The following is a 55832-nucleotide window of genomic DNA, read 5'->3' on the forward strand; positions in this document are numbered from 1 at the left end:
CGATGGTAGTTGGGGGTTTCCCCCTGTGAGAGTAGGACGCCGCCGGGCACGCAAAAGAACAGCTATAATGGCTGTTCTTTTTTTGTGTGTTGATTTTAGAAAGATGCCGGATATAGCGCAGCGGATGCTTATATGCGATTGATTTTAGACAGATTTGAAGAAAAAACAGGATTAGGTGTCAAAAGATGATCCAACTTAAGACAGGTTTAAAGGAAAAGTACGAAAAGTTGTCAAAAGAAGAGCCAACTTAAGACAGGTTTGAAGGAAAAGCAGGAAAAGCTGTCAAAAGAAGAGCCAACTTCAGACAGGTTTGAATGAAAAGCATAAAAAGCTGTCAAAAGATGAGGCAACTTCAGACAAGTTTATAGGAAAAAATAAAAAGCTGTCACAACCTGATCCAACTTTGGACAAGTAGTTGCTTATCTTCTCTAAACTCCTGGTGCGTTAATCCAAGAAGGATTGACGCATTTTTTGTGGAATTTATTTAACAATCAGAGCGCTTACTAGTTACTCTAAAATCATTATGAATATCTAGCTATATAATTTTAAAAGTATAATTCGGACAACAGTAAATTGGTTTATTTCAACTACTTCAAGAAGTCTACAAAGATTACTTTTAGAAAAATACTATTTTTAAACAGCAAGACTAACAGGAGGAATGAAATGAAAAAACAATTAAATATTTGGTCATTCATCTTTTCAACACTCTGGCTTTTACTATTTTTTATAGTTTCCTCCACAGGGCCTATTGATTATACGATATTAGGCACACAACCATTCGTTCTGCTTTTATATGTAACCTTGCTGACTTTTATAACAGGGCTTTTAGGGATGGCAGGTATGGAAGATTGGAAGGGCATGGCCAGGAGTTTTTCGACGGTTATCCTGACTTTAGGATTATCCACGTTTTTAACTATCATCATCTTTTTTGGCCATTTATTAAGTTAGAGGATCCCACTTATACAGGCACAGGTGAGTTCCCCGAAAAATAAAATATACCAGCACTTTCTTCATAAGAAAATGCTTATGCTCTACAGAAATATAAATTGCCAATCAGGCACTGGCTCACACGCATAAAAGCTGGTTCTGAACATTTTTTAATCGATGTGCCCAGATACAAGTTTCCACATGTTACAAAATGGGTATAATAACCAACACACCCCTTATTGTCATGTTTTGGCATACATAATTTTGACGAACATAGTTCAGGATGCATTCATTGCATCGAAAAAAATTTTTTTGTATAATTAAAGTCAAATATAGTCAAAGTCAGAATGGGGGAGGTTTAGTGAGGAATATATCGGACATCATAGAACATTACCTTAAGCAGGTTTTAGAAATGAGCGATAAGGACATCGTTGAAATCAAGCGAAGTGAAATCGCCGATAAATTTCAGTGCGTGCCGTCCCAGATCAATTATGTCATCAATACAAGGTTCACGATTGAAAGAGGCTATCTTGTTGAGAGCAAACGGGGTGGCGGCGGCTACATCCGGATCATCAAAGTCCAGGCTTATGATCATGCACATTTGATTGATGATTTACTGTCTTTGATACAGACACGAATTTCGCAAAGCAGTGCTGAGCATGTCATCTTCCGTCTTGTGGAGGAAGATGTTGTCACTGACCGTGAGGCAAAGATCATGCTGAGTGTGCTCGACAGGTCCATCCTGTATATAGAGCTGCCGCAGCGTGATGAGCTGCGTGCGCGAATGTTGAAAGCCATGCTGATGGCATTGAAGTATAAATAATATCAAAGCAGATAAAGAGGTGAGGGCATGATCTGCCAAGAGTGTAATCAAAGGCCGGCAACGCTGCACTTCACGAATTATTCAAATGGAGAAAAAACGGAATTGCACTTGTGTGAAATATGCGCACAAGAAAAAGGCGAATTGTTTATGATGAACAACGGCCCTGCTTTTTCGATCAATAGCTTGCTTGCTGGATTGTTGAATATGGAACCTGCTTTTCCTGAACAGAAAAAGAATGCCTTTGACGCTGAGCAAGTTGCCCAGTGCCCGCAATGTTCAATGACATTTCCGCAGTTTGTGAAAGTCGGCAGATTTGGCTGTGCGACTTGCTATGATGCTTTTCGTGAACAATTAACCCCGATTGTTAGGAGGCTCCATAGTGGTAATTCCATGCACAATGGAAAAATCCCTAAAAGAGTCGGCGGTGACCTTCATGTAAGGAAGACAATCGATCAGCTGAAGCAAACTCTGAAAAGCCTGATTTCAGCTGAGGAATTTGAGCAGGCTGCTGAGACAAGGGACCAGATCAGGGAACTTGAGAGGAAATTGTCAGCAGGTCAAGAGGGAGGGGAGTAGCCTTGTCATTGGAGAAGTTTATCAATCAGGCTGTCAGCTCCTGGATGAGTGATGATGGTCCTGATTCAGATATCGTCCTTAGCTCTCGCATCCGCTTTGCAAGGAACCTTGACGAGTATAATTTTCCGACATTGTTCTCTAATGGTGAAGCAGAGGCAGTGACAGGTACGATCATGGAACGTGCCAGCAATACATCGACAGCTGCTTTTGGTCAGTTGGAAATGATTAAAATGGATGAAATTCCGCCTTTGCAGAAAAGGGTGCTGGTCGAGAAGCATTTGATCAGTCCGAATCTGGCAGAAAACTCCGTTCATGGTGCCGTCCTGTTATCTGAAAATGAAGAAGTGAGCATCATGATCAATGAGGAAGACCATATCAGGATTCAATGTTTATTCCCAGGCTTCCAGCTAGGTGAAGCCCTCAAGGCTGCCAATGAAATCGATGACTGGCTTGAGGAATATGTCAATTACGCGTTTGATGAGAATTTCGGCTATCTAACCAGCTGTCCTACGAATGTGGGTACTGGCCTGAGGGCATCGGTGATGATGCACCTGCCTGGCCTTGTTTTGACACAGCAAATGAACCGGATCGTCCCGGCGATTAACCAGCTTGGTTTGGTGGTAAGAGGTATTTACGGCGAGGGCAGTGAAGCACTCGGCAATATTTTTCAAATATCGAACCAAATTACGCTCGGAAAATCGGAAGAGGACATTGTAGACGATTTAAAAAGTGTCGTAAGCCAGATTATATCTCAGGAAAGGTCGGCACGGGAAGCATTAGCGAAGACTTCGAACATACAATTAGAAGACAGAGTGTTTCGGTCATATGGAACACTTGCAAACAGCAGGATCATCGAAACGAAGGAAGCTGCCCGCTGCTTATCAGATTTAAGGCTTGGAATAGATATGGGTTTTATACAAAATATATCCAAATCGATTTTGAATGAGTTGATGATATTAACTCAGCCCGGGTTTTTACAGCAATATGCGGGAGGTCCATTAAGACCGAATGAACGGGATATCCGCAGGGCTGCTTTAATAAGAGAACGATTGAAAATGGAAACAAAAGACGAGTCAGGAGGATGATCTTATGATGTTTGGACGATTTACCGAGAGAGCACAAAAAGTATTGGCACTCGCACAGGAAGAGGCCATTCGCCTTGGACATAACAATATCGGCACAGAACACATCTTACTTGGCCTGGTGCGTGAAGGTGAGGGCATTGCGGCAAAGGCGCTTTATGGACTTGGTCTTGGAGCGGAGAAAATCCAGAAGGAAGTTGAGAACCTGATTGGCCGTGGCCAGGAAACTTCCCAGACAATCCACTATACGCCAAGAGCTAAGAAGGTCATCGAACTTTCGATGGATGAGGCAAGGAAGCTGGGCCACTCCTATGTTGGAACAGAGCATATCCTGCTTGGATTGATCCGTGAGGGAGAGGGCGTGGCTGCAAGAGTACTGAACAATCTTGGTGTCAGCCTGAACAAGGCGCGCCAGCAGGTTCTTCAGCTGCTTGGAAGCAATGAAACTTCAGGACATCAGGGTGGCGGAACGGCTAATGCCAATACGCCGACACTTGACAGCCTTGCAAGGGACTTAACAGCAATCGCCAGGGAAGGCAGCCTTGATCCGGTCATCGGCCGTGCTAAGGAAATCCAGCGCGTCATTGAAGTGTTAAGCCGCCGGACGAAGAACAACCCTGTATTGATCGGTGAACCTGGTGTAGGTAAAACAGCGATTGCTGAAGGCTTGGCACAGCAAATCGTCAATAACGAGGTACCGGAAATCCTTCGTGACAAGCGTGTCATGACTCTTGATATGGGGACAGTTGTTGCAGGGACAAAGTACCGCGGTGAATTTGAGGACCGCCTGAAAAAGGTTATGGATGAAATTCGCCAGGCAGGAAATATCATTCTATTCATCGATGAGCTCCATACATTAATTGGTGCCGGCGGAGCTGAGGGCGCGATTGACGCTTCCAATATCCTGAAGCCGTCACTTGCACGCGGCGAACTGCAATGTATCGGTGCAACAACATTGGATGAATACCGTAAATACATCGAAAAAGATGCTGCGCTAGAACGACGCTTCCAGCCGATTACTGTCGATGAGCCAACTTCGGAAGAGTCTGTGCAAATTTTAAAAGGGCTTCGTGACCGCTATGAAGCTCACCACAGAGTATCGATTACGGATGAGGCAATTGAAGCGGCAGTAAAATTATCTGACCGCTACATCTCTGACCGATTCCTTCCGGATAAAGCAATTGACTTAATTGATGAAGCAGGTTCTAAGGTTCGCCTGCGCTCCTATACAACTCCGCCTAACCTTAAGGAGCTTGAGGTGAAGCTGGAGGAAGTGCGCAAGGAGAAGGATGCTTCTGTACAAAGTCAGGAGTTTGAAAAGGCAGCTTCATTAAGAGATACAGAACAGCGTCTTCGTGAACAGCTTGAAAATACGAAAAAGTCATGGAAAGAAAAGCAGGGCAAGGAAAACAGTGAAGTGACAGTGGAAGACATCGCCCATGTGGTGTCCAGCTGGACGAATATCCCTGTTTCCAAGCTAGCGCAAACTGAAACAGATAAGCTCCTGAACCTAGAGGAAATCCTTCATTCCCGTGTCATTGGCCAGGATGAAGCAGTTAAAGCAGTTTCCAAGGCCGTTAGACGCGCGCGTGCAGGCTTAAAGGACCCTAAACGTCCAATCGGTTCATTTATCTTCCTTGGACCAACAGGTGTCGGTAAAACAGAATTGGCGAGAGCCCTGGCAGAATCCATGTTCGGTGATGAAGATGCGATGATCCGCGTCGATATGTCAGAGTATATGGAAAAGCATTCAACGTCCCGTCTTGTTGGTTCACCTCCAGGATATGTCGGATATGATGAAGGCGGCCAATTGACTGAGAAGGTACGCAGAAAGCCATACTCGGTCATCCTGCTTGATGAAATTGAAAAAGCGCATCCAGATGTGTTCAACATCTTGCTGCAGGTACTCGAGGATGGCCGTTTGACGGACTCCAAGGGCCGGACAGTCGACTTCCGCAATACCATCATGATCCTGACATCCAATGTCGGAGCAGAAGCGTTAAAGCGGAATAAATATGTCGGCTTCAATATCCAGGATGGAGAACAGGATTACAAAGATATGAAGGGTAAAGTGATGGAGGAGCTGAAAAAAGCGTTCCGTCCTGAATTCCTTAACCGTATCGATGAAATCATCGTCTTCCATGCGCTCGAAAAGCCGCATTTAAAAGAAATCGTTACATTGATGTCCGACCAGCTTGTGAAACGCCTGAAAGAACAGGAAATCACACTAGAGCTGACAGATGCGGCAAAAGAAAAGATTTCGGAGGAAGGCTACGATCCGGAATACGGTGCACGTCCGTTACGCAGGGCAATCCAGAAGCATATCGAAGACCAGCTGTCTGAAGAATTGCTGCGTGGAACTGTCCTCACTGGGCAAAATGTCGTCATAGACGTTGAGAATGGCGAGTTCGTCGTCAAGGCTCCAGAAGGAACGGCAAAGGCTTAAAATGGCTTAACATGTAAACAAAAGGGGTATACGTACAAAATACGTGTACCCCTTTTTTTAAAAGCTCTTTCCTAATCTTATTGGATATCTCAAGCTTATCGTTGCAAGACAGGGTATTCGAAATCCAACAATATAACCTTTCTTAAAAGTATTTGGAATTGCACCAACTGGATATGAACATAATTTAAGTAGACAATGTAAGGCATAATCTCCATTCAGTCTTTAAGAAAAAATACATAGGCACTTCAGTCGCTATCATTTCTTTTATTACTTGTTTGGCTTTATTATAAAGATAATAACTTTTTTAATTGAGAGGCTAAGAAAATGGCAAAAAGAAAAACAAAGTTCATGTGCCAGGAATGTGGCTATGAATCTCCGAAATGGATGGGGAAATGTCCGGGATGCGGGCAATGGAATAAGATGGTCGAGGAAGTGGAAAGCACTGGATCGGCAAGAAGAGGAGCATTTGCCAATACGGGTAATACGAGTGTAGCTGCAAAGGCCACTCCAATTACCAGTATTGAAACAATCAGTGAGCCGCGGATTACGACAGACTTGAATGAGTTGAACCGTGTCCTTGGAGGCGGGGTAGTCAGAGGATCGCTTGTGCTGATAGGCGGGGACCCTGGTATCGGCAAATCGACGTTATTGCTTCAGGTATCTTACCAGCTCGCCAAGAAGGCGCATTCCGTCCTGTATATTTCAGGTGAGGAATCGATGAGACAAACGAAGCTCCGCGCGGACCGGCTTGGTGTAACATCGGATAACCTGCTTGTTTATTCGGAAACCAACCTTCATGAAATCTCCCTGACAATCGAAAACAGCAATCCGGATTTTGTCATTGTCGACTCTATCCAAACTATTTTCCACCCTGAAGTGACCTCTGCTCCGGGAAGCGTGTCACAGGTAAGAGAATGTACAGCCGAGTTAATGAGGATTGCCAAAACAAAAGGAATTGCGATTTTTATCGTTGGCCATGTAACGAAGGAAGGCTCGATCGCCGGACCAAGACTGCTGGAGCATATGGTTGATACGGTTCTATATTTCGAAGGTGAGAGACACCACACTTACAGAATTCTTCGGGCTGTCAAAAACCGTTTCGGATCGACGAATGAAATGGGTATTTTTGAGATGAAGGAAGTAGGTCTTGAAGAAGTGGCAAACCCCTCGGAAATATTTTTAGAGGAAAGATCCCAGGGAGCTTCGGGTTCAACAGTCGTGGCTTCGATGGAAGGAACGAGGCCTGTACTGGTTGAAATCCAGGCGCTGATCTCGCCTACTAGCTTTGGGAATCCAAGGCGGATGGCTACCGGAATTGACCATAACCGCGTTTCGCTGCTGATGGCGGTGCTTGAAAAGCGTGTCGGGTTGCTTCTTGCTAACCAGGATGCTTATTTGAAGGTCGCCGGCGGAGTGAAGCTGGATGAACCGGCAATCGACCTTGCTGTGGCAGTAAGCATTGCATCTAGCTTCAGGGATAAACCAACCCGTGCTTCTGACTGTATCATTGGCGAGGTCGGGCTGACTGGGGAAGTCAGAAGGGTCTCGAGGATTGAACAGCGTGTCCAGGAAGCGGCGAAGCTTGGCTTTGAAAGAATTATTTTACCGGAGAATAATCTTGGCGGATGGACTCCTCCACAGGGAGTTGAGCTTATCGGGGTATCATCTGTCAGCCACGCATTAAAAGTCACCTTGGGAGGTTGATGGATTGGAACATAAAGAGCTTGAGGAAAAAGAGTTAGGTGAAATCCTTCAATTCATCGCTCCAGGTACACCTCTAAGGGATGGAATCGATAATGTGCTCCGGGCCAAGACAGGCGGATTGATTGTGTTTGGGTACAATGAAAAAGTTAAAAACCTGGTTGATGGCGGCTTTGAAATCAATTGCAGGTTCAGTCCCAGCTATCTTTATGAACTGGCGAAGATGGATGGCGCGATTATTTTAAATGAGACTGGCAGCAAGATCCTATTCGCCAACGCCCAGTTAGCTCCGGATACGGGAGTACCCTCGACTGAGACAGGGATGAGGCACAGGACTGCGGAGCGGGTGGCAAGGCAAACAAGGGCACTTGTCATCGCAATTTCCCAGCGAAGGAATGTCATTACCCTATACCAGGGAAACCTTCGCTATGCATTGAAGGAAATCGGCGTCATCTTAACAAAGGCGAACCAGGCCATCCAGACGCTGGAAAAGTATAAAGTGGTGCTTGAACAAAGCATTACCAACCTGGGAATTCTCGAATTTGAGGATCTTGTCACCTATAATGATTTGCTGCAGGTGATCCATCGTTTTGAAATGGTGCTGAGGATCAAGACGGAGCTTTTTACTTATTTGAGTGAACTCGGGCAGGAAGGCCGGCTGATCCGCCTGCAAATGCAGGAGCTTTTATTTGAAATGGAAAGAGAAGCACTGCTTGTCATCAAAGATTATTCAGCAGAACCGGAAGTAAAGGCTGATGTTGTGATGGCCCGTTTCCAGGAGCTTTCAAAGGCAGGGGTCATTGAAGACTCTACCATCCTCAAGCTTCTCGGCCATCAGGGATACGTGCATATGGATGAATTCATCTGTCCTAGAGGGTACCGAATGCTGAATAAGATTCCGCGGCTGCCGATGATCATTATCGAGAATTTGATCAAACGTTTCGGCAAATTCACCAATATGATTGCTGCTTCCGTTGAAGAACTGGATGATGTAGAGGGAATCGGCGAAGTAAGAGCCCGGAAAATTAAAGAAGGCTTTAAACTCATCAGGGACCAGCTGATGGCGGACCGCCAAATGTAATCCCAAACATTGGCGGCCTGCTTTTAATTGACACCCACATGACCCGGTGCTACTTTAAAGATGAGATTTACTCCTATAGGGATTATGGCAATCTTGCTGTATTACAATAATAATTGTACAAATTACGTAACCTTTACCGTGGTTAAATCGTATAATCATTTGAGTCTTTATTTTAAGAAAATGTTTGATTACTAGGGTTTCAAAATTTGGAAGTTGTTTATAATGATTAAAAGGAGGTGAAAGGATGTTAAGACGTATCATTCAAGCCTGCTTCCTGATCATTGGGGGAACGCTTGGTATATTCTTAATTCCTGATTTATTAGCATTAATGAACGCGGGAGACATGACTCTCATCAATAATCCTTATGTTACTGCTGTTTTAGGCGCACTTATTTTTTATCTTCTTACTTTTTGGGCCGTAGATCCTGTGACCAATTTTGTGAAGTGGGCTGAAGAGTCGCTGATCAAGGCACCAATAACAGATGTCCTGTTCGGGAGTGTAGGCCTTTTCTTTGGGTTGCTGGTGGCATTTTTAGTAGGATTTGCCCTTAATGCAATCCAGGTTCCTGTTGTGAATACAGTGGCGCCGACTCTGCTGACACTTTTATTTGGTTATCTTGGATTCCAGGTCGGATTCAAAAAGCGAGATGAATTGCTTGGTTTATTTTCAAGGTCAAAGAAAAAGGGCACTGAAGAAGAAGTGGAAAAAGAAGGCCGTGCAAGAGAGTGGAAGATTCTCGACACAAGTGTGATTATTGATGGCAGGGTTGCTGATATCTGCCAGACAGGGTTTCTTGAAGGCACCATTGTCATACCGCAGTTTGTCCTGGAAGAGTTACAGCATATCGCTGATTCATCCGATGTGTTGAAGCGCAATCGCGGACGCCGCGGGTTGGACATCCTTAACCGTATTCAAAAGGAACTTAAGATTAAGGTTGAAATTTATGAAGGTGATTTTGACGATATCCAGGAAGTCGACAGCAAGCTTGTGAAGCTGGCGAAGCTGACAAACGGCGTTGTCGTCACGAACGATTTCAATCTGAACAAAGTATGTGAATTGCAGAAGGTTGCTGTGCTGAATATCAATGACCTTGCAAATGCGGTGAAACCAGTTGTCCTTCCTGGAGAGGAATTGAGCATCCAGGTCATCAAGGATGGCAAGGAACATAATCAGGGCATTGCATACCTGGATGACGGCACCATGATCGTCGTCGAGGAAGGCCGCGATTATATCGGAAAGCGTATCGATGTTCTTGTAACAAGTGTGCTGCAAACATCAGCTGGCAGGATGATTTTCGCAAAGCCGAAGCAGTTGGAAAAAAGTATAATCAGTTGATCCATCCCTCGATGGACCAAGCCTTTATGGGCAGTTGATTCCCGCTTCCTTCATTGATTCATTGAAGGCGTGAAGCAGGGCCTCAACTGCCCGTTTATATGTTAAAGTGGTATTAGAAATTTGTTTTTTTATCAAGGAATGAGCAGATAAAAGGATTGGAGTTTTCATCATGCCTTATCAGGTTATAATTCCGGCCGCAGGTCAGGGAAAGAGGATGGGAGCAGGGAAAAATAAGCTGCTGCTCACTTTGGAAGGCGTCCCGATCCTGATCCATACATTAAGGGTGTTTGAAGCAGATGCTGAATGCAATGGCATCATACTCGCCATAAGCCCGAGTGATGAGCAACAGTTCAAGTCTTTATTGAAAGAGTATGGTATACATAAGGTGTCTTCACTGGTCGCTGGAGGAAAGGAACGCCAGGACAGTGTGTATAACGGGTTGAGGGCGGTCCACTCCCTGGATGGAATCGTGCTCGTCCATGATGCTGCCCGCCCATTCATAAAAACAGAAATAATCCACAAACTTGTAGAGGCCGCAAGCAAGGATGGCGGGGCAATCGTGGCTGTTCCTGTTAAAGATACCATTAAGAAAGCGGAAAACAGCATGGTAGCCGAAACAGTCGAGCGTTCCAGCTTATGGGCAGTCCAGACCCCCCAGGCTTTCCGCGCTTCCGTATTGCTTGAGGCCCATAACAAGGCAATGAGAGAGCTATTCATCGGTACAGATGAATCAAGCCTTGTCGAACGGATCCCGCATCGTGTCAGCATCATCGAAGGGGACTATGATAATATTAAGCTGACAACACCAGAAGATTTATATTTTGCCGAAGCGATTCTGCGTAAGCGAAAAGAATCCAGTGTTTGAGAGAATATATAAACAGCCTAATTTTAAAAGGAGTTATTCATTATGTTTCGTATAGGACAAGGTTTCGATGTACATCAATTGACGGAGGGCAGGCCGCTGATCATTGGCGGAATCACGATTCCTTATGAAAAGGGGCTTCTTGGCCACTCGGATGCTGACGTGCTTTTACATACGGTGGCTGATGCATGTCTTGGAGCCATCGGCGAAGGAGACATCGGCAGACATTTCCCGGATACTGATCCTGAATTCAAGGACGCTGATTCAGCCAAATTGCTTGAACATGTTTGGAAGATTGTTAAAGGTAAAGGGTACGAGCTTGTAAACATAGACTGCACGATTATCGCACAGCAGCCTAAAATGGCACCGCATATCGAAGCGATGCGCGAAAGGATTGCAGGATTATTGGAAGGCACCCCTGATCAGGTGAACGTCAAGGCAACAACGACTGAAAAGCTCGGCTTTCCGGGAAGAGGAGAAGGTATCGCATCACAGGCAACAGTTTTGTTGAAGCAGGCGGATAAATAATTCGGTGCTACTTCCGCTTTATATATCTATAATGATACAATAATGGACAGCTATATTAGAGGAGGATTCACTATGTCATCAGATATCCGGGTGCGTTACGCGCCGAGCCCGACTGGACATTTACATATCGGGAATGCCCGTACAGCATTATTCAACTATCTATTCGCACGGAACAGAGGCGGAAAGTTCATCATCCGCATTGAAGATACAGATAAAAAGCGCAATATCGAAGGCGGGGAGCAAAGCCAGCTGAAGTATCTTAAATGGCTTGGAATCGACTGGGATGAGAGCGTCGATGTTGGCGGCGAATATGGGCCATACCGCCAGTCAGAGCGTAACCACATATATGAAAAATACAATCAGGAGCTTCTCGAAAAAGGCCATGCCTATAAGTGCTACTGCACAGAGGAAGAGCTGGAAGCGGAGCGCGAGGAGCAGTCTGCACGCAATGAGACTCCTCAGTATTCCGGCCGCTGCCGCAACCTTACAGCTGAACAGAAGGAGCAGTTTGAAAAAGAAGGACGCCAGCCGAGCCTTCGCTTCAAGGTGCCTGCAGGCAAGATCCTGAAGTTCGATGATATGGTAAAAGGCGATGTCAGCTTTGAATCAGACGGGATGGGTGACTATGTCATCGTCAAGAAAGACGGCACGCCAACCTATAACTATGCAGTTGTCATAGATGACCATTTGATGAAGATTTCCCACGTACTTCGCGGGGATGACCACATTTCCAATACGCCGAAGCAGCTTGTGATTTATGAAGCGCTTGGCTGGGAGCCTCCGGTGTTTGGCCATATGACATTAATCGTCAATGAAAGCCGCAAGAAGCTGAGCAAGCGTGACGAATCGATCATCCAGTTTATTGAGCAGTATGAAGAGCTTGGTTATTTGCCAGAAGCATTGTTCAACTTCATCACGCTGCTTGGGTGGTCACCAGCAGGTGAAGAGGAGATTTACTCTAAGAACGAATTCATCGAGATTTTTGATCCGGCAAGACTTTCAAAATCTCCTGCGTTATTTGACCAGCAGAAGCTTGCATGGATGAACAATCAATATATGAAAAAGGCTGATCTGGACCGTGTTGTCGAGCTGGCGCTGCCACACCTCATCAAGGCTGGAAAAGTCAGCGAGAACCGTACAGAGGAAGAAGATGCCTGGGTTCGCGGCCTCATTTCTCTATATCATGATAAGATGAGCTTCGGAGCAGAAATCGTCGAGATGTCTGATTTATTCTTCCGCGATGAGGTAAACTATGATGAAGAAGCAAAAGAGGTCCTTGCAGGCGAGCAGGTTCCAGAAGTGCTGAATGCATTCCTTGCGGAGATCGATAAGCTTGAAGAGTTCAAGGCGGATTCAATCAAGGCAGCGGTCAAGGCAGTACAAAAAGGAACCGGCCATAAAGGGCAGAAGCTTTTCATGCCAATCCGAGCGGCTGCGACAGGCCAGACCCATGGACCGGACCTTATGCTTGCAATGGAACTGATCGGCAAAGAAAAAGTAAAAGAAAGAGTCCAGAAGCTTTTGGGCTAATAACTTTTCTAAGCTGTTTTAGTTAACAGAAATTCAAAAATGTAATATAGTAAGAGTAATTCTATATAACCAAAGTGTTGAAGAGGAAAAGTAGGAAAATGACGCTTAATAGAGAGAACCATCACCGGCTGAAAGTGGTTCAGGCCTCTCGTTTTTTGAAATGCGCCTCGGAGTCCCTGTGCAAAAAGGCAAATTGCCTGAGTAGTACCGGGCGGGTCCTCCCGTTAACAGGTTAAAGTTGAGGCTATTGCCTGTTCAAAGGCGGCCTAAACAGAGTGGAACCGCGCATACCAAGCGTCTCTGTCGTATACGACAGGGGCGCTTTTTTATATTGGTGGACTAGCGGGAAAGCTGGAATGACCTTAAAAATGAGGCAAAGCCACTATAGGGTCACATAAACGAGAAATATGTGCCCGAAAAAGCCGGCCCAGCAAGATTACGGTCACATAAACCATAAACATGTGTCCAAAAAAGCAGAAGCCGCATGGTTAGGGTCACAAAATACAAATTAGTAAGGCTATAACCAGATGTCGGCTTTGAAGGTGCTCACTAATGAGCAAAAACTATAATAAATTTTAAAAGAAGGAGGATTTCACCATGTTTAAGATGATGAAGGAAGACATAGATGTTGTTTTTGATCAGGATCCTTCTGCCAGGAGTGTGCTGGAAGTGGTTTTGACATACGCAGGCCTGCATGCGATATGGTCCCATCGTTTGGCGCATGCTTTCTATAAGCGGAAGTTTTATTTTATCGCAAGGGCCATTTCGCAGATCAGCCGTTTTTTCACGGGGGTAGAAATCCATCCGGGAGCCAAGATTGGCAGACGTTTTTTCATCGACCATGGAATGGGGGTCGTCATTGGTGAAACGTGTGAGATCGGGGATAATGTGACCGTATTCCAGGGAGTGACCCTGGGCGGTACAGGCAAGGAAAAGGGCAAACGCCACCCGACTGTTAACGACAATGCTCTGATTGCGACCGGCGCTAAGGTTTTAGGTTCGATCACGATTGGGGAGAATTCTAAAGTGGGCGCTGGATCCGTTGTCCTGAAGGATGTGCCGCCGAACTCCACGGTTGTGGGCATTCCCGGCAAAATCGTCATCCAGGACGGCGTCAGGGTCAAGAAGGATTTCAATCATCGCGACTTGCCGGATCCGGTAGCAGATCGATGCATGGAAATTGAAATGGAATTGGTTAAATTGAAAAAAGAACTTGATTTAGTCAGATTACAAGAAGAATTGGAAGTTGCGAAGCAAGGAAGGGGCATGGAAAATGGGAATTAAAATTTATAATACACTCACTCGGAACAAGGAAGAGTTTATCCCTTTAGAAGAGGGAAAAGTGAAAATGTATGTTTGCGGTCCTACCGTCTATAACTATATTCACATTGGAAATGCCCGTCCGGCCATTGTTTTCGATACGGTCCGCCGCTATCTTGAGTTCCGCGGCTATGATGTACAGTATGTTTCGAACTTCACCGATGTCGATGACAAACTGATCAAAGCAGCGAATGAACTTGGGGAAGACGTACCGACAATCGCTCAACGATTCATCGACGCTTATTTTGAGGATGTCCATGCACTTGGCTGCAAAACAGCCGATGCTCACCCAAGGGTAACGGAAACAATGGATTTGATTATCGACTTTATCAGCGCATTGATTGAAAAAGGCTTTGCCTATGAATCAAGCGGAGATGTGTACTACCGCACGAGGGAATTTAAAGAATACGGCAAGCTTTCACATCAATCCATTGAAGAGCTGAAGGTTGGTGCGAGGATACAGGTTGGGGAAAAGAAACAGGATGCGCTCGACTTTGTACTTTGGAAATCGGCTAAAGAAGGCGAAATTTCCTGGGATAGTCCTTGGGGCAAAGGCCGTCCAGGCTGGCATATTGAGTGCTCGGCGATGGCCCGCGAATACCTTGGAGATACGATCGATATCCATGCAGGAGGCCAGGACTTGGCATTCCCGCATCATGAAAATGAAATCGCCCAGTCAGAGGCATTAACAGGAAAGACGTTTGCCCGCTACTGGATGCATAATGGATATATCAATATTGATAATGAAAAGATGTCCAAGTCACTTGGCAATTTTGTCACGGTTCATGACATTATTAAGCAGGTTGATCCACAGATATTAAGATTTTTCATGATTTCTGTCCATTACCGGAATCCAATCAACTACAGCCAGGAGCTGCTTGAAAAGACACAGGCTGCTTTCGAACGCCTGAAGACATCTTACCAAAATCTGAAGCACCGCATGGGAGCGAGTGCGAATCTAACCGATAACAACCAGGAATGGCTGGGTAAAATCGCTGGGCTTCGCGAGCAGTTCATTAAGGATATGGATGATGACTTCAATACTGCAAACGGTGTATCAACCTTGTTTGAACTTTCTAAGCTTTCTAATCTGTACTTGATGGAGAAAAATACTTCCGAGGAAGTTATCAAAGCATTCATGGATGAATTCGAAACATTGTTCGCTGTCCTTGGCCTGTCACTGAAGGATGAAGAGCTGCTTGATGAGGAGATCGAGGCGCTGATTGAAAAAAGAACGCAGGCCCGCAAGGAAAGGAACTTCCAGCTTGCCGATGAAATCCGTGACCAGTTGAAGGAAATGAACATTATCATCGAGGACACTCCTCAGGGCATCAGATGGAAAAGAGGCTAAATGATGCTGCATTACGAACAAAAAATAGATGAAAAACAGTTGAATAGCCTTGCGCTTGCTTATATGGGTGATGCCGTTTATGAACTGTATGTCCGGCATCACCTGCTGCAAAGCGGCAAGGTCCGGCCAAACAAGCTGCATAAAGAAGCAACCGCTTATGTGTCGGCGAAATCGCAGGCGAAATACCTTCATAAGCTGATGGAGCTGGACATGCTATCCGAAGCGGAGATTACGATTGTAAAAAGGGGCCGGAATGCGAAGTCAGGATCTGTCCCGAAAAACACCGATGTCCAAACATACCGTTACAGCACAGCCTTTGAGGCACTGATCGGTTATTTGTATCTGGCAGGTAATGAGAAACGGATAGAGGAACTGATTACCACAGTATTTGCACTCGCTGAAGAATAGATGGGAGGAAAGATTCCAGATGAGCCAGAAACAGCAACATAAACAGAGCCGGAACAGCAGGCCAAAATCAGTTGATGACAATAAGCGGAAACCAGCACGGAACCAGGCGGAAAGACAGGATGAAAAGCCAAAGAACAGGCCGGCGAAAGGCCAGGATCAGAAACATGAAGCAAGACAGGACCGAAAACATGAAGCAAGACGCGACCGTAAACACGAACCAAGACGTGACCAGAAATATGGACAAAAATCGGATCAACTTCGGGAACAAAATGAAAACCAGGATTATATCATTGGCAAGAATCCGGTAATCGAAGCGCTTAAGTCAGAACGTGACATCAATAAAATCCTGATTGCTGAAGGCTCCCAGAGCGGACAGATGCAGCAGGTAATCGGAATGGCGAAGGAAGCCAATGTCATCGTCCAATTCGTCCCGAAAAAGAAAATCGATCAGCTGGCCGATGGCAATCACCAGGGTGTCATCGCCCAGGTTGCAGCCTATGAATATGCGGAGATCGATGATTTGTTTGCTTTAGCAGAAAAGAAGAACGAAGCTCCTTTCTTCTTGCTTCTCGATGAAATTGAGGATCCCCACAATCTAGGCTCCATTATGAGGACAGCTGATGCATCGGGAGCACACGGGATCATCATTCCCAAGAGGCGAGCGGTTGGGCTGACAGCGACAGTAGCGAAATTATCTACAGGCGCAATCGAATATATCCCGGTTGCGAGAGTCACGAATATGGCCCAGACCATCGATGAATTGAAAGAACGCGGTGTCTGGATAGCGGGCACTGACGCTTCGGCAAAACAGGATTTTCGCCAAATGGATGGAACATTGCCTCTTGGCCTGGTGATCGGCAGCGAGGGAAAAGGCATGGGAAGGCTGATCAGGGACAAATGTGACTTTCTTTTAAGTCTTCCGATGGTTGGACATGTAACTTCGTTGAATGCATCAGTGGCCGCGGCACTCCTGATGTATGAAGTCCACCGTAAACGACAACCGCTAGGGGAATAGGAATGGATATCCTGCTTGTTGACGGCTACAACATCATCGGCGCATGGCCGGAGCTGGTCAGCTTGAAGAAGAGAGAACTTTCTGCCGCGAGGGACCGGCTGGTGGAAATCATGGCAGAGTACCAGGCGTATACCGGCTATCGCGTCATCATTGTTTTTGACGCCCATTTTGTATCAGGAACACAAAAGAAATATAAGAATTATAATGTGGAAGTAATTTTTACAAAAGAAAATGAAACGGCGGATGAACGGATTGAAAGGCTGGCGATCGACCTCAGCAACCGTAAAACGCAGATTCATGTAGCCACCTCTGACTACACCGAGCAATGGGCCATTTTTGGACAGGGAGCATTAAGGAAATCAGCAAGGGAGCTGCTTAACGAAACAAATTTAATTAGTAAAAAAATAGAAAAAAGCGTGAAAGTGATCCAGGAAAAAAAGCCAAGTGCCAAGATTCCGCTTACAAAAGAAGTGGCAGAAATTTTTGAAAAATGGCGCAGAGGGGAGCAATGACCTGTTGACGCCATAAAAACGCCTGCTGTATAATATTTCTAACTGTATGTGCGGGCGGGGGGATCGAAATGAGTACTGACATCGGGAATCGTTTAAATGACGCTTATTTGTTGCTGCAAGATGAAGAAATTGTAGAAGCAGTGCACAGAGGAGAAAGTGATGCACTTGATTTTCTGATTCATAAATACAGGAATTTTGTTCGGGCGAAGGCGCGTTCATATTTCCTAATTGGAGCAGATAAAGAGGACATCGTGCAGGAAGGAATGATCGGCTTATATAAAGCGATCCGTGATTTCCGAGAGGACAAGCTAACATCATTCAAAGCATTTGCAGAACTATGCATTACCCGTCAGATCATTACGGCCATCAAGACGGCCACAAGGCAAAAACACATCCCGCTTAACTCCTATGTTTCCCTGGACAAGCCGATTTATGATGAAGAATCGGACAGGACACTGATGGATGTTTTATCCGGAGCCAAAGTGATGGACCCCGAAGAATTATTTATTAATCAGGAAGAGTTTGACCAGATTGAAGTGAAAATGTCTGAGCTGCTGAGTGACCTTGAACGAAAAGTGCTCGCCTTATATTTGGACGGACAATCCTATCAGGAAATTTCTGAAGAGCTGAATCGCCATGTCAAGTCAATCGATAATGCGCTTCAGCGCGTGAAGCGGAAACTCGAGAGGTATCTTGAACTAAGAGAGCTGTCAGTGTAGGTTGAATTGCCAAAAAATAGCCGCAAAACTGACTTTTATTTTGTGTCAGAAATTATAAACTTTTCATTTGGATAGTTGGCCAGCTCCAGCGCCTAGCCAGTTTTCATCCCCGAATAGGCTTCTGGGAGTATCTTGCGAGAAGCGTTAGCTTTGAGCAGCTCGAGACGTTTGTCTAGTGTCGCCTCCTAGAAACTCCGAACCTTCAACTCCGCCGGCAGAAGCAAAAAGCGCTTCTTTGTCGGAGTCTCCAGTTCCTGCGTTTCTGGGCAGTCGGCTATACATTTCGATTTCGGTCCTGCCAATGAAGTCAAAGAGCGACTTCACTGTCAGGCCCTCCAACGCTTGTCGGGGCTGAACAAGGCGCTTGCGCTTTTCTATTATTGACACAAGCTATCAGCCGTGGTATCTTTTTAAAGATATAATAGATGGCGGTTTCATGGTATCAGATTGGAATCAGCCTGTTGAAGCGGGTGTAAGTGTCAATGAACAACAAAGTGACTCTTGCTTGTCAGGAATGCGGTTCCCGCAATTATTCCACACCGAGCAACAAGCAAACGCAAACAGAACGGCTGGAGCTGAAAAAGTACTGCAGCAACTGCGGTGCCCATACAGTTCATAAGGAAACGAAATAAGGTTTTCAGATAGATCATCATATGGAATTCCGATAAGTTGGAGGTTACAAAATGCAGCGCATCACTAATTTTTTCAGTGAAGTTGGACGTGAAATGAGGAAGGTCAGCTGGCCTAGACGCAAAGAACTGACTCGCTACACGATTACGGTTCTGTCTACAGTCGCTTTTGCTGCTCTATTCTTCGCAGTGTTAGACCTTGGTATTTCTGAATTGATTCGCTTAATTCTTGAATAACCACTACGCACTCATGGTATAATGGAAAATATAAACGCAGGACAAGTTTAAAAGCCCGGATAACGGGTTTTTTATTTGCTTGAAAAAATTCGCATTCAATGCCGGGGCTGCAGTTTACACATGACGGTAACGCCCGGGCGTCTGGAAATGGGGAGGGACGGACGAATTAGTCCTCGATGATGGAAAAGAATTGGTATGTAGTGCATACTTACTCAGGCTACGAGAACAAGGTCAAGACGAATCTTGAAAAGCGCGTTGAAACAATGGGCATGCAAGATAAGATTTTCCGGGTGATCGTACCTGAAGAAGAAGAAACAGATTTCAAAAATGGTAAAAAGAAAGTTGTCAAGAGAAAGACTTTCCCTGGTTATGTCCTGGTAGAATTGGTCATGACAGATGATTCCTGGTATGTTGTCCGCAATACTCCGGGTGTAACTGGATTCGTAGGCTCTGCTGGTGCAGGTTCAAAACCAACTCCGTTATTGCCTGAAGAAGCAACATTCATTCTCAAACGTATGGGTATGGCGGAGAAGAAGGTAGATATCAATTTTGAACTAGGTGAAACTGTCCAGGTCAGCGAAGGGCCGTTTGCCAACTTCACAGGCACGATTGAAGAGATCGATAAAGACAAGGCGAAGCTTAAGGTTCTTGTCAATATGTTTGGCCGCGATACTCCGGTTGAACTTGAATTTTCGCAGATTGAAAAATTATAATTTGAAATAGCTTGAAATCAACTTTAAAAAGTGTTAATATTTCATAGGTCAGTATGTCTTGGACGATTGACAGATATATGTCAAGTTCTTTATTTCATATAAAGACTTTTAAAATGAGTGGGAGGGGAAAATCCCCTATTACCAAATCACGGACTTTAAGGAGGTGTGTCTCGTGGCTAAAAAAGTAATTAAGATGGTTAAATTGCAAATCCCTGCTGGTAAAGCCAATCCGGCACCACCAGTTGGACCTGCACTAGGTCAAGCCGGTGTTAATATCATGGGATTCTGTAAGGAGTTTAACGCTCGTACAGCTGATCAAGCTGGACTAATCATTCCGGTTGAAATCACGGTTTTTGAAGACCGTTCATTTACATTTATTACGAAAACTCCTCCTGCTGCAGTTCTTTTGAAGGTAGCAGCTGGAATCCAGTCTGGTTCTGGTGAACCAAACCGTAATAAAGTAGCGACAGTCAAGCGTGAGAAAGTACGTGAGATTGCTGAACAGAAAATGCCTGACCTTAACGCAGCTAGCGTTGAAGCAGCAATGCGCATGGTTGAAGGTACTGCACGCAGCATGGGAATCAATATCGAAGACTAATTTCTGCTGCAGAGGATGAGTGGGTTGCGGAGCTGAATTAGATTTCACCCGCAACCTTTTGTCTGAAACGGCGCCTTTATGGCGCCTTCGCTTTTCGTTGTCAAGCTTAGACGTCATACGACGCCTTCGCTTTTCAACTTGTCTGGCTTTGGCACCTGACCAAGGTGCCTCCGCTTTTCAAAGTGGGAGGTTATTCCGTTAAAACCACAATACAGGAGGAAATAAAAATGGCTAAAAAAGGTAAAAAGTATCTTGAAGCTGTAAAGCTTGTAGATCGCTCTCAAGCATATACAGCTGCTGAAGCAGTTGAGCTTGCTAAAAAGACAAGCACTGTGAAATTTGACGCTACAGTTGAAGCTGCTTTCCGTTTGGGTGTAGACCCTAAGAAAGCTGACCAGCAAATCCGTGGAGCAGTTGTGCTTCCAAATGGTACTGGTAAAACTCAACGTGTTCTAGTATTCGCTAAAGGCGAAAAGTTAAAAGAAGCAGAAGCTGCTGGCGCAGACTATGTTGGCGATGCAGAATACATCACTAAGATCCAGCAAGGCTGGTTCGACTTTGATGTAATCGTAGCTACACCTGACATGATGGGTGAAGTTGGTAAGCTTGGCCGCGTATTGGGACCTAAAGGCTTAATGCCAAACCCTAAGACTGGCACAGTTACATTTGATGTAACAAAAGCAGTTAACGAAATCAAGGCTGGTAAAGTAGAATACCGCGTTGACAAGTCTGGTAACATCCATGTGCCTATCGGAAAAGTTTCTTTCGAAGACAACAAGCTTGTTGAAAACTTCAACACAATCTTCGAAACTATGATGAAGGTTAAGCCAGCTGCAGCAAAAGGAACTTACATGAAGAACGTTACGATCTCTACTACAATGGGACCTGGCGTTAAAGTAGATCCTTCAACTGTAAAATAATAGTATTTGACAATCAACGAAGGATTGGATATAATTCTTCTTGTTGTGAAAATAGAATTACATTTGTACCGCAGACAGCAGGGGCTTATTGCTTAATATCCTGCCGAGGTCATACGATAGAGCAACACACTTACTATTGTATACTTCCTCCGCGTCTGCACTGATGCGGAGGTTTTTATTTGATCGGTATAAATGCAGAAATCTACAGGAGGTGTAAGGATGAGCGCAATTATCGAAGTGAAAAAGCAAATCGTTGACGAGATTGCTGGCAAACTTAAAGAAAGCAAATCAACTATCGTTGTTGATTACCGTGGACTAACAGTTGCAGAAGTAACTGAACTTCGTAAGGAGCTTCGTGAAGCTGGTGTTGAATTCAAAGTTTACAAAAACTCTATGACACGCCGTGCTGCTGAAGCTGCTGAGCTTGCTGGCTTGAACACATCTTTAACAGGTCCTAACGCAATCGCGTTCAGTACTGAAGATGTAGTTGCACCAGCTAAGATTCTTAACGAATTCGCTAAGAAGCACGAAGCGCTTGAAATCAAGGCGGGCGTAGTTGAAGGCAACATCGTTACAGTAGAAGAAATCAAGGCACTTGCAGACCTACCGTCTCGCGAAGGTCTACTTTCTATGCTACTCAGCGTACTTCAAGCTCCAATCCGCAATCTTGCTCTTGCTACAAAAGCTGTTGCAGAACAGAAGGAAGAACAAGGCGCGTAAGTTAATTTTTACGGTTTAACAATAAAAAAACTAACCAATTTCAAGGAGGAAAATAATCATGACTCAAGAACAAATCATTGAAGCAGTTAAAAATATGACTGTTTTAGAACTTAACGATCTAGTAAAAGCAATCGAAGAAGAATTCGGCGTAACTGCTGCTGCACCAGTTGCTATGATGGGTGGAGCTGCTGGAGCTGCTGTTGAAGAACAAACTGAATTTGACGTAGTTCTTGCATCTGCTGGCGACCAGAAGATCAAGGTTATCAAAGTTGTTCGTGAAATCACTGGTCTTGGTCTTAAGGAAGCGAAAGAAGTTGTTGACAACGCTCCTAAAGCTCTTAAAGAAGGCGTTTCTAAAGAAGAAGCTGAAGAAATCAAAGCTAAGCTTGAAGAAGTTGGAGCTAACGTCGAAGTTAAGTAATCAACCTTAAAATAAAAAGCTCGCTGCTAAAGCGGGCTTTTTTTTCGCTTTATATTGTAGGTGGGTAAATGGAAGTTGCAAGATATTAACTTCCGTGGCGCTTTTAGGCGGGCAGCGCTTGTCGGGGCTGACCAAGGCGCTTCCGCTTTTCGTTTTTTGCTTTTTAATTTTAAAAAGTTTATAATACCGCAGTAGCAATGCAATCCGCGATCGCATTCTTCAAATGAATCCCCGTGGAGGTGAGAGATTTTGACTGAACATTATTACTCCCGTAAACCCAGTACTGACAGTAATCCAGTAAAATGGCAAAGTGAATTGAAGGGGAATAGCTTCCGCTTCAAGACAGACAGTGGTGTTTTTTCGAAAAAGGAAGTCGATTTTGGGTCAAGGTTGTTGATCGACACGTTCGAACTTAATAAAGCTGATGGATTGATCCTTGATGTCGGGTGCGGATATGGGCCAATCGGTCTTTCGCTGGCAAAGGCTTATCCTGATGCAATGGTCCACATGGTGGATGTCAATGAAAGAGCGATTATGCTTGCTGAGGGAAATGCGTCCGAAAATAAAGTGAATAATGTGAAAATCTATGAAAGTGACCGGCTGACTGGAGTGGAGGAAAAAGGATTCAATGCAATCCTTACGAACCCGCCGATCCGTGCCGGGAAAAAGATTGTGCATGATATTTTCGAACAAAGTTTCCTTCATTTAGCTGAAGGCGGAGAGCTTTGGGTGGTCATCCAGAAGAAGCAGGGTGCACCGTCCGCGATGGAAAAAATGAAAGAGCTTTTTGGTGAAGTTGACATTGCGGCGAAAAGTAAAGGATACTTTATTCTCAAATCTGTTAAATGTTGACGTGAGAAAACCGCTATGTTAATATTATAAAATGCCAATATATTAGTTTCCTTTTCAATTGCTATTTTCATCGAAAGTTGTATAATTTTAGGCATTAAGGGAAAACTAACAAAATAATTGTTCGTTGCAGGAAATGTGGTTTTTAGGTGAAAACCCTTTTTCTTTTTGTCTTTTGAAATGGAGGAAACTTCATGGACAAGACAGGGATAGATGAATAATAACGCTTGATTTGAGGGGTGAATCAGTTGACAGGTCAACTAGTTCAGTATGGACGACACCGCCAACGTAGAAGTTATGCTCGCATCAGTGAAGTTTTGGAATTGCCGAATTTGATTGAAATTCAAACCTCTTCCTATCAGTGGTTTCTTGATGAGGGCCTCCGTGAAATGTTCCAGGACATTTCACCGATTGAAGACTTTACTGGTAACTTATCGTTAGAGTTTATCGATTACAGTCTTGGCGAACCGAAATATCCAGTGGAAGAATCAAAAGAAAGAGACGTCACTTACTCTGCGCCATTACGAGTAAAGGTCCGCCTTGTGAATAAGGAAACAGGTGAAGTAAAGGACCAGGATGTCTTCATGGGCGATTTCCCGCTTATGACAGAAACTGGCACGTTTGTAATTAACGGTGCTGAAAGGGTTATCGTTTCCCAGTTAGTGCGTTCACCAAGTGTATACTACAGTGGAAAACTTGATAAGAACGGGAAGAAAGGGTTCACTGCGACCGTTATTCCGAACCGAGGCGCCTGGTTAGAGTATGAAACAGATGCCAAGGATGTTGTATATGTAAGGATCGATCGTACGAGGAAGCTCCCTGTTACGGTTCTTTTGCGTGCATTAGGGTTCGGTTCTGATCAAGAAATCATTGATCTGATCGGTGATAACGAATATATCCGTAATACTCTTGAAAAAGACAATACGGAAAGTACGGAAAAAGCGCTTCTGGAAATTTACGAGCGTCTCCGTCCTGGCGAACCGCCTACAGTTGACAATGCAAAAAGCTTGCTGGTTTCAAGATTCTTTGATCCAAAGCGCTATGACCTTGCAAATGTAGGGCGTTATAAAATCAACAAAAAGCTTCATATTAAAAACCGTTTATTCGGGCAAAAGCTTGCAGAAACATTAGTAGATCCTGAAACAGGAGAAATTATTGCAGAAAAAGGAGTCACTTTAGACCGCCGAACTCTGGATAAGATCATTCCTGCGCTGGAGAAGGATGTTGGCTTCAAGAATTTCAGCCCTTACGGCGGCGTGGTTGAAGAGGATGTAACTTTACAAAGCATTAAGATCTATGCTCCGAACGATGAGGGCGAAAAAGAAATCAATGTTTTAGGTAATGCCTATGTCCCTGAACCGATCAAAAACATCACGCCTGCTGATATCATTGCATCCATCAGCTACTTCTTTAACTTGCTGCATGGTGTTGGTGACACAGATGATATCGACCATTTAGGAAACAGACGCCTTCGTTCTGTAGGTGAGCTGCTGCAGAACCAATTCCGTATTGGTTTGTCCAGAATGGAGCGAGTAGTCCGTGAAAGAATGTCCATCCAGGACACAAATACGATTACACCACAACAATTAATCAATATCCGCCCGGTCATTGCGTCCATTAAAGAGTTCTTTGGAAGCTCCCAGCTTTCACAGTTCATGGACCAGACGAATCCGCTGGCTGAATTGACACATAAAAGGCGTCTATCGGCATTGGGACCTGGTGGTCTTACACGTGAACGCGCTGGCTTCGAAGTGCGTGACGTTCACTACTCCCACTACGGACGTATGTGCCCGATTGAAACGCCTGAAGGTCCAAACATCGGTTTGATCAACTCCCTTTCAAGTTTCGCGAAGGTTAACCGTTTCGGTTTCATCGAGACACCATACCGCCGTGTAGACCCTGAAACAGGAAAAGTGACAAGCCATTTCGATTACTTAACAGCTGATGAAGAAGATAACTATGTAGTTGCACAGGCGAATGCCCGCCTTGCAGAAGATGGTTCTTTCATTGATGATGAAGTAATTGCCCGTTTCCGCGGTGAAAACACTGTTGTTAAGCGTGACCGCGTCGATTATATGGACGTATCACCTAAGCAGGTTGTATCCGCAGCGACTGCGTGTATCCCATTCTTGGAAAACGATGACTCCAACCGTGCGCTAATGGGTGCGAACATGCAAAGGCAGGCTGTTCCGTTAATGCAGCCGGAAGCACCAATCGTAGGTACGGGAATGGAGCACGTGAACGCAAAGGATTCCGGTGCTGCAGTAATCTGTAAGCATGAAGGAATTGTAGAACACGTTGAAGCGCGTCAAGTATGGGTACGCCGTGTTACTGAAGTAGACGGCCAGGAAGTTAAGGGTGACCTTGATAAATACCGCATGCTTAAGTTCATTCGTTCCAATCAGGGTACTTGTTATAACCAGCGCCCAATCGTAAGCCTTGGTGACCGTGTAGTTAAAGGAGAAATCCTTGCTGACGGACCATCAATGGAAAAAGGTGAACTGGCACTAGGACGTAACGTTCTTGTCGGGTTCATGACATGGAATGGCTATAACTATGAAGATGCCATCATCATGAGTGAGCGCCTTGTTAAAGATGATGTTTATACATCAATCCATATAGAAGAATACGAATCAGAGTCCCGAGATACTAAGCTTGGACCTGAAGAAATCACACGCGATATCCCTAACGTCGGGGAAGATGCATTGAGAAACCTTGACGAGCGCGGAATCATCCGTGTCGGTGCCGAAGTGAAAGATGGAGATCTTCTGGTAGGTAAGGTAACACCTAAAGGGGTTACTGAATTGACTGCGGAAGAACGTCTCCTTCACGCGATCTTCGGTGAAAAAGCTAGGGAAGTACGCGATACTTCATTGCGCGTTCCACACGGCGGCGGCGGGATTGTCCTTGACGTCAAAGTGTTCAACCGTGAAGATGGCGACGAGCTTCCTCCTGGAGTGAACCAGCTGGTCCGTGCTTATATCGTTCAGAAGCGTAAGATTTCTGAAGGTGATAAGATGGCGGGACGCCACGGTAACAAAGGGGTTATCTCGAAAATCCTTCCGGAAGAGGATATGCCTTTCCTGCCGGACGGAACACCAGTCGATATCATGCTTAACCCACTAGGGGTACCATCACGTATGAACATCGGTCAGGTTCTTGAGCTTCACCTTGGTATGGCAGCGCGCTACCTTGGAATCCATGTTGCTTCACCGGTATTCGATGGTGCTCGCGAGGAAGATGTATGGTCAACAATCCAGGAAGCTGGTATGGCCAGAGATGCGAAAACAGTCCTATATGATGGACGTACAGGTGAACCATTCGATAACCGTGTTTCTGTCGGTGTCATGTACATGATCAAGCTTGCTCACATGGTAGACGATAAGCTTCATGCTCGTTCTACTGGACCATACTCACTTGTTACGCAGCAGCCACTTGGCGGTAAAGCTCAGTTCGGCGGACAGCGTTTCGGGGAGATGGAGGTTTGGGCGCTTGAAGCATATGGCGCTGCTTACACATTGCAGGAAATCTTAACCGTCAAGTCCGATGATGTTGTTGGACGTGTTAAAACATATGAAGCAATTGTAAAAGGTGAAAACGTACCAGAACCAGGCGTTCCTGAATCATTCAAGGTATTGATGAAAGAACTTCAGAGTCTTGGTATGGACGTCAAGATCCTATCAGGCGATGAAAAAGAAATAGAAATGCGCGATTTTGATGATGAAGAAGAATTGCAGCATGCAGAAACTTTGACAATTGCTCCTGAAGCAGAAGAAATGGATTCAGAAAAAGTAGGAATGAAAGAATAGGTCCATCTAATTGGCACACGTGTACAAACAGTTGAATAACAGTATTGTCCACGTGTGTTCCTTTTTGGGTGGCCATAAGGGTAAAACCCTAGATTAAAAGGGAGGTAGGCCCCTTGCTAGATGTTAATAATTTTGAGTACATGAAAATTGGCCTCGCTTCACCAGACAAGATCCGTTCATGGTCTTTCGGTGAGGTTAAAAAGCCGGAAACAATCAACTATCGTACTTTGAAACCAGAAAAAGACGGCTTATTCTGTGAGCGTATCTTCGGACCGACGAAGGACTGGGAATGTCACTGCGGAAAGTACAAAAGAGTTCGCTACAAAGGCGTAGTCTGTGACCGATGCGGTGTTGAAGTAACACGCGCAAAAGTCCGTCGTGAAAGAATGGGACACATCGAGCTTGCAGCTCCTGTTTCTCACATCTGGTATTTCAAAGGTATTCCTAGCCGTATGGGACTTATCCTAGATATGTCTCCGCGCGCACTTGAAGAGGTTATTTACTTTGCTTCTTACGTAGTTACGGAAACTGGCGACACTGCCCTTGAGAAGAAGCAGTTGCTGTCAGAAAAAGAATACCGCGCTTATCGTGAAAAATACGGCAACAAATTCCAGGCGGCAATGGGAGCAGAAGCAATCAAAAAGCTGCTTTCAGATATCGACCTTGATAAAGAAGCCGACATGCTGAAGGAAGAATTAAGAACAGCACAAGGCCAGCGTCGTACTCGTGCGATCAAGCGTCTTGAAGTAGTTGAAGCGTTCCGTGGTTCAGGCAATGAGCCATCTTGGATGATCCTTGATGTCCTCCCTGTCATCCCGCCGGAACTTCGCCCGATGGTACAGCTTGATGGAGGTCGATTCGCAACTTCCGACCTGAACGATTTATACCGCCGAGTAATCAACCGTAACAACCGTCTTAAACGTCTTCTTGATCTTGGTGCACCTAGTATCATTGTTCAGAACGAAAAGCGTATGCTTCAGGAAGCTGTTGACGCGTTGATCGATAACGGCCGCCGCGGCCGTCCGGTAACAGGACCAGGTAACCGTCCGTTGAAGTCCCTGTCCCATATGCTAAAGGGAAAGCAGGGTCGTTTCCGTCAAAACCTTCTTGGTAAGCGTGTTGACTACTCTGGCCGTTCTGTTATCGTCGTAGGTCCTAACTTGCACATGTACCAGTGTGGTCTACCTAAAGAAATGGCACTTGAGCTGTTCAAGCCATTCGTAATGAAAGAATTAGTGCAAAAAGGCCTAGCGCACAACATTAAGTCTGCTAAACGTAAAATTGAGCGCGTTAGCCCTGAGGTTTGGGATGTCCTAGAAGATGTAATCAAAGAGCATCCAGTATTGCTTAACCGTGCCCCAACTCTTCATAGATTGGGAATCCAGGCGTTTGAGCCAACGTTAGTTGAAGGACGCGCAATCCGTCTTCACCCGCTAGTATGTACAGCTTATAACGCTGACTTCGACGGTGACCAGATGGCAGTCCACGTGCCACTTTCTGCTGAAGCACAGGCAGAAGCACGTCTATTGATGCTTGCTGCTCAGAACATCCTGAACCCTAAGGATGGAAAGCCAGTTGTTACTCCTTCCCAGGACATGGTTTTAGGTAACTACTACCTGACTTTGGAAAGAGAGGGTGCAGTTGGCGAAGGTATGGTGTTCAAGGATACAAATGAAGCGTTGATCGCATACCAGAATGGCTACGTACATCTTCATACTCGTATTGCTGTTGCCGCATCATCACTTGGCAACCAGACATTCACTGAAGAGCAAAATGGCCAGCTCTTGATCACGACAGTTGGGAAGCTGATTTTCAATGAAATCCTTCCAGCGTCATTCCCTTATATCAATGAGCCTTCCAAGCAAAATCTTGAGGAGAAAACTCCAGAAATATATTTTGTTGAAAAAGGCGCGGATATCAAGGAAGTTATCAAGAGCATGAAATTGGTTGATCCGTTCAAGAAGAAAATTCTTGGAAACATCATTGCTGAAGTGTTCAAGAAGTTCAAAATCACAGAAACATCAAAAATGCTTGACCGTATGAAGGGTCTTGGCTTCACATACTCGACAAAAGCGGGTATTACGGTAGGTGTGGCTGATATCGTGGTTCTTAAAGAGAAACAGGAAATCATTTCAGAAGCACAAACAAAGGTAGATAATGTTCTTAAGCAGTTCAGACGCGGTTTGATTACCGAGGACGAGCGTTATGATCGCGTTATTTCTATCTGGAGCCAGGCGAAGGATAATATCCAGGCTAAGCTGATGAAATCACTAGATAATTCAAACCCTATCTTCATGATGAGTGACTCAGGTGCCCGTGGTAACGCGTCAAACTTCACGCAGCTTGCTGGTATGCGTGGTCTAATGGCCAACCCGGCTGGACGAATCATCGAGTTGCCGATCAAGTCGAGTTTCCGTGAAGGTCTGACAGTATTAGAGTACTTTATCTCCACTCACGGTGCTCGTAAAGGTCTTGCCGATACAGCACTTAAGACTGCTGACTCAGGTTACTTGACTCGCCGTCTCGTAGACGTAGCACAGGATGTTATCGTTCGCGAAGACGATTGCGGTACAGACAGAGGATTATTTATCAAATCACTTAAAGATGGTACTGAAGTAATCGAACCTCTAGATGAGCGTTTAATTGGCCGTTATGCAAGAAAGGCAATCAAGCATCCTGAAACAAAGGCTGTGATTGTACCTGAAAACGGATTGATTACAGAAGACCTGACTGTTGAAGTAGTAGAAGCAGGGATCGAAGAAGTATGGATCCGCTCTGCATTCACATGTAATACACGCCACGGCGTATGTAAGAAGTGTTACGGACGCAACCTTGCGACTGGTCAAGAAGTCGAAGTGGGCGAAGCAGTCGGTATCATCGCTGCCCAGTCAATCGGTGAGCCAGGTACACAGCTTACAATGCGTACATTCCACACAGGCGGTGTTGCAGGAGACGATATCACACAAGGTCTTCCGCGTATCCAGGAATTGTTCGAAGCACGTAATCCTAAAGGGCAGGCTGTTATCTCTGAATTGGAAGGTGTCGTAGTCGGCATCAACGAAGGAAAAGATCGTCAGCAGGAAATCGTCATTCAGGGTGAAATCGAAAGCCGCACATACAATGCGCCATATACAGCACGCCTAAAGGTTGCTATAAATGACCATGTAGAACGCGGTCAAGAACTCACGGAAGGTTCGATCGACCCTAAGGAACTTTTAAGAGTCAAAGACGTTCAATCTGTGCAAGAATACTTATTGAAAGAAGTTCAAAAAGTATACCGTATGCAGGGTGTTGAAATCGGCGACAAGCACGTTGAAGTAATGGTGCGTCAGATGATGCGCAAGATCAGGGTTATCGACGCTGGTGAAACAGATGTACTGCCAGGCACATTGCTTGAAATCCATCAGTTCACTGACGCTAACCGCAAAGCACTTCTTGAAGGCAAAATGCCGGCAACAGGACGTCCAGTACTGCTTGGAATCACAAAAGCATCACTTGAGACGGATTCATTCCTGTCTGCAGCATCCTTCCAGGAAACAACAAGAGTGCTTACAGATGCAGCGATCAAAGGCAAGCGCGATGAGCTTCTCGGCCTGAAGGAAAATGTTATCATCGGTAAACTTGTTCCTGCTGGAACTGGTATGCAGCGCTACAGAAGAGCTGAACCAATTTCTATGGAAGAAGAAAATGCTGAAGATGCAATCACTGTAGAATAAAATAAGGAGTGCGGCGCTCTCTGCTACGGCAGAAAGTGCCGCCTTTTTAAAGAAAAAAAGAATGGATCTATGAATAAAAACAACAATCTAGCGAAAAAAGTTTTCTAATGTTGTTGACATCCCTTGCACTAGATGTTAATATTTCAAAGGTGCTCCTATTTACTGGTTACTTTGGAGGATATCATGTCTTATGAAAAAGTAGCTCAGGCTAAAAAGATTATAGTAGGATCAAAGCAAACAGTGAAAGCACTGAAGGCTGGCGAAGTAATCGAACTGGTCATTGCGAAGGATGCTGACATGAAAGTGACAGCGAATCTATTGCAGACTGCCAGGGACATGAACACCGCCATCACCTATGTCGACTCTATGAAAAAATTAGGGAAGGCATGCGGGATTGCCGTAGGAGCTTCAGCTGTAGCGATAACCAAGTGAAAACTGTTTTTGCAGTGGACTGCAAGAACTTTGTTTTTTGTAAAAAAATGAACCACCTGGATGTGTGGGCTTACAAAAATGTGAAGGGAGGAAAATGATCATGCCTACTATTAACCAATTAGTGCGCAAGCCACGTAGCTCTAAAGAGGAGAAGTCAAAATCTCCAGCACTTAATAAAGGTTACAACAGCTTCAAGAAAGCTCAAACTAACGTTTCATCTCCACAAAAGCGTGGTGTATGTACTCGTGTTGGTACTATGACTCCTAAGAAGCCGAACTCCGCGTTGCGTAAATACGCTCGTGTACGTTTGACTAACGGAATCGAGGTAACAGCTTATATCCCTGGTATCGGGCACAACCTTCAAGAGCACAGTGTTGTTCTTATCCGTGGAGGACGTGTAAAAGACTTACCGGGTGTACGTTACCACATCGTTCGTGGTGCTCTTGATACTGCTGGAGTAAACAATCGTATGCAGGGCCGTTCTAAGTACGGTACTAAGAGACCAAAAGCAGCAAAGAAATAATAAACAAAACTAATTAGCCTTTTTGAAAGGAGGAAAAAACATGCCACGTAAAGGTCCAGTTGCAAAAAGAGACGTATTGCCGGATCCGATTTATAACTCAAAGCTTATCACTCGCTTGATCAACAAGATGATGATCGATGGCAAGAGAGGTAAATCACAAAAGATCCTTTATTCAGCTTTTGATATCATTCGTGAGCGCTCAGGCAAAGAGCCAATCGAAGTATTCGATGCAGCTCTTAAGAACATCATGCCTGTTCTAGAAGTAAAAGCACGCCGTGTAGGTGGAGCTAACTATCAAGTACCAATCGAGGTGCGTGCAGACCGCCGTACAACTCTTGGTCTTCGCTGGTTGGTAAACTACTCACGTCTTCGTGGGGAAAAGACAATGGAAGAGCGTCTTGCTAACGAAATTCTTGACGCTGCTAACAACACTGGTGCTTCTGTTAAGAAGCGCGAAGATACACACAAAATGGCGGAAGCGAACAAAGCATTCGCTCACTATCGTTGGTAATCTTACCTTCAATCTAAAAACACTTATACTAGGAAGGAGAAAGACCAAATGGCAAGAGAGTTCTCCTTAGAAAAAACTCGTAATATTGGGATCATGGCTCACATTGATGCTGGTAAAACAACAACAACTGAGCGTGTTCTTTATTATACTGGCCGTATCCACAAGATCGGCGAAACACATGAAGGTGCTTCTCAGATGGACTGGATGGAGCAGGAACAAGAGCGTGGAATCACGATCACTTCTGCTGCAACAACAGCTTCTTGGAAAGAACACCGTGTAAACATCATCGATACACCAGGACACGTAGACTTCACTGTTGAAGTTGAACGTTCTCTTCGTGTACTTGATGGTGCAGTAGCTGTACTTGACGCACAGTCAGGTGTTGAGCCTCAAACTGAAACAGTTTGGCGCCAGGCTACTACTTATGGAGTTCCACGTGTAGTATTCGTTAACAAAATGGATAAGTTAGGCGCGGACTTCTTATACTCAGTATCAACTATTCATGATCGTCTTCAAGCTAACGCTCATCCGATCCAACTTCCGATCGGTGCTGAAGATGAGTTTGAAGCAATCATCGACTTAGTTGAAATGAGAGCAATCTTCTATGGTAATGACCTTGGAACAGAAATCACTGTTGGGGAAATTCCTGAAGAATATATGGCTCAAGCTGAAGAATACCGTGAAAAGCTAGTAGAAGCGGTAGCTGAGCTTGACGAAGAGTTAATGGAAAAATACCTAGGCGGAGAAGAGCTTACAGTCGAAGAGATCAAAGCTGCAATCCGTAAAGGTACAACGAATGTTGAATTCTACCCAGTTATCTGTGGTTCAGCATTCAAAAACAAAGGTGTTCAACTAATGCTTGACGCTGTTATCGACTACCTTCCTTCTCCGCTTGATGTACCTGCAATCCAGGGCCATCTTCCGGATACTGAAGATGTGGTTGAGCGTCACTCTGACGACAACGAGCCGTTCTCTGCTCTTGCGTTTAAAGTTATGACTGACCCTTATGTTGGTAAATTAACATTCTTCCGCGTTTACTCCGGAACTCTTGATTCTGGCTCTTATGTCCAGAACTCGACTAAAGGAAAGCGTGAGCGTATCGGACGTATCCTTCAGATGCACGCGAACAGCCGTCAGGAAATCTCAACGGTTTACGCTGGTGACATCGCTGCAGCTGTAGGTTTGAAAGATACAACTACTGGTGACACTCTATGTGATGAAAAATCTCTAGTTATTCTTGAATCCATGCAGTTCCCAGAGCCAGTAATCCAGTTATCAGTTGAGCCTAAGTCAAAAGCTGACCAGGACAAGATGACAACTGCATTGCAAAAGCTTCAAGAAGAAGATCCTACATTCCGCGCACACACTGACCAGGAAACTGGACAGGTTATCATCGCTGGAATGGGTGAACTTCACCTTGACATCATCGTTGACCGTATGAAGCGTGAATTTAAAGTGGAAGCAAACGTTGGTGCACCTCAGGTTGCATACCGTGAAACTTTCCGCGAATCAGCTAACGTTGAAGGTAAATTCGCTCGTCAATCCGGTGGACGTGGCCAATACGGACACGTTTGGATTGAGTTCTCTCCAAACGAAGAAGGAAAAGGCTTTGAATTCGTGAACGGCATCGTCGGTGGGGTAGTTCCACGTGAATACATCCCAGCGGTTCAAGCTGGTCTTGAAGATGCTCTAGATCGCGGAGTTCTTGCAGGATATCCACTCGTTGACATCAAGGCAAGACTGTTTGACGGTTCTTACCACGATGTTGACTCCTCTGAAATGGCGTTTAAAATCGCTGCTTCAATGGCACTTAAGAATGCGGCTTCCAAGTGTAAGCCAGTTATCCTTGAGCCTGTCATGAGGGTTGAAGTTGTTATCCCTGAAGAATATCTTGGAGATATCATGGGTATGATCACAGCTCGTCGCGGACGCGTCGAAGGTATGGATGCTCGTGGTAACGCTCAAGTAGTTCGTTCGATGGTTCCACTTTCAGAAATGTTCGGTTATGCAACTGCTCTTCGTTCAAGCACACAAGGACGCGGTGTATTCTCAATGCACTTCGACCACTACGAAGAAGTTCCTAAATCTGTTTCTGAAGAAATCATCAAAAAAAATAAAGGTGAATAATTGATTTTCACCTATTAATCAAGTATAACTACTAATGTAAGCATAACGCTGTGGGATAGGGGTTCCTATTTCACAGCACATTAAAATATACTTAATTTTCATATATTAAAGGAGGATTTTTCTAATGGGAAAAGCTAAATTCGATCGTTCTAAGCCACACGTTAACATTGGTACAATTGGTCACGTTGACCATGGTAAAACTACTCTAACAGCTGCTATCACTACTGTTCTTTCTAAAGTAGGCGGCGGTGAAGCACGCGGATATGACCAAATCGACGCTGCTCCAGAAGAGCGTGAGCGTGGTATCACAATTTCAACTGCACACGTTGAGTATGAAACTGCAACTCGTCACTATGCACACGTTGACTGCCCAGGACACGCTGACTATGTTAAAAACATGATCACTGGTGCTGCGCAAATGGATGGCGGAATCCTTGTAGTATCTGCTGCTGATGGCCCAATGCCACAAACTCGTGAGCACATCCTTCTTTCTCGTCAGGTAGGCGTACCTTACCTTGTTGTATTCATGAACAAGTGTGACATGGTTGACGACGAAGAACTTCTTGAATTAGTAGAAATGGAAGTACGTGACCTTCTTTCTGAATACGACTTCCCTGGCGATGACATCCCAGTTATCAAAGGTTCTGCTCTTAAAGCTCTTGAAGGAGCTCCAGAATGGGAAGAAAAAATCAACGAGCTTATGGCTGCAGTTGATGAGTACATCCCAACACCAACACGTGATACTGACAAGCCTTTCATGATGCCTGTTGAGGACGTATTCTCAATCACTGGCCGTGGAACAGTTGCTACAGGACGTGTTGAGCGTGGACAAGTTAAAGTCGGTGACGTAATCGAAATCATCGGTATGACTGAAGAGCCAAAATCAACTACTGTAACAGGTGTTGAAATGTTCCGTAAGCTTCTTGATTATGCAGAAGCTGGAGACAACATCGGTGCACTTCTTCGTGGGGTAGCTCGTGAAGATATCCAACGTGGTCAAGTACTTGCTAAGCCAGGTTCTGTTAAGCCACACACAAAGTTCACTGCTGAAGTATACGTTCTTTCAAAAGAAGAAGGTGGACGTCACACTCCATTCTTCACAAACTACCGTCCACAGTTCTACTTCCGTACAACTGATGTAACTGGTATTTGTAACCTTCCTGAAGGCGTAGAAATGGTTATGCCTGGTGACAACATCGAAATGACTGTTGAACTAATCGCTCCAATCGCTATCGAAGAAGGAACTAAGTTCTCAATTCGTGAAGGCGGCCGTACAGTAGGCGCTGGCGTTGTAGCTTCTATTCAAGAGTAATTTTTAATAAACAATGAAAGCAGCTGGATGACGATCCAGCTGCTTTTTTTATATTTTGCATGCAGTTTAGGACCTTTAAATTTAAATAAGAATTTCATGTTTCTTCTATATTATAAGATGCCATCCTCCGGAATAGGTTAGCAAGCGTGAGAACGGTAAAAGCAGAAGCAATTCATTGCCGAAAAGTGAACATAAAAGAGAAAATGGTAAAAGCAGAAGCAATTCATTGCCTGTATTGAGTTAATAATAAATAATCCTCACAAAAAACAACCATTATAGAATTTTAATCTCTTCTAAAACTCCACAGGAATTATTTTCTCCCCGTCCAAATAGTTAGAAATCTCTTTCCCCACTTGTAAAATACCAATGCGCCCGCTATAATAGTAAAAGTGTGTTAAACATAATTAAAAAGCGGAATACTTCTTGCATTTGGGTTATGTTTTATGTATAATAGACAATGTTGGTCTTTGACTGCGATGATGCGAAAGGTTGCTGACACACCCGGCCGCTTTGCCATGGCGAGTGTGTGGGAAATTTTCGCGGAGAATGTCTATTTTAAAATAGGCGAAAAGGAGGGAAAGTAATGGCAAAACAAAAAATTCGTATCCGTTTGAAAGCTTATGATCACAGGATCCTTGATCAATCTGCAGAGAAAATTGTTGAAACTGCAAAACGTTCTGGTGCGGCGGTGTCTGGTCCAATCCCACTACCTACAGAAAAGTCAATTTACACAATTCTTCGTGCGGTGCATAAGTATAAGGATTCACGTGAGCAGTTCGAAATGCGTACGCATAAGCGTCTGATTGACATCATCAATCCGACTCCGCAAACGGTCGACTCACTAATGCGTTTAGACCTGCCATCAGGTGTAGATATCGAAATCAAACTTTAATAAATAAACATTATAATTCACAGGAGGTGTGACTGAAATGACCAAAGGAATCTTAGGAAGAAAGATTGGTATGACTCAAGTATTTGCTGAAAACGGCGACCTTATCCCGGTTACTGTGGTAGAAGCTTCTCCAAACGTAGTGCTTCAAGTGAAATCTGCTGAGACAGATGGCTACGAAGCAATCCAGCTTGGCTTTGAAGACAAGCGCGAAAAGCTCTCTAACAAACCTGAAAAAGGCCACGTTTCAAAAGCAAACACTGCTCCTAAGCGCTTCGTAAAGGAATTAAACGGAGTCGATGTAGCAGGATATGAAGTTGGTCAGGAAGTCAAAGTTGATATTTTCGCAGAAGGCGATATCGTAGATGTTACAGGAATCTCAAAGGGTAAAGGTTTCCAAGGTGTAATCAAGCGCCACGGACAATCTCGCGGACCAATGGCTCACGGTTCTCGTTACCACCGCCGCCCTGGTTCAATGGGTCCTGTTGCTCCAAACCGCGTATTCAAAGGTAAACTTCTACCTGGACGCATGGGTGGAGAGCAGATCACTGTTCAAAACCTGCAAATCGTTAAAATTGACGCAGAGCGTAACCTTCTTCTAATCAAAGGAAACGTTCCTGGTGCTAGAAAAGCCCTTCTAAAAATCAAAGCTGCTGTAAAAGCTAAGTAATTTTTACAGGAAAGGAGGAAACAAGAATGCCTAAAGTAGCATTATTTAACCAAGCTGGTTCACAAGTTGGAGATATCGAACTTAACGATTCAGTATTTGGTATTGAGCCTAACACCCACGTAATGTTCGAAGCAGTAGTAATGCAGAGAGCTTCATTACGTCAGGGAACTCATAAAACTAAAATTCGTTCTGAAGTAGCGGGCGGTGGACGCAAACCGTGGAAACAAAAAGGAACTGGACGTGCGCGTCAAGGTTCTATCCGTTCTCCACAATGGCGCGGCGGCGGTACTGTATTCGGTCCTGTTCCACGCAGCTACAGCTATAAATTGCCTAAGAAAGTTCGTCGTTTAGCAATCAAATCTGCTTTATCATCAAAAGTACAATCTGAAAACATCCTTGTTCTTGAAAGCCTTGCTTTTGAAGCTCCAAAGACAAAGGAATTCAAAACTGTACTTAGCGGTCTTTCTGTTAACACGAAAGCCTTGATCGTTACAGCAGGTCTTGAAGAGAACGTAGCACTTTCAGCACGTAACATTCCTGGAGTAACTGTTGTTACTGCTGATGGAATCAACGTATTGGATGTTCTAAATCATGATAAGCTGATCATGACAAAAGCAGCTGTTGAAAAAGTAGAGGAGGTGCTTGCATAATGGATGCACGCGATATCATTAAGCGCCCCGTTATTACAGAACGTTCTTCTGACCTAATGGCTGAGAAGAAATACACTTTCGAAGTTGATACTAGAGCTAACAAGACTCAAGTTAAAGATGCTATTCAAGCTATTTTCGGCGTAAAAGTTGAAAAAGTTAACATCATGAACTACAAAGGTAAGTTCAAGCGTATGGGCAAATTCGGCGGTTACACAAACAAGCGTCGTAAAGCAATCGTTAAACTTACTCAAGACAGCAAAGAAATCGAATTCTTCGAAGTATAATAATCCAATAAGAAGAGGAGGGAAACGAAATGGCGATTAAAAAGTACAAACCTACCTCCAACGGTCGTCGTAATATGACAGCATCTGATTTTGCTGAAATTACAACTGACAAGCCGGAAAAATCCTTGCTTGCTCCGTTGCACAGAAAAGGCGGTCGTAACAACCAGGGTAAGTTAACTGTTCGTCATCAAGGTGGCGGCCATAAGCGTCAGTACAGAATCATCGATTTTAAACGTACAAAAGATGGCATTCCAGGACGCGTTGCCACAATTGAGTATGATCCAAACCGTTCAGCAAACATTGCGTTAATTAATTATGTAGATGGTGAAAAGAAATATATCCTAGCTCCTAAAAACCTAGTAGTAGGTATGGAAGTTATGTCTGGCCCAACAGCTGACATTAAAGTAGGTAATGCTCTTCCACTAGCTAACATTCCAGTTGGTACTGTAGTACACAACATCGAATTGAAGCCTGGCAAAGGCGGACAATTAGTTCGTTCTGCTGGAACTTCTGCACAGGTTCTTGGTAAAGAAGGTAAATATGTATTGATTCGTTTGAACTCAGGCGAAGTACGTATGATCCTTGCTGAGTGCCGTGCAACTGTAGGTCAAGTCGGCAACGAACAGCACGAATTGATCAACATTGGTAAAGCAGGTCGTTCACGCTGGTTAGGCAAGCGCCCAACAGTTCGTGGATCTGTAATGAACCCTAACGATCACCCACACGGTGGTGGTGAAGGACGTTCTCCAATCGGACGTAAATCACCAATGTCTCCATGGGGCAAGCCAACTCTTGGCTTCAAGACTCGTAAGAAGAAAAACAAATCCGACAAGTTTATTGTACGTCGTCGTAAAAAATAACGGGATTGAGCTACGGTTCGCGGGAACCGTAGGGCAATCACGAAGGGAGGTTCAATCATGGGTCGCAGCTTAAAAAAAGGACCTTTTGTTGATGAGCACTTAATCACAAAGATCGAAAAGTTAAATGAAACTGAAGGCAAGAAAGTTGTTAAAACTTGGTCTCGCCGTTCAACGATCTTCCCACAATTCATCGGACACACTATTGCTGTCTACGATGGTCGCAAACATGTACCTGTTTATGTCACTGAAGACATGGTAGGCCACAAGCTTGGAGAATTTGCTCCAACTCGTACTTACAAAGGTCATGGTAATGACGATAAGAAAACAAGACGTTAATGAGAGGAGGGCATCCAAATGCAAGCTAAAGCTGTTGCAAGAACAGTTCGTATTGCTCCTCGTAAAGCTCGACTAGTTCTAGATTTAATTCGAGGAAAGCAAGTTGGTGAAGCGGTAGCTATCTTAAACCTTACCCCTAAGGCAGCTTCTCCAATCGTAGATAAAGTGTTAAAGTCTGCATTAGCAAACGCAGAGCACAACTATGAGATGGATGTTAATAACCTTGTCGTTTCGGAAGCTTACGCTAACGAAGGACCAACGTTGAAACGTTTCCGTCCACGTGCTATGGGCCGTGCAAGTGCTATTAACAAACGTACTAGCCACATTACAATCGTTTTATCAGAAAAGAAGGAGGGATAATCAGTGGGTCAAAAAGTAAATCCAGTCGGTTTGCGTGTCGGAATCATTCGTGATTGGGAATCAAAATGGTACGCAGGCAAAGACTACGCTGATCTTTTACACGAAGACCTTAAGGTTCGTGAGTACATCACAAAGCGTTTACGCGATGCATCTCTTTCTAAAGTAGAAATCGAGCGCGCTGCAAACCGCTTGAATGTAACTGTCCACACAGCGAAACCAGGAATGGTTATCGGTAAAGGTGGTACAGAAGTTGAAGCACTTCGTAAAGCGCTAAACGAACTGACAGGCAAACGTGTTCATATAAACATTCTTGAAATCAAAAAAGCTGATATCGAGGCGAAATTGGTTGCTGAAAACATCGCACGCCAATTGGAAAACCGCGTATCTTTCCGTCGCGCACAGAAGCAAGTTATCCAACGTGCAATGCGTGCTGGCGCTAAAGGGATCAAGACAATGGTTTCCGGCCGTCTTGGCGGTGCAGACATCGCTCGTTCAGAACAATACAGCGAAGGAACAGTTCCACTTCATACTCTTCGTGCCGATATCGATTATGCTACTGCTGAAGCAGATACAACTTACGGTAAGCTAGGCGTTAAGGTATGGATTTATCGTGGAGAGGTCCTTCCTACGAAGAAGAAATCTGAGGAAGGAGGCAAATAATATGTTATTGCCTAAACGCGTTAAATATCGCCGTCAACACCGTGGCAAGATGCGCGGTCAAGCTAAAGGCGGTACTGAAGTAAACTTCGGTGAATTCGGTTTGCAAGCTCTTGAAGCTTCTTGGATTACAAACCGTCAAATCGAATCTGCTCGTATTGCAATGACTCGTTACATGAAACGTGGCGGTAAAGTCTGGATCAAGATTTTCCCTCACAAGCCATATACTGCAAAGCCTCTAGAAGTCCGAATGGGTTCTGGTAAAGGTGCTCCTGAAGGCTGGGTAGCAGTTGTTAAACCAGGCAAAGTAATGTTTGAAGTTGCTGGCGTTTCTGAAGAGATCGCACGCGAAGCATTACGCCTTGCTGCACACAAGCTTCCTGTAAAGTGCAAGTTTGTTAAACGAGAAGAAATTGGTGGTGAATCTAATGAAAGCTAATGACATTCGTGACCTTACCACTGCTGAAATTGAACAAAAAGTTAAATCTTTAAAAGAAGAGCTATTCAACCTGCGCTTTCAATTAGCGACTGGACAACTTGAAAATACAGCTCGCATTCGTGAAGTACGCAAAGCGATTGCTCGTATGAAAACTGTAATTCGTGAACGAGAGATCGGCGTTAACAGATAATTGAGAGGAGGTTCTCACAATGAGTGAACGCAACCAACGCAAAGTTTATACTGGACGCGTTGTATCTGACAAGATGGACAAAACTGTCACTGTTCTTGTTGAAACATACAAAAAGCATTCATTATACGGCAAGCGTGTAAAATACTCTAAGAAATTCAAAGCTCATGATGAGCAAAATGAGGCAAAAATCGGCGATGTAGTACGTATCATGGAAACTCGTCCGCTATCTGCCACAAAACGTTTCCGCCTTGTAGAAGTGGTGGAAAAAGCTGTTATTATCTAATTGTTCGGATTAAGGTTTATTCCGAAGGGAGGTTACTCGCATGATCCAACAGGAAACACGTTTAAAAGTTGCTGACAATTCAGGTGCTCGTGAGGTTCTTACTATTAAAGTTTTGGGCGGTTCTGGCCGTAAGACTGCTAATATTGGAGACGTTATCGTTTGCACAGTGAAACAGGCAACACCAGGTGGCGTTGTTAAAAAAGGTGACGTTGTCAGAGCAGTTATCGTTCGTACAAAAACTGGTATGCGCCGTACAGACGGTTCTTACATCAAATTTGACGAGAATGCTTGTGTAATCATCCGTGACGATAAGAGTCCTCGTGGTACTCGTATCTTCGGACCAGTTGCACGTGAGCTTCGTGACAACAACTTCATGAAGATCGTTTCATTAGCTCCAGAAGTACTATAATCTATTTCAAATGCCTTTAAGGAGGTGCACACAGATGCATGTAAAAAAAGGTGACAAAGTAATGGTCATCTCTGGTAAGGACAAAGGCAAAACAGGGATCATCCTTGAAGCTTATCCAAAGCAAAGCCGTGTTCTTGTAGAAGGAATCAATATCGTGAAAAAACACGCTAAGCCTTCTCAAGTAAATCCACAAGGTGGAATCTTGAACCAGGAAGCACCTATCCATGTATCAAACGTAATGCCTGTAGATCCGAAGTCTGGCACACCAACCCGAGTTGGTTACACTGTCGAGAACGGCAAGAAGGTACGCGTTGCTAAAAAATCCGGTGAAGTTCTAGATAAATAGTCTATTGAAGAAGGGAGGTACAATCGATGAACCGCCTAAAAGAAAAGTTCAACAATGAAATTACTCCTGCTCTTATGAGCAAGTTTAACTATAAGTCAATCATGGAAGTTCCTAAACTTGAAAAGATCGTAATCAACATGGGTGTAGGTGACGCTGTTGCCAACGCTAAAGCTCTTGATGTTGCAGTTGAGGAATTAGCAACGATCACTGGTCAAAAGCCAGTCGTGACTCGTGCTAAGAAATCAATCGCTGGCTTCCGCCTTCGTGAAGGTATGCCAATCGGTGCGAAAGTAACACTTCGCGGTGAGCGCATGTACGAATTCATCGACAAGTTAATTTCAGTATCTTTACCACGTGTACGTGACTTCCGCGGTATCTCGAAGAAGTCTTTCGACGGACGCGGTAACTACACACTTGGTGTTAAAGAACAGTTAATCTTCCCTGAAATTGATTACGATAAAGTAAATAAAGTACGTGGCATGGACATTGTTATTGTAACGACTGCTAACACTGATGAAGAAGCTCGTGAACTATTAACACAATTCGGAATGCCATTTCAAAAGTAATCTCTAATAAGAGGGAGGCGAAAACGTGGCTAAGAAATCAATGATTGCGAAACAAAAACGCACGCCTAAATATAAAGTACAAGAGTACACTCGCTGTGAGCGCTGCGGCCGTCCGCACTCTGTATACCGCAAATTTAAGCTTTGCCGTATTTGTTTCCGTGAATTAGCATACAAAGGACAAATTCCTGGTGTGAAAAAAGCTAGCTGGTAAAACTGAAAGCTCTGGAAGGAGGTAAATTAAATGGTCATGACAGATCCGATTGCAGATTTGCTAACTCGTATTCGTAATGCGAATATGGTTCGTCACGAAAAATTAGAAGTACCTGCTTCTAACATTAAAAAAGAAATCGCTGAGATCCTTAAGCGTGAAGGTTTCGTGCGTGACGTTGAATATATCGAAGACAATAAGCAAGGTATCATCCGTATCTTCTTGAAGTACGGTGCAAACAATGAGCGTGTTATCACTGGTCTTAAGAGAATCAGTAAGCCAGGTCTTCGCGTTTATGCAAAATCAACTGAAGTACCACGCGTACTTAACGGTTTAGGTATTGCTTTAGTATCAACTTCAAACGGCGTTATAACTGACAAAGAAGCTCGCGCTAAGCAAGTGGGCGGAGAAGTTCTAGCATACGTTTGGTAATAGATTTTTCTGAATGAATGGAGGTGCAACAAATGTCACGCGTAGGTAAAAAACCAATTGAAATTCCAGCTGGTGTTACTGTTACTCTTGATAACAATCACGTAACGGTAAAAGGACCAAAAGGTGAATTGTCTCGTACTTTTCACTCTGACATCGAAATCAAGATCGAAGAGAACGTAATCAACATTTCTCGTCCAACTGATAACAAAGAACATCGTGCATTGCACGGAACGACTCGTGCGGTTCTTGCTAACATGGTTGAGGGTGTATCTAAAGGATTCGAAAGAGGCCTTGAGCTAGTAGGTGTCGGTTACCGTGCGTCTAAGCAAGGTAACAAGCTTGTACTTAACGTAGGATACTCTCATCCAGTTGAAATCGAGGCAGAAAAAGGCCTTGAGATCGAAGTTCCAACAAACACTAAGGTGATTATTAAGGGAACTGACAAAGAGCGTGTTGGCGCATTGGCTGCTAACATCCGTGACGTACGTCCACCAGAGCCTTACAAAGGCAAAGGTATTCGTTATGAAGGCGAATATGTACGCCGCAAAGAAGGTAAAACAGGTAAGTAATGCCGCATAGGTTAACGAAAGGAGTGACGTAAATGATTACGAAGGCTGATAAAAACGCTACTCGCCGTAAAAGACACGGTCGTGTCCGTGCGAAACTTAGCGGAACTGAAGCTCGTCCTCGTCTAAATGTGTTCCGTTCTAACAAGCACATTTATGCTCAACTAATCGACGATGTAAAGGGAGTAACTCTAGCGAGTGCTTCTACTTTAGATAAAGAAGTGAATGTTGAAGGCAATAACCTGGAAGCAGCAAAGCAAATCGGTGAATTGATCGCTAAGCGTGCTGTGGAAAAAGGTTATAAATCAGTAGTATTTGACCGTGGCGGATACCTTTATCATGGCCGCATCCAGGCACTTGCTGATGCTGCCCGCGAAAACGGCTTAGAATTTTAATAAAAAAAGGAGGGACATACAAAGATGCGTCGTATTGATCCAAACAAACTTGAACTTGAAGAACGCGTAGTTACGATTAACCGTGTTGCTAAAGTTGTTAAAGGTGGACGCCGTTTCCGTTTTTCTGCTCTAGTAGTAGTAGGAGATAAAAACGGTCATGTCGGCATGGGTAGTGGTAAAGCACAAGAAGTACCTGAAGCGATTCGCAAAGCTATCGAAGATGCGAAGAAGAACCTAATTCAAGTACCTATGGTTGGTACTACAATTCCACACCAGGTTATCGGACACTTTGGTGCTGGTGAAATCCTTCTGAAGCCTGCTTCTGAAGGTACAGGAGTTATCGCTGGCGGACCAGTTCGTGCGGTACTAGAATTAGCAGGTGTTGCTGACATCCTGTCTAAGTCACTTGGAACTAACACTCCAATCAACATGGTTCGTGCAACTCTTGAAGGTCTTTCTCAACTTAAGCGTGCAGAAGACGTAGCAAAACTTCGCGGTAAATCTGTGGAAGAACTGTTAGGATAAGGAGGGAAATCAAATGGCTAACAAATTAGAAATTACCCTCACTCGCAGCCTGATCGGCCGTCCGCAAGATCAGCGCGAAACAGTTAAGGCTCTTGGCTTACGTAAAATGAACCAAACAGTTGAGCAACAAGATAATGCAGCAATCCGCGGCATGATCAACAAAGTTTCTCACCTTGTTACTGTAAACGAAAAATAATTTATCCTTTTTAAAATAAGGAGGTGCCAACATGAAACTTCATGAATTAAAGCCTGCAGAAGGTTCCCGTAAAGAACGCAAACGTCTTGGACGTGGTATCGGTTCTGGTCAAGGTAAAACTGCTGGTAAAGGTCATAAAGGTCAAAACGCTCGTTCTGGCGGCGGTGTACGCCCTGGTTTTGAAGGTGGTCAAACTCCTTTATTCCGACGCTTGCCGAAACGCGGTTTCACTAACATCAACCGCAAAGAGTACGCAGTCGTTAACCTTGATGCTCTAAACGTTTTCGAAGAAGGAACAGAAGTGACTCCAGAACTTTTAATCGAAACAGGTCTTGTCAAGAAGGAACTAGCAGGTGTTAAGATCCTTGCTAAGGGAAGCCTTGAGAAGAAATTAACTGTTAAAGCTCATAAGTTCTCCTCTGCAGCCGAAGAAGCGATTAAAGCTGCCGGCGGTCAAACTGAGGTGATTTAATGTTCCAGACAATCTCCAATTTTATGCGCGTGGGTGAAATTAGAAATAAAATTCTCTTCACCCTTTTAATGTTGATTGTATTTCGTATCGGTACATTTATTCCTGTACCGAGCGTAAATGCAGATATTTTGAAAGCACAGGATGACATGAGTGTCTTCGGTGTGCTGAATACTTTCGGTGGCGGTGCGCTGCAGAACTTCTCGATCTTCGCGATGGGAATCATGCCGTACATCACTGCTTCAATCATCATCCAGCTCTTGCAGATGGATGTTGTGCCAAAGTTTACCGAATGGTCCAAACAAGGAGAAGTCGGACGCCGTAAATTAGCTCAGTTTACCCGCTATTTCACGATCGTTCTGGGTTTTATCCAGGCACTAGGTATGTCTTATGGCTTTAACAATATGGCAGGAGGATTACTGATCCAGAATGCCGGTATCACAACTTACTTGCTGATTGCTACGGTCTTAACTGCCGGAACTGCATTCCTGATGTGGTTAGGCGAACAGATTACGGCAAAAGGCGTAGGAAATGGTATTTCAATCATTATCTTTGCTGGTATCGTTGCTGGTATTCCGACAATGGTCAATCAGATTTATGCACAGCAGTTCTCTGATGCAGGTGACGCTTTGTTCCTTCGCATCGTGACTATGCTGCTAATCCTTTTGGCTGTTATCGCAATCGTGGTTGGGGTTATCTTCATCCAGCAGGCAACTCGTAAGATACCAATCCAGTACGCTAAGCGCATGAGCGCAGGAAACAATGCGGTTGGCGGCCAGAACACTCACCTTCCATTGAAAGTGAATGCTGCTGGTGTCATCCCGGTTATCTTCGCGATTTCGTTTATCGTTACACCTCCGACAATCGCTCAGTTCTTCGGCACGAATGATGTGACACTTTGGATCCAGAAGACGTTTGATTATACACAACCGATCGGTATGATCGTGTATGTGGCACTGATCGTTGCGTTCACGTATTTCTATGCGTTCATCCAGGTGAATCCTGAACAGGTAGCCGAGAACCTGAAGAAGCAAGGTGGATATGTCCCAGGCATCCGTCCGGGCAAAAACACACAGGAATACTTGACTAAGGTCCTTTACCGTCTGACTTTCGTCGGCGCTATCTTCCTTTCAGTAATCTCTGTGCTGCCAGTATTTTTCATTCAATTTGCTGGTCTGCCTCAATCGGTACAGATTGGCGGAACAAGCTTGCTGATCGTGGTCGGCGTTGCGCTTGAAACGATGAAGCAGCTTGAAGCTCAGCTTGTAAAACGCCATTATAAAGGCTTTATAAAGTAAGATTTAGGGGACTCTGAAGTTCCCTGAATCTTTAATAGAGACTGAGGGGGGAAATCTTGTGAATTTGGTTCTGATGGGGCTTCCGGGTGCCGGGAAGGGCACGCAAGCCGATAAAATTGTTGGTAAATACAACATCCCTCATATCTCAACAGGAGATATGTTCCGTGCAGCTATCAAAGAAGGAACGGAACTTGGATTACAGGCAAAATCATTTATGGACAAAGGAGAGCTAGTTCCTGATGAAGTCACAATCGGGATTGTCCGTGAGCGCTTAAGCAAAGCTGACTGTGAAAATGGATTCCTCTTGGATGGATTCCCGCGCACAGTTGCCCAGGCTGAAGCTCTGGATACTATGCTTGCTGATCTTGGCAAAAAGATTGATTATGTCATCAACATTGATGTTGATCAAAGCATTCTGATGGAACGTTTGACAGGACGCAGGATTTGTAAGAACTGCGGCGCTACCTACCACCTTGTGTTCAACCCTCCTGCAAAGGAAGGCGTTTGTGACCGTTGTGGCGGCGAGCTATACCAGCGCGCTGATGATAATGCCGAAACTGTTCAAAACCGCCTGGATGTAAATGTCCAGCAGACAAAGCCTCTGTTGAACTTCTATGAAGATAAGGGCTACTTACGCAATATCAACGGTCAGCAAGACATTAATGTTGTATTTGCTGATATCGAAGAATTGCTCGGGGGCTTGAATTAATGATCGTTTGTAAAACCCCTCGTGAAATAGAGATTATGCGAGAAGCAGGTCGCATTGTAGCGATGACTCACCAGGAGTTGAAGAAGCATATTGCTCCTGGCATTACAACTAAAGAACTGGATGCCATTGCCGAGGATTTCATCCGCAAACAAGGTGCAACTCCTTCTTTTAAAGGTTATAATGGTTTTCGCGGCAGCATCTGTGCATCAGTTAATAACGAACTAGTTCACGGGATTCCTGGCGAACGGGTTCTGAACGAAGGCGACATCATCAGTATCGATATCGGAGCAAAGTACAACGGATACCACGGGGACTCTGCATGGACTTACCCGGTAGGAAAGATTGATGAGGAAGCCCAGCGTCTTTTGGACGTGACAGAAGAGTCGTTGTTCATAGGCTTGAAAGAAGCCAAGCCAGGGGAACGTCTTTCGAACATCTCCCATGCGATTCAAACGTATGTGGAATCAGAAGGCTTTTCTATTGTTCGTGAGTATGTCGGCCATGGAATTGGGCAAGAATTGCATGAGGACCCGCAAATTCCTCATTACGGACCTCCAAATAGAGGACCTAGGCTGAAGCCTGGTATGGTTCTATGTATAGAACCGATGGTGAATGCAGGAAGCCGCTATGTGAATACGTTAGCCGATGATTGGACTGTTGTAACGGTTGACGGTAAAATGTGTGCCCACTTTGAGCATACAATCGCGATCACAGAAACTGGTTTTGAGATTTTAACAAAAGCCTGATGAAGTGATTGGCCGTCTGGTTCTGTTTTTAGTCTTTAAATGGGCGGAAAAGAGATTTCTATGCGGACGGGATGCCAGCTTTATGTTATAATCATAAGGTTGAGTATTTCTCAATGATATTCTCAATTGCTTGCTGCTTAGAACGTGTCACAAATAGGAAGCTACATTCCGTCAACGCGGAGTATTTGATTTAATACGATTTGAATAAGGAAGGGAGACCAGTTTATGGCGAAAGATGATGTAATTGAAATTGAAGGCACAGTATTGGAAACTTTGCCTAATGCAATGTTTAAGGTAGAATTAGAGAATGGTCATACAGTGTTGGCTCATGTTTCTGGCAAAATCAGAATGCACTTCATTCGGATCCTGCCTGGAGATAAAGTAACAGTCGAGCTTTCTCCATATGATTTGACTCGCGGAAGAATTACTTACCGCTTTAAATAAACCGTGACTCCGTACTATCAAGGAGGTTAGAGTAATGAAAGTGAGACCATCTGTTAAGCCAATCTGCGAAAAGTGCAAAGTTATTCGCAGAAAAGGCAAAGTTATGGTGATCTGTGAAAACCCTAAACATAAACAAAAACAAGGATAATTTTAAAGGAGGTGCGCATCTAGATGGCACGTATTGCTGGTGTAGATATTCCACGTGAAAAGCGTGTAGTTATTGCTTTAACATACATTTTCGGAATCGGCAGATCAACTGCTGTGAAAGTTCTAGCTGAGGCTGGTGTTTCTGAAGACACTCGCGTTCGCGATCTTACTGAAGAGGAACTTAACAAAATCCGTGATATCATCGACAAGCTAAAGGTTGAAGGTGACCTTCGCCGTGAAGTTTCACTAAACATCAAGCGTCTAATGGAAATTGGATCATATCGTGGCTTGCGTCATCGTCGTGGCTTGCCTGTTCGCGGTCAAAACACGAAGAACAACGCACGTACTCGTAAAGGTCCACGTAAGACTGTAGCTAACAAGAAAAAATAATCCGTAAAGGAGGGTAACATTTAAATGGCTCGTAAAACTAATACACGCAAACGCCGCGTCAAAAAGAATATTGAAAGTGGAGTTGCGCATATTCGTTCAACTTTCAACAATACTATCGTAACAATTACAGACGTACATGGTAATGCATTATCATGGTCTAGTGCAGGTGCGCTTGGTTTCAAGGGTTCACGTAAATCCACTCCATTCGCAGCACAAATGGCAGCAGAAACTGCAGCTAAAACTTCTATGGAACATGGTTTGAAAACTCTTGAGGTTACTGTTAAGGGACCAGGTGCTGGCCGTGAAGCAGCAATCCGTGCTCTTCAAGCAGCAGGTCTTGAAGTTACAGCAATTAAAGATGTAACTCCAGTTCCACATAACGGCTGCCGCCCGCCAAAACGTCGCCGTGTTTAATTTTTCTGTATAGAATTTGTAGTCCTGTCTATAATGGGATATGATACAAATATTTTCTAGGTATACAGAAATCATTAATCCAGTTGTTGTGCACAAACGGGAACGTATACATGGGGGAATTTCGGTAAGGTAAAGAGCCTGCCGGGGTTTCGACGTTTTGAAGGAGGGTATATTTGATGATCGAAATAGAAAAACCAAAAATCGAAACGGTTGAGATCAGCGATGATGCCAAGTACGGCAAGTTTGTCGTAGAACCGCTTGAGCGTGGATATGGTACAACTTTGGGTAACTCCTTACGTCGTATCCTATTATCCTCACTCCCAGGTGCAGCTGTCACATCGATTCAAATCGATGGAGTACTTCATGAGTTCTCAACAATTGAAGGCGTCGTAGAAGATGTAACATCAATCATTTTGAACGTTAAGAAATTAGCGTTGAAAATCTACTCTGATGAAGAGAAGACACTTGAAATCGACTTACAGGGCGAGGGTCCAGTAACTGCAGCGGCAATCACGCATGATAGTGATGTTGAAATCCTTAACCCGGATCTTCATATCGCGACACTTTCAAGCAAAGGTTCATTGCGTATGCGCCTGAATGCAAGAAGAGGCCGCGGGTACAATCCTGCTGATCAAAACAAGCGGGAAGACCAGCCGATCGGTGTCATTCCTATCGACTCAATCTATACACCGGTTTCACGCGTTTCTTATCAAGTAGAGAACACACGCGTAGGGCAAATGACGAATTATGACAAGCTGGTATTTGACGTATGGACAGATGGCAGCACAGGTCCTAAGGAAGCTATTGCACTAGGTTCAAAAATCCTGACTGAGCACTTGAATATCTTTGTCGGTTTGACTGACGAAGCTCAAAACGCTGAGATCATGGTAGAGAAAGAAGAAGACCAAAAAGAAAAAGTCCTTGAGATGACGATTGAGGAACTAGATCTTTCTGTTCGATCATATAACTGCTTAAAGCGTGCCGGTATCAACACTGTTCAGGAGCTTGCTCACAAGACAGAGGAAGATATGATGAAGGTCCGCAACCTTGGCAGAAAATCACTAGAAGAAGTAAAAGCAAAACTAGAAGAGCTAGGCTTAGGCTTACGCAAAGATGACTAGTTAATGCAGATTAACTAGGCATTTTGCTGTCAGTACTAATAACTGCCGGCTTATGACTTCAACAAAGGAGGGAAACACTCATGGGATACAGAAAGTTAGGACGCACAAGTGCCCAGCGTAAAGCAATGCTACGTGACTTAACAACTGATTTGATTATCAATGAGCGTATTGAAACTACTGAAACACGTGCGAAAGAACTTCGTTCAGTTGTTGAAAAAATGATTACTCTTGGAAAGCGCGGAGACCTTCACGCTCGCCGTCAAGCATCTGCTTGGGTTCGTAATGAAGTTGCAAACGCTGAAACAAACCAGGATGCAGTTCAAAAACTATTTGCTGACATCGCTCCACGCTACGCAGAGCGCCAAGGTGGATACACTCGTATTATGAAACTTGGACCACGCCGCGGTGACGGTGCGCCAATGGTTATTATCGAGTTAGTTTAATACCATTAAACACTCAAACAAGGGCGATGGACAGTTTATACAAACTTGTTTCATCCCCTTTTTTTGCTATACAGGGTTAATCCCTTACGAAAACTAAAAAAAGCAGCACAAGCCAAAAACGAGCGTTATGATGCGCAGGCCACTGGGAAAGAAGAGTTCACTGGCCCCATCGGCCGGTTACTTCGGGACTCTCCTGAATCGGTTAGCGATAACCGGAGCTGTTCTGCCTGTCTCGTCTAGCTCATGTACTTCTCCCCAGTCCATTTTAGGACCCTGCACTATGCGGATCGCTTCCGCCCGGGGAGAGGTGCAGGCTTTTTTTATATACAAAGAATTTTTTATAAGTAGAAAAGCAGATACAATGAGAAGAGTCAGTTAAGAAGAGTTGAGAGGAGGGCGGAGATGAGCAACCCGTTAGTCAGAATAGAAAATGTATCTTTCCGTTATGAAGGGCAGCAGACTCCCGCGTTAAAGAATATCAGCTTTGATATTTTTGAAGGAGAGTGGCTGGCGATTGTCGGTCATAATGGATCAGGGAAATCTACACTAGCCAAGCTCTTGAACGGCCTGCAATTTCCGCAAGAAGGTTCGATCGAGGTATGTGGGATAACTTTGTCAGAGGATACAATTTGGGATATAAGAAAAAATGTAGGAATGGTTTTTCAAAATCCTGATAACCAGTTCGTTGGAACAACGGTTCGGGATGATGTGGCTTTTGGTCTGGAAAATCACGGCATACCTAGAGAAGTAATGGTAGAGCGCGTGCAAAATTCACTTGATAAAGTCAATATGGGAACCTTTCTAAATCAAGAGCCGCACCATCTGTCCGGCGGCCAAAAACAGCGTGTGGCCATTGCAGGTGTCCTGGCACTGCAGCCTTCGATCATTATTCTGGACGAAGCAACATCCATGCTTGATCCAAGAGGCCGTGCTGAGGTGATCGAAACGGTCCGTGAGCTGAAAGATCGAGAGAACATAACGGTCATATCAATAACACATGATCTTGAAGAAGCTGCGAAAGCAGACAGGATTATCGTCATGAATAAAGGTGAGCTATATCGCGAAGGAACACCTGAGGAAATTTTTGAAATGGATGAAGAGCTGATTAAGCTGGGGCTGGATATTCCCTTCCCTGTAAAAATGAGCAAAATCATGCGTAAAAAAGGAATTTCACTTACGAAATCATATTTGACAGAAGAAGAGCTGGTGACGGAACTATGGACATCTCACTCAAAAATGTAGAATATCGTTACCAGGCTGATTCCCCTTTCGAGCGACTTGCGATTTCAGATGTCTCCATCGATGTACCTTCTGGAACATACCTTGCGGTTATTGGCCATACGGGCTCTGGCAAGTCAACAGTGCTGCAGCATCTGAATGCCCTGTTAAAGCCGACTAAAGGCTCTGTTGTGATCGGCAGCAGGGAAATCAAAGCTGGCCGCAAAGAGAAGAATTTAAAGGGTGTCCGCGAGAAGGTGGGCATTGTCTTTCAATTCCCGGAGCATCAGTTATTCGAAGAAACAGTGGAAAAGGATATCATGTTTGGCCCGATGAACTTTGGCGTTACCGAGCGGGAAGCAAAGGCGCGAGCAAGAGCCTCTATTAATCTTGTCGGATTATCTGAAGAAATCCTTGAAAAATCGCCATTCGATCTTTCAGGCGGACAAATGCGACGTGTTGCCATTGCTGGCGTACTGGCAATGGAGCCAGAGGTCATTGTGTTGGACGAGCCTACTGCGGGTCTTGACCCACGCGGGCGTAAAGAAATCATGGACTTATTTTATTCTCTTCATAAAAAAAGAAATTTATCTACTGTACTTGTTACCCACAGCATGGAAGATGCTGCCCGCTATGCGGATGAAATAGTTGTCATGCATCAGGGGAAGGTTTTTACAAAAGGGACGCCTGACGAGATTTTCTCGAATCCCAAAGCATTAATGGAACTGGGACTTGATGTACCAGAGGTAGTCGGCCTGCAGCTGAAGATCGAAGAAGCCTTCAAGACGAAATTCAGCAGAATCAGCCTTTCCGAGGAGGAACTTGCCGAAATGGTGGCAGAGTTTCTGGAAGGGGGCGCTCCAGAATGATGGAAAAAATGATTTTTGGCCGTTACGTGCCGGGAGATTCCATTCTTCATCGGATGGATCCGCGTTCTAAGCTGATCACTGTCTTCCTGTTCGTCATCGTCGTGTTTATCGCGAATAATGTCCTTACGTATGGAGTTTTAGCAGCTTATACTCTTATCATGGTTGGATTGTCGAAGGTTCCGCTGCGATTCTTATACGGTGGTCTCAAGCCTGTATTCTTGCTGGTGATTTTCACATTCCTGCTCCATATCTTCATGACCAAGGAAGGCGATGTCATCTTCGATCTGGGATGGGTGAAAATATATGAAGAAGGGTTAAGGCAGGGTATCTTTATTTCACTAAGGTTCCTGTTGCTGATTCTGATCACGTCGCTTTTGACTTTGACCACTACTCCAATCGAGATTACAGATGGTCTGGAGACATTGCTGAACCCTTTAAAGAAGTTAAAATTCCCTGTCCATGAGCTGGCACTGATGATGTCGATTTCCTTGAGATTTATTCCGACGCTCATGCAGGAGACTGACAAAATCATGAAGGCGCAGACAGCCAGGGGAGTGGAGTATAACAGCGGTCCGATCAAAGAGCGGATCAAGGCGATTGTTCCTTTGCTGATTCCGCTGTTCATCAGCTCGTTCAAACGGGCCGAAGAACTGGCAGTCGCAATGGAAGCACGAGGCTACAAAGGCGGCGAAGGCCGTACGAAATACCGCCAGCTGACCTGGGGAGTGCCAGATACTATGCTGATTATGTTCCTGGCAGCTGTCACGGTCCTATTAATCATCTTAAGAGGGTAATCATTATGCCGCGAATCAAATGCATAGTTTCATACGATGGCACCGGCTTTTCCGGCTACCAGGTCCAGCCTGGCAAAAGGACGGTCCAGGGTGAGCTGGAAAAGGTCCTTGAGAAGATGAACAAGGGTACAAGCATCAGGGTCAGTGCATCAGGCCGTACAGACGCAGGAGTCCATGCCCGCGGCCAGGTTATCCATTTTGATACAACGCTTGAAATTGAGCCTGCCAGGTGGCAAATAGCGCTTAATTCCTTACTGCCTGATGATATTGCTGTTAGCTCAGTAGAATATGCCAGGCCGGATTTCCATGCTCGTTTTGACGCAGTCGGCAAGGAGTATCGTTATTTTTTGCTGCCGTCCAAGCATCGCGACCCTTTCCAGCGGAATTACGCCTATCAGTTCCAGTATGAACTCGATCTTGACGCAATGAGGAAAGCGGCAAGGCTGCTTCTTGGCACACATGATTTCACTAGTTTCTGCTCGGCCAAGACCGAAGTGGAAGACCGTGTGAGGACATTGCAGAAAATTGATATTTTTGAAGAGAACGGTATGCTGGTCTTCAAGTTTGTCGGTAATGGCTTTTTATATAATATGGTCAGGATCCTTGTCGGGACCTTGGTGGAGGTCGGGACAGGCAGGAGACAGGCTGACAGCATGCCCAAGCTGCTTGCAGAACAGGACCGCACCCAGGCAGGCAAGACCGCTCCAGGACACGGATTGTATCTGTGGAATGTTTTTTATGAAGAAAAAGATGATCAATTTGAAAATAATTTTTAAAAAAATGATATGACAACTATTCCTGGTGTTGACAATCTCTCAACCACAGGTTAAGATATCATATGTATGTATTTTAAACCCACGATCAGCCCCGGAAGAGCTTTATCGTGTTTGAAAATATACTAAAATGAACTTGATTTTTTTTTGACTATTTAGGAGGGAAACTCATGCGTACAACGTTTATGGCAAATGCCAACAATATCGAGCGTAAATGGTACGTAGTTGACGCTGCAGGCAAGACTCTAGGTCGCCTTTCAACTGAAGTTGCAGCTATTCTGCGTGGTAAACATAAACCAACTTTCACACCACATGTTGACACTGGTGATCACGTAATCATCATCAACGCTTCTCAGATCGAACTAACTGGTAAGAAATTGACTGACAAAATCTACTACCGACACACAATGCACCCAGGTGGATTGAAGCAAAGAACAGCTCTTGAAATGCGTACAAACTACGCTGAAAAGATGCTTGAACTTGCAATCAAAGGTATGCTTCCAAAGAACTCTCTTGGACGCCAAATGTTTAAAAAGCTTCATGTATATGCTGGTAACGAGCATCCACATCAAGCACAACAACCTGAAGTTTACGAACTTCGCGGATAATTATTAAGGAGGTAATTAACTTGGCACAGGTTCAATATATCGGTACCGGTCGTCGTAAGAGCTCCGTTGCGCGAGTTCGTCTCGTACCAGGCACTGGAAAAATTACAATCAACGATCGTGAAATTGAAGATTATATCCCATTCGCAGCTCTACGTGAAGTAGTTAAGCAGCCGCTTGTTGCTACTGAAACTGTAGGAAGCTACGATATCCACGTTAACGTAAATGGCGGTGGATACACTGGCCAGGCTGGCGCAATCCGTCACGGTATCTCTCGTGCATTGCTTCAAGCTGACCCAGAATTCCGTCCAACACTTAAGCGTGCTGGACTACTGACTCGTGACGCTCGTATGAAAGAACGTAAGAAATACGGTCTTAAAGGCGCTCGTCGTGCACC

Annotated in this window: 69 protein-coding genes and 2 other annotated features (1 of these 71 running past the window's edge); of the genes, 68 read left to right on the forward strand and 1 reads right to left on the reverse strand. The window is 44.5% G+C overall.

Annotated elements, in window-relative coordinates; genetic code table 11:
* Positions 1-663: 663 nt before the first annotated feature.
* From J7I80_RS19890 to sigH, 17 genes are all read left to right on the forward strand, one after another.
* Complete coding sequence (locus J7I80_RS19890; RefSeq protein WP_214740669.1) at positions 664-948, forward strand: hypothetical protein; 285 nt, start codon at positions 664-666, stop codon at positions 946-948.
* Positions 949-1288: 340 nt separating this feature from the next.
* Complete coding sequence (locus tag J7I80_RS19895) at positions 1289-1750, forward strand: CtsR family transcriptional regulator (RefSeq protein ID WP_214740670.1); 462 nt, start codon at positions 1289-1291, stop codon at positions 1748-1750.
* A 27-nt stretch (positions 1751-1777) separates the two neighbouring features.
* On the forward strand, positions 1778-2326 hold the full coding sequence (gene mcsA, locus J7I80_RS19900; protein ID WP_214740672.1) for a protein-arginine kinase activator protein McsA: 549 nt from the start codon (positions 1778-1780) through the stop codon (positions 2324-2326).
* Positions 2327-2328: 2 nt separating this feature from the next.
* Positions 2329-3411, forward strand: a complete 1083-nt coding sequence (gene mcsB / locus J7I80_RS19905; RefSeq protein ID WP_214740674.1) for a protein-arginine kinase McsB — start codon at positions 2329-2331, stop codon at positions 3409-3411.
* 4 nt (positions 3412-3415) lie between these two features.
* Positions 3416-5854: an ATP-dependent protease ATP-binding subunit ClpC gene (gene clpC / locus J7I80_RS19910; RefSeq protein ID WP_214740676.1), complete on the forward strand. Its 2439-nt coding sequence runs from the start codon at positions 3416-3418 to the stop codon at positions 5852-5854.
* Between the two features lie 324 nt (positions 5855-6178).
* Positions 6179-7558: a DNA repair protein RadA gene (gene radA / locus J7I80_RS19915; RefSeq protein ID WP_214740677.1), complete on the forward strand. Its 1380-nt coding sequence runs from the start codon at positions 6179-6181 to the stop codon at positions 7556-7558.
* A gap of 4 nt (positions 7559-7562) precedes the next feature.
* Positions 7563-8636, forward strand: a complete 1074-nt coding sequence (gene disA / locus J7I80_RS19920; protein WP_214740679.1) for a DNA integrity scanning diadenylate cyclase DisA — start codon at positions 7563-7565, stop codon at positions 8634-8636.
* A gap of 244 nt (positions 8637-8880) precedes the next feature.
* The gene (locus J7I80_RS19925; RefSeq protein ID WP_214740682.1) at positions 8881-9972 is read left to right on the forward strand and encodes a PIN/TRAM domain-containing protein; all 1092 of its coding nucleotides are present in this window, start codon (positions 8881-8883) and stop codon (positions 9970-9972) included.
* Positions 9973-10141: 169 nt separating this feature from the next.
* The gene (gene ispD, locus J7I80_RS19930) at positions 10142-10837 is read left to right on the forward strand and encodes a 2-C-methyl-D-erythritol 4-phosphate cytidylyltransferase (protein ID WP_214740684.1); all 696 of its coding nucleotides are present in this window, start codon (positions 10142-10144) and stop codon (positions 10835-10837) included.
* A 42-nt stretch (positions 10838-10879) separates the two neighbouring features.
* Positions 10880-11362 (forward strand): 2-C-methyl-D-erythritol 2,4-cyclodiphosphate synthase, encoded by a 483-nt coding sequence (gene ispF / locus J7I80_RS19935; protein WP_214740687.1) that lies wholly within the window; start codon positions 10880-10882, stop codon positions 11360-11362.
* A gap of 72 nt (positions 11363-11434) precedes the next feature.
* Positions 11435-12892, forward strand: coding sequence for a glutamate--tRNA ligase (gltX, locus tag J7I80_RS19940; protein ID WP_214740689.1), 1458 nt, complete (start codon positions 11435-11437; stop codon positions 12890-12892).
* A 68-nt stretch (positions 12893-12960) separates the two neighbouring features.
* Positions 12961-13197: a binding site (T-box leader), on the forward strand.
* A gap of 292 nt (positions 13198-13489) precedes the next feature.
* The gene (gene cysE / locus J7I80_RS19945) at positions 13490-14176 is read left to right on the forward strand and encodes a serine O-acetyltransferase (RefSeq protein WP_214740691.1); all 687 of its coding nucleotides are present in this window, start codon (positions 13490-13492) and stop codon (positions 14174-14176) included.
* On the forward strand, positions 14166-15563 hold the full coding sequence (gene cysS, locus J7I80_RS19950) for a cysteine--tRNA ligase (RefSeq protein ID WP_214740693.1): 1398 nt from the start codon (positions 14166-14168) through the stop codon (positions 15561-15563). Before cysE ends, cysS begins: the two co-directional genes overlap by 11 nt.
* Before the next feature lie 3 nt (positions 15564-15566).
* The gene (locus tag J7I80_RS19955; RefSeq protein WP_214740695.1) at positions 15567-15971 is read left to right on the forward strand and encodes a Mini-ribonuclease 3; all 405 of its coding nucleotides are present in this window, start codon (positions 15567-15569) and stop codon (positions 15969-15971) included.
* 286 nt (positions 15972-16257) lie between these two features.
* Positions 16258-16986: a 23S rRNA (guanosine(2251)-2'-O)-methyltransferase RlmB gene (rlmB, locus tag J7I80_RS19960; RefSeq protein WP_214740772.1), complete on the forward strand. Its 729-nt coding sequence runs from the start codon at positions 16258-16260 to the stop codon at positions 16984-16986.
* A gap of 2 nt (positions 16987-16988) precedes the next feature.
* On the forward strand, positions 16989-17498 hold the full coding sequence (locus J7I80_RS19965; protein WP_214740696.1) for an NYN domain-containing protein: 510 nt from the start codon (positions 16989-16991) through the stop codon (positions 17496-17498).
* A gap of 68 nt (positions 17499-17566) precedes the next feature.
* Positions 17567-18217, forward strand: coding sequence for an RNA polymerase sporulation sigma factor SigH (sigH, locus tag J7I80_RS19970; protein WP_214740698.1), 651 nt, complete (start codon positions 17567-17569; stop codon positions 18215-18217).
* Positions 18218-18361: 144 nt separating this feature from the next.
* Here sigH and J7I80_RS19975 read toward each other — a convergent pair whose 3' ends face one another.
* Entirely contained in the window at positions 18362-18541 is a 180-nt protein-coding gene (locus J7I80_RS19975) for a hypothetical protein (RefSeq protein WP_214740700.1), read from the reverse strand.
* A gap of 158 nt (positions 18542-18699) precedes the next feature.
* Between J7I80_RS19975 and rpmG the strand changes: the two genes are divergently transcribed.
* From rpmG to rpsI, 51 genes are all read left to right on the forward strand, one after another.
* Positions 18700-18849: a 50S ribosomal protein L33 gene (gene rpmG, locus J7I80_RS19980; RefSeq protein ID WP_192472790.1), complete on the forward strand. Its 150-nt coding sequence runs from the start codon at positions 18700-18702 to the stop codon at positions 18847-18849.
* A 51-nt stretch (positions 18850-18900) separates the two neighbouring features.
* Entirely contained in the window at positions 18901-19083 is a 183-nt protein-coding gene (gene secE, locus J7I80_RS19985) for a preprotein translocase subunit SecE (protein ID WP_041966537.1), read from the forward strand.
* Positions 19084-19262: 179 nt separating this feature from the next.
* On the forward strand, positions 19263-19796 hold the full coding sequence (nusG, locus tag J7I80_RS19990) for a transcription termination/antitermination protein NusG (RefSeq protein WP_214740703.1): 534 nt from the start codon (positions 19263-19265) through the stop codon (positions 19794-19796).
* Between the two features lie 172 nt (positions 19797-19968).
* Entirely contained in the window at positions 19969-20394 is a 426-nt protein-coding gene (gene rplK / locus J7I80_RS19995) for a 50S ribosomal protein L11 (protein ID WP_142999694.1), read from the forward strand.
* Positions 20395-20621: 227 nt separating this feature from the next.
* Complete coding sequence (rplA, locus tag J7I80_RS20000) at positions 20622-21314, forward strand: 50S ribosomal protein L1 (RefSeq protein ID WP_214740705.1); 693 nt, start codon at positions 20622-20624, stop codon at positions 21312-21314.
* Positions 21315-21364: 50 nt separating this feature from the next.
* Positions 21365-21501 (forward strand) — a sequence feature (ribosomal protein L10 leader region).
* 32 nt (positions 21502-21533) lie between these two features.
* Positions 21534-22034 carry a 50S ribosomal protein L10 gene (gene rplJ / locus J7I80_RS20005; protein WP_214740707.1) on the forward strand — a complete coding sequence of 167 codons (501 nt, stop codon included), beginning with the start codon at positions 21534-21536 and terminating at the stop codon, positions 22032-22034.
* Positions 22035-22092: 58 nt separating this feature from the next.
* Entirely contained in the window at positions 22093-22455 is a 363-nt protein-coding gene (gene rplL / locus J7I80_RS20010; RefSeq protein WP_023626441.1) for a 50S ribosomal protein L7/L12, read from the forward strand.
* A 249-nt stretch (positions 22456-22704) separates the two neighbouring features.
* Entirely contained in the window at positions 22705-23307 is a 603-nt protein-coding gene (locus tag J7I80_RS20015) for a class I SAM-dependent methyltransferase (protein WP_214740709.1), read from the forward strand.
* 245 nt (positions 23308-23552) lie between these two features.
* The gene (gene rpoB, locus J7I80_RS20020; protein ID WP_214740711.1) at positions 23553-27113 is read left to right on the forward strand and encodes a DNA-directed RNA polymerase subunit beta; all 3561 of its coding nucleotides are present in this window, start codon (positions 23553-23555) and stop codon (positions 27111-27113) included.
* Positions 27114-27226: 113 nt separating this feature from the next.
* Complete coding sequence (rpoC, locus tag J7I80_RS20025; protein WP_214740713.1) at positions 27227-30829, forward strand: DNA-directed RNA polymerase subunit beta'; 3603 nt, start codon at positions 27227-27229, stop codon at positions 30827-30829.
* A 183-nt stretch (positions 30830-31012) separates the two neighbouring features.
* Positions 31013-31261, forward strand: coding sequence for a 50S ribosomal protein L7ae-like protein (locus tag J7I80_RS20030; protein WP_214740715.1), 249 nt, complete (start codon positions 31013-31015; stop codon positions 31259-31261).
* A gap of 100 nt (positions 31262-31361) precedes the next feature.
* Positions 31362-31784, forward strand: a complete 423-nt coding sequence (gene rpsL, locus J7I80_RS20035) for a 30S ribosomal protein S12 (RefSeq protein ID WP_023626436.1) — start codon at positions 31362-31364, stop codon at positions 31782-31784.
* 40 nt (positions 31785-31824) lie between these two features.
* Positions 31825-32295, forward strand: coding sequence for a 30S ribosomal protein S7 (rpsG, locus tag J7I80_RS20040; RefSeq protein WP_041966528.1), 471 nt, complete (start codon positions 31825-31827; stop codon positions 32293-32295).
* 48 nt (positions 32296-32343) lie between these two features.
* Entirely contained in the window at positions 32344-34422 is a 2079-nt protein-coding gene (fusA, locus tag J7I80_RS20045) for an elongation factor G (protein ID WP_214740717.1), read from the forward strand.
* 124 nt (positions 34423-34546) lie between these two features.
* The gene (gene tuf / locus J7I80_RS20050; protein ID WP_102264854.1) at positions 34547-35734 is read left to right on the forward strand and encodes an elongation factor Tu; all 1188 of its coding nucleotides are present in this window, start codon (positions 34547-34549) and stop codon (positions 35732-35734) included.
* 583 nt (positions 35735-36317) lie between these two features.
* Positions 36318-36626 (forward strand): 30S ribosomal protein S10, encoded by a 309-nt coding sequence (gene rpsJ / locus J7I80_RS20055; protein ID WP_009791329.1) that lies wholly within the window; start codon positions 36318-36320, stop codon positions 36624-36626.
* 37 nt (positions 36627-36663) lie between these two features.
* Positions 36664-37293 carry a 50S ribosomal protein L3 gene (gene rplC, locus J7I80_RS20060; protein ID WP_041966525.1) on the forward strand — a complete coding sequence of 210 codons (630 nt, stop codon included), beginning with the start codon at positions 36664-36666 and terminating at the stop codon, positions 37291-37293.
* Positions 37294-37319: 26 nt separating this feature from the next.
* The gene (rplD, locus tag J7I80_RS20065) at positions 37320-37943 is read left to right on the forward strand and encodes a 50S ribosomal protein L4 (protein ID WP_214740719.1); all 624 of its coding nucleotides are present in this window, start codon (positions 37320-37322) and stop codon (positions 37941-37943) included.
* Positions 37940-38227: a 50S ribosomal protein L23 gene (gene rplW, locus J7I80_RS20070; protein ID WP_214740776.1), complete on the forward strand. Its 288-nt coding sequence runs from the start codon at positions 37940-37942 to the stop codon at positions 38225-38227. The genes rplD and rplW overlap by 4 nt, the downstream gene beginning before the upstream one ends.
* Positions 38228-38256: 29 nt before the next feature.
* A complete protein-coding gene (rplB, locus tag J7I80_RS20075) occupies positions 38257-39087 on the forward strand; it encodes a 50S ribosomal protein L2 (protein ID WP_102264858.1) in 831 nt (276 codons plus the stop codon).
* Between the two features lie 57 nt (positions 39088-39144).
* Positions 39145-39423 (forward strand): 30S ribosomal protein S19, encoded by a 279-nt coding sequence (gene rpsS / locus J7I80_RS20080; protein WP_044393904.1) that lies wholly within the window; start codon positions 39145-39147, stop codon positions 39421-39423.
* A gap of 18 nt (positions 39424-39441) precedes the next feature.
* Positions 39442-39783 (forward strand): 50S ribosomal protein L22, encoded by a 342-nt coding sequence (gene rplV, locus J7I80_RS20085; RefSeq protein WP_023626425.1) that lies wholly within the window; start codon positions 39442-39444, stop codon positions 39781-39783.
* 3 nt (positions 39784-39786) lie between these two features.
* Positions 39787-40443 (forward strand): 30S ribosomal protein S3, encoded by a 657-nt coding sequence (rpsC, locus tag J7I80_RS20090; protein WP_214740721.1) that lies wholly within the window; start codon positions 39787-39789, stop codon positions 40441-40443.
* Position 40444: 1 nt separating this feature from the next.
* Positions 40445-40879 carry a 50S ribosomal protein L16 gene (gene rplP / locus J7I80_RS20095; RefSeq protein WP_023626423.1) on the forward strand — a complete coding sequence of 145 codons (435 nt, stop codon included), beginning with the start codon at positions 40445-40447 and terminating at the stop codon, positions 40877-40879.
* Positions 40869-41069: a 50S ribosomal protein L29 gene (gene rpmC, locus J7I80_RS20100; RefSeq protein WP_023626422.1), complete on the forward strand. Its 201-nt coding sequence runs from the start codon at positions 40869-40871 to the stop codon at positions 41067-41069. The genes rplP and rpmC overlap by 11 nt, the downstream gene beginning before the upstream one ends.
* A 19-nt stretch (positions 41070-41088) precedes the next feature.
* Entirely contained in the window at positions 41089-41352 is a 264-nt protein-coding gene (rpsQ, locus tag J7I80_RS20105) for a 30S ribosomal protein S17 (protein WP_041966521.1), read from the forward strand.
* Positions 41353-41392: 40 nt separating this feature from the next.
* On the forward strand, positions 41393-41761 hold the full coding sequence (gene rplN, locus J7I80_RS20110) for a 50S ribosomal protein L14 (protein ID WP_023626420.1): 369 nt from the start codon (positions 41393-41395) through the stop codon (positions 41759-41761).
* 34 nt (positions 41762-41795) lie between these two features.
* Positions 41796-42107 carry a 50S ribosomal protein L24 gene (rplX, locus tag J7I80_RS20115; protein ID WP_023626419.1) on the forward strand — a complete coding sequence of 104 codons (312 nt, stop codon included), beginning with the start codon at positions 41796-41798 and terminating at the stop codon, positions 42105-42107.
* 26 nt (positions 42108-42133) lie between these two features.
* Positions 42134-42673 (forward strand): 50S ribosomal protein L5, encoded by a 540-nt coding sequence (gene rplE, locus J7I80_RS20120; protein WP_041966519.1) that lies wholly within the window; start codon positions 42134-42136, stop codon positions 42671-42673.
* 25 nt (positions 42674-42698) lie between these two features.
* Positions 42699-42884 (forward strand): 30S ribosomal protein S14, encoded by a 186-nt coding sequence (rpsN, locus tag J7I80_RS20125; protein WP_009499044.1) that lies wholly within the window; start codon positions 42699-42701, stop codon positions 42882-42884.
* 30 nt (positions 42885-42914) lie between these two features.
* Positions 42915-43313 carry a 30S ribosomal protein S8 gene (gene rpsH / locus J7I80_RS20130; protein ID WP_214740723.1) on the forward strand — a complete coding sequence of 133 codons (399 nt, stop codon included), beginning with the start codon at positions 42915-42917 and terminating at the stop codon, positions 43311-43313.
* 32 nt (positions 43314-43345) lie between these two features.
* Complete coding sequence (gene rplF, locus J7I80_RS20135) at positions 43346-43882, forward strand: 50S ribosomal protein L6 (protein WP_214740725.1); 537 nt, start codon at positions 43346-43348, stop codon at positions 43880-43882.
* A 32-nt stretch (positions 43883-43914) separates the two neighbouring features.
* Positions 43915-44274: a 50S ribosomal protein L18 gene (gene rplR, locus J7I80_RS20140; RefSeq protein ID WP_023626415.1), complete on the forward strand. Its 360-nt coding sequence runs from the start codon at positions 43915-43917 to the stop codon at positions 44272-44274.
* Positions 44275-44298: 24 nt separating this feature from the next.
* Positions 44299-44799 (forward strand): 30S ribosomal protein S5, encoded by a 501-nt coding sequence (gene rpsE, locus J7I80_RS20145; protein WP_214740727.1) that lies wholly within the window; start codon positions 44299-44301, stop codon positions 44797-44799.
* 13 nt (positions 44800-44812) lie between these two features.
* A complete protein-coding gene (rpmD, locus tag J7I80_RS20150; RefSeq protein ID WP_023626413.1) occupies positions 44813-44995 on the forward strand; it encodes a 50S ribosomal protein L30 in 183 nt (60 codons plus the stop codon).
* Between the two features lie 31 nt (positions 44996-45026).
* Positions 45027-45467 carry a 50S ribosomal protein L15 gene (gene rplO / locus J7I80_RS20155; RefSeq protein WP_214740729.1) on the forward strand — a complete coding sequence of 147 codons (441 nt, stop codon included), beginning with the start codon at positions 45027-45029 and terminating at the stop codon, positions 45465-45467.
* Entirely contained in the window at positions 45467-46762 is a 1296-nt protein-coding gene (gene secY / locus J7I80_RS20160; RefSeq protein WP_214740731.1) for a preprotein translocase subunit SecY, read from the forward strand. Before rplO ends, secY begins: the two co-directional genes overlap by 1 nt.
* Before the next feature lie 58 nt (positions 46763-46820).
* Entirely contained in the window at positions 46821-47471 is a 651-nt protein-coding gene (locus tag J7I80_RS20165; RefSeq protein WP_214740733.1) for an adenylate kinase, read from the forward strand.
* Positions 47471-48217, forward strand: coding sequence for a type I methionyl aminopeptidase (gene map, locus J7I80_RS20170; RefSeq protein WP_214740735.1), 747 nt, complete (start codon positions 47471-47473; stop codon positions 48215-48217). Before J7I80_RS20165 ends, map begins: the two co-directional genes overlap by 1 nt.
* 225 nt (positions 48218-48442) lie before the next feature.
* Entirely contained in the window at positions 48443-48661 is a 219-nt protein-coding gene (gene infA / locus J7I80_RS20175; protein ID WP_019157108.1) for a translation initiation factor IF-1, read from the forward strand.
* Between the two features lie 34 nt (positions 48662-48695).
* The gene (rpmJ, locus tag J7I80_RS20180) at positions 48696-48809 is read left to right on the forward strand and encodes a 50S ribosomal protein L36 (protein ID WP_003156543.1); all 114 of its coding nucleotides are present in this window, start codon (positions 48696-48698) and stop codon (positions 48807-48809) included.
* A 23-nt stretch (positions 48810-48832) separates the two neighbouring features.
* Entirely contained in the window at positions 48833-49198 is a 366-nt protein-coding gene (rpsM, locus tag J7I80_RS20185) for a 30S ribosomal protein S13 (protein WP_192472770.1), read from the forward strand.
* Between the two features lie 24 nt (positions 49199-49222).
* Positions 49223-49612: a 30S ribosomal protein S11 gene (gene rpsK, locus J7I80_RS20190; protein ID WP_023626407.1), complete on the forward strand. Its 390-nt coding sequence runs from the start codon at positions 49223-49225 to the stop codon at positions 49610-49612.
* Positions 49613-49788: 176 nt separating this feature from the next.
* The gene (locus J7I80_RS20195; protein ID WP_192472769.1) at positions 49789-50733 is read left to right on the forward strand and encodes a DNA-directed RNA polymerase subunit alpha; all 945 of its coding nucleotides are present in this window, start codon (positions 49789-49791) and stop codon (positions 50731-50733) included.
* An 80-nt stretch (positions 50734-50813) separates the two neighbouring features.
* On the forward strand, positions 50814-51176 hold the full coding sequence (gene rplQ, locus J7I80_RS20200) for a 50S ribosomal protein L17 (protein WP_041966509.1): 363 nt from the start codon (positions 50814-50816) through the stop codon (positions 51174-51176).
* A 402-nt stretch (positions 51177-51578) separates the two neighbouring features.
* The gene (locus J7I80_RS20205; protein ID WP_214740737.1) at positions 51579-52418 is read left to right on the forward strand and encodes an energy-coupling factor ABC transporter ATP-binding protein; all 840 of its coding nucleotides are present in this window, start codon (positions 51579-51581) and stop codon (positions 52416-52418) included.
* Positions 52394-53263: an energy-coupling factor ABC transporter ATP-binding protein gene (locus J7I80_RS20210; RefSeq protein ID WP_214740739.1), complete on the forward strand. Its 870-nt coding sequence runs from the start codon at positions 52394-52396 to the stop codon at positions 53261-53263. The genes J7I80_RS20205 and J7I80_RS20210 overlap by 25 nt, the downstream gene beginning before the upstream one ends.
* Positions 53260-54057 (forward strand): energy-coupling factor transporter transmembrane component T family protein, encoded by a 798-nt coding sequence (locus tag J7I80_RS20215; protein WP_214740741.1) that lies wholly within the window; start codon positions 53260-53262, stop codon positions 54055-54057. The genes J7I80_RS20210 and J7I80_RS20215 overlap by 4 nt, the downstream gene beginning before the upstream one ends.
* A gap of 5 nt (positions 54058-54062) precedes the next feature.
* A complete protein-coding gene (gene truA, locus J7I80_RS20220) occupies positions 54063-54833 on the forward strand; it encodes a tRNA pseudouridine(38-40) synthase TruA (RefSeq protein WP_214740743.1) in 771 nt (256 codons plus the stop codon).
* Positions 54834-55000: 167 nt separating this feature from the next.
* Positions 55001-55438: a 50S ribosomal protein L13 gene (gene rplM / locus J7I80_RS20225; RefSeq protein WP_167834111.1), complete on the forward strand. Its 438-nt coding sequence runs from the start codon at positions 55001-55003 to the stop codon at positions 55436-55438.
* Between the two features lie 20 nt (positions 55439-55458).
* Positions 55459-55832: the 5' portion of a 30S ribosomal protein S9 gene (rpsI, locus tag J7I80_RS20230; protein ID WP_167834112.1), read on the forward strand. Its footprint extends 19 nt past the window's final position; 374 of the gene's 393 nt are visible here — the first part of the coding sequence; the start codon lies at positions 55459-55461; the stop codon falls past the right edge of the window.

The organism is Bacillus sp. ISL-41, from assembly GCF_018613235.1.
In the GTDB taxonomy this organism is placed as follows: domain Bacteria; phylum Bacillota; class Bacilli; order Bacillales; family Cytobacillaceae; genus Mesobacillus.

What these genes read in the sequence shown, in the direction of transcription:
- J7I80_RS19890 (WP_214740669.1), top strand. Translation starts at nt 664, where the DNA reads ATGAAAAAACAATTAAATATTTGGTCATTCATCTTTTCAACACTCTGG.
- mcsA (WP_214740672.1), top strand. Translation starts at nt 1,778, where the DNA reads ATGATCTGCCAAGAGTGTAATCAAAGGCCGGCAACGCTGCACTTCACG.
- clpC (WP_214740676.1), top strand. Translation starts at nt 3,416, where the DNA reads ATGATGTTTGGACGATTTACCGAGAGAGCACAAAAAGTATTGGCACTC.
- radA (WP_214740677.1), top strand. Translation starts at nt 6,179, where the DNA reads ATGGCAAAAAGAAAAACAAAGTTCATGTGCCAGGAATGTGGCTATGAA.
- J7I80_RS19925 (WP_214740682.1), top strand. Translation starts at nt 8,881, where the DNA reads ATGTTAAGACGTATCATTCAAGCCTGCTTCCTGATCATTGGGGGAACG.
- ispD (WP_214740684.1), top strand. Translation starts at nt 10,142, where the DNA reads ATGCCTTATCAGGTTATAATTCCGGCCGCAGGTCAGGGAAAGAGGATG.
- ispF (WP_214740687.1), top strand. Translation starts at nt 10,880, where the DNA reads ATGTTTCGTATAGGACAAGGTTTCGATGTACATCAATTGACGGAGGGC.
- gltX (WP_214740689.1), top strand. Translation starts at nt 11,435, where the DNA reads ATGTCATCAGATATCCGGGTGCGTTACGCGCCGAGCCCGACTGGACAT.
- cysE (WP_214740691.1), top strand. Translation starts at nt 13,490, where the DNA reads ATGTTTAAGATGATGAAGGAAGACATAGATGTTGTTTTTGATCAGGAT.
- cysS (WP_214740693.1), top strand. Translation starts at nt 14,166, where the DNA reads ATGGGAATTAAAATTTATAATACACTCACTCGGAACAAGGAAGAGTTT.
- J7I80_RS19955 (WP_214740695.1), top strand. Translation starts at nt 15,567, where the DNA reads ATGCTGCATTACGAACAAAAAATAGATGAAAAACAGTTGAATAGCCTT.
- J7I80_RS19965 (WP_214740696.1), top strand. Translation starts at nt 16,989, where the DNA reads ATGGATATCCTGCTTGTTGACGGCTACAACATCATCGGCGCATGGCCG.
- sigH (WP_214740698.1), top strand. Translation starts at nt 17,567, where the DNA reads ATGAGTACTGACATCGGGAATCGTTTAAATGACGCTTATTTGTTGCTG.
- rpmG (WP_192472790.1), top strand. Translation starts at nt 18,700, where the DNA reads ATGAACAACAAAGTGACTCTTGCTTGTCAGGAATGCGGTTCCCGCAAT.
- secE (WP_041966537.1), top strand. Translation starts at nt 18,901, where the DNA reads ATGCAGCGCATCACTAATTTTTTCAGTGAAGTTGGACGTGAAATGAGG.
- nusG (WP_214740703.1), top strand. Translation starts at nt 19,263, where the DNA reads ATGGAAAAGAATTGGTATGTAGTGCATACTTACTCAGGCTACGAGAAC.
- rplA (WP_214740705.1), top strand. Translation starts at nt 20,622, where the DNA reads ATGGCTAAAAAAGGTAAAAAGTATCTTGAAGCTGTAAAGCTTGTAGAT.
- rplJ (WP_214740707.1), top strand. Translation starts at nt 21,534, where the DNA reads ATGAGCGCAATTATCGAAGTGAAAAAGCAAATCGTTGACGAGATTGCT.
- rplL (WP_023626441.1), top strand. Translation starts at nt 22,093, where the DNA reads ATGACTCAAGAACAAATCATTGAAGCAGTTAAAAATATGACTGTTTTA.
- J7I80_RS20030 (WP_214740715.1), top strand. Translation starts at nt 31,013, where the DNA reads ATGTCTTATGAAAAAGTAGCTCAGGCTAAAAAGATTATAGTAGGATCA.
- rpsL (WP_023626436.1), top strand. Translation starts at nt 31,362, where the DNA reads ATGCCTACTATTAACCAATTAGTGCGCAAGCCACGTAGCTCTAAAGAG.
- rpsG (WP_041966528.1), top strand. Translation starts at nt 31,825, where the DNA reads ATGCCACGTAAAGGTCCAGTTGCAAAAAGAGACGTATTGCCGGATCCG.
- fusA (WP_214740717.1), top strand. Translation starts at nt 32,344, where the DNA reads ATGGCAAGAGAGTTCTCCTTAGAAAAAACTCGTAATATTGGGATCATG.
- tuf (WP_102264854.1), top strand. Translation starts at nt 34,547, where the DNA reads ATGGGAAAAGCTAAATTCGATCGTTCTAAGCCACACGTTAACATTGGT.
- rpsJ (WP_009791329.1), top strand. Translation starts at nt 36,318, where the DNA reads ATGGCAAAACAAAAAATTCGTATCCGTTTGAAAGCTTATGATCACAGG.
- rplC (WP_041966525.1), top strand. Translation starts at nt 36,664, where the DNA reads ATGACCAAAGGAATCTTAGGAAGAAAGATTGGTATGACTCAAGTATTT.
- rplD (WP_214740719.1), top strand. Translation starts at nt 37,320, where the DNA reads ATGCCTAAAGTAGCATTATTTAACCAAGCTGGTTCACAAGTTGGAGAT.
- rplB (WP_102264858.1), top strand. Translation starts at nt 38,257, where the DNA reads ATGGCGATTAAAAAGTACAAACCTACCTCCAACGGTCGTCGTAATATG.
- rpsS (WP_044393904.1), top strand. Translation starts at nt 39,145, where the DNA reads ATGGGTCGCAGCTTAAAAAAAGGACCTTTTGTTGATGAGCACTTAATC.
- rplV (WP_023626425.1), top strand. Translation starts at nt 39,442, where the DNA reads ATGCAAGCTAAAGCTGTTGCAAGAACAGTTCGTATTGCTCCTCGTAAA.
- rplP (WP_023626423.1), top strand. Translation starts at nt 40,445, where the DNA reads ATGTTATTGCCTAAACGCGTTAAATATCGCCGTCAACACCGTGGCAAG.
- rpmC (WP_023626422.1), top strand. Translation starts at nt 40,869, where the DNA reads ATGAAAGCTAATGACATTCGTGACCTTACCACTGCTGAAATTGAACAA.
- rpsQ (WP_041966521.1), top strand. Translation starts at nt 41,089, where the DNA reads ATGAGTGAACGCAACCAACGCAAAGTTTATACTGGACGCGTTGTATCT.
- rplN (WP_023626420.1), top strand. Translation starts at nt 41,393, where the DNA reads ATGATCCAACAGGAAACACGTTTAAAAGTTGCTGACAATTCAGGTGCT.
- rplX (WP_023626419.1), top strand. Translation starts at nt 41,796, where the DNA reads ATGCATGTAAAAAAAGGTGACAAAGTAATGGTCATCTCTGGTAAGGAC.
- rplE (WP_041966519.1), top strand. Translation starts at nt 42,134, where the DNA reads ATGAACCGCCTAAAAGAAAAGTTCAACAATGAAATTACTCCTGCTCTT.
- rpsH (WP_214740723.1), top strand. Translation starts at nt 42,915, where the DNA reads ATGGTCATGACAGATCCGATTGCAGATTTGCTAACTCGTATTCGTAAT.
- rplF (WP_214740725.1), top strand. Translation starts at nt 43,346, where the DNA reads ATGTCACGCGTAGGTAAAAAACCAATTGAAATTCCAGCTGGTGTTACT.
- rplR (WP_023626415.1), top strand. Translation starts at nt 43,915, where the DNA reads ATGATTACGAAGGCTGATAAAAACGCTACTCGCCGTAAAAGACACGGT.
- rpsE (WP_214740727.1), top strand. Translation starts at nt 44,299, where the DNA reads ATGCGTCGTATTGATCCAAACAAACTTGAACTTGAAGAACGCGTAGTT.
- rpmD (WP_023626413.1), top strand. Translation starts at nt 44,813, where the DNA reads ATGGCTAACAAATTAGAAATTACCCTCACTCGCAGCCTGATCGGCCGT.
- rplO (WP_214740729.1), top strand. Translation starts at nt 45,027, where the DNA reads ATGAAACTTCATGAATTAAAGCCTGCAGAAGGTTCCCGTAAAGAACGC.
- secY (WP_214740731.1), top strand. Translation starts at nt 45,467, where the DNA reads ATGTTCCAGACAATCTCCAATTTTATGCGCGTGGGTGAAATTAGAAAT.
- map (WP_214740735.1), top strand. Translation starts at nt 47,471, where the DNA reads ATGATCGTTTGTAAAACCCCTCGTGAAATAGAGATTATGCGAGAAGCA.
- infA (WP_019157108.1), top strand. Translation starts at nt 48,443, where the DNA reads ATGGCGAAAGATGATGTAATTGAAATTGAAGGCACAGTATTGGAAACT.
- rpmJ (WP_003156543.1), top strand. Translation starts at nt 48,696, where the DNA reads ATGAAAGTGAGACCATCTGTTAAGCCAATCTGCGAAAAGTGCAAAGTT.
- rpsM (WP_192472770.1), top strand. Translation starts at nt 48,833, where the DNA reads ATGGCACGTATTGCTGGTGTAGATATTCCACGTGAAAAGCGTGTAGTT.
- rpsK (WP_023626407.1), top strand. Translation starts at nt 49,223, where the DNA reads ATGGCTCGTAAAACTAATACACGCAAACGCCGCGTCAAAAAGAATATT.
- J7I80_RS20195 (WP_192472769.1), top strand. Translation starts at nt 49,789, where the DNA reads ATGATCGAAATAGAAAAACCAAAAATCGAAACGGTTGAGATCAGCGAT.
- rplQ (WP_041966509.1), top strand. Translation starts at nt 50,814, where the DNA reads ATGGGATACAGAAAGTTAGGACGCACAAGTGCCCAGCGTAAAGCAATG.
- J7I80_RS20205 (WP_214740737.1), top strand. Translation starts at nt 51,579, where the DNA reads ATGAGCAACCCGTTAGTCAGAATAGAAAATGTATCTTTCCGTTATGAA.
- J7I80_RS20210 (WP_214740739.1), top strand. Translation starts at nt 52,394, where the DNA reads ATGGACATCTCACTCAAAAATGTAGAATATCGTTACCAGGCTGATTCC.
- J7I80_RS20215 (WP_214740741.1), top strand. Translation starts at nt 53,260, where the DNA reads ATGATGGAAAAAATGATTTTTGGCCGTTACGTGCCGGGAGATTCCATT.
- truA (WP_214740743.1), top strand. Translation starts at nt 54,063, where the DNA reads ATGCCGCGAATCAAATGCATAGTTTCATACGATGGCACCGGCTTTTCC.
- rplM (WP_167834111.1), top strand. Translation starts at nt 55,001, where the DNA reads ATGCGTACAACGTTTATGGCAAATGCCAACAATATCGAGCGTAAATGG.